This window comes from Serratia sp. CoH_134_PS_4 (assembly GCF_058190535.1).
The window spans coordinates 196,804-252,733 of the sequence record NZ_JBXWKI010000002.1 but is presented as its reverse complement, the minus strand read 5'-3'; the positions used below and the strand labels follow the sequence as shown (position 1 = coordinate 252,733).

Here is a 55,930-nt window from a genome sequence, read left to right as displayed (position 1 = left end):
CTTATCACTGGCCTGGCTTATATGGATATCCGATGCGTCATTTAGTTGCTCTTCTCCCCCTGCTTACCTTACTCACTGCCTGTAGCAGCGGGCCGAAGCCGACCCCAGCTACGCCTCAGGACAGCACGGTGAAAGGTGGGTTCCTGCTGACGCCAGCGCATTCCGGTCAGCCACTGGGCGGTGATTTTGCCAATAACCCCAATACGGCCCGTTTTATCGATAAAATGGTTCAGGAACACGGTTTTGATCGTCAACAGCTGCATGATGTACTGGCCCAAGCCAAGCGACTGGATTCCGTGTTGCGGTTGATGGATCGCCAAGCGCCAACGCCATCCACACAGGCACCCTCAGGACCGAACGGCTCCTGGCTGCGCTATCGCAATAAATTTATTACGCCGGATAACGTGCAAAATGGCGTGCAGTTCTGGAACCAGTATCAGGATGCGCTGCAGCGTGCTTATCAGGTCTATGGCGTACCACCCGAAATCATTGTCGGTATTATCGGTGTTGAAACCCGCTGGGGCCGCGTGATGGGTAAAACCCGTATTATTGATGCGCTGGCTACCTTGGCCTTCGACTATCCCCGCCGTGCCGATTATTTTGCCGGCGAGCTGGAAACCTTCCTGCTGATGTCACGCACTGAAGGGGATGATCCGCTGGATCTACGTGGTTCATTTGCCGGAGCGATGGGGTACGGCCAGTTTATGCCATCCTCATTCAAAAGTTACGCTGTAGACTTTAACGGTGATGGTCACATTAACTTGTGGGATCCGGTGGATGCGATTGGCAGTGTGGCTAACTACTTTAAAGCACACGGCTGGGCCAAGGGCGAACCTGTTGCGGTGCAGGCTAACGGCCAGGCGCCAGGGTTGGAAAATGGGTTTAAAACGCGTTACTCCGTTGCCAGCCTGGCAGCGGCAGGCCTGACTCCACAGGGTTCCTTGGGCGATAACCAAGAGGCCAGCCTGCTGCGTCTGGATATTGGCACCGGCTATCAGTATTGGTATGGATTACCTAACTTCTACACCATTACCCGCTATAACCACAGCACCCACTATGCGATGGCAGTGTGGCAGTTGGGAGAGGCGGTGGGCCGTTCGGCGCGCGGCGGGTTCTAAACTCGTGAGCACTGATGAGAAAGGCCGCTGAAGCGGCCTTTTTTACGTCGGTAGGGATTAGAAATCGTAACGCAGGCGTACCAGTGTCATATCACCGAGATTGTCGGTGCTTGACGTCAGCACGTGTTCCACATCGACGCGGAAGCCGTAATCAAACTGTACGGTAACGCCCAGACCGTTATCGATACGCTGATAATCGCGGCCGCTCACGTACTGCAGGCGGTCACCCATAAAGTATGGCATCACGGATTTCACCGCATATTGCCCCACAGGTAGGGTGTAACCGGCCAGATACTCAATGCCCCAAGCGTCACCGGCGAAGTAGTCGTTAACGTTGGCTTTCTTGGTGGTCAGGAAGTTGTTGTACCAACCGCCGCCGAAGGTCAGTGTCCAGTTATCTGGTTTCCAGCTCAGCGCAGTACCCAGAATGTTTTGGTCATAATCTTTGGTGGTGTGGGTAGCGGGATCGCGCATCTCTGCACGGGTATAGTTCCACGCGGTGCCCCAGGTCAGATCAGGCGTCAGGTGGTAATCCACGCCCAATGAACCGCCGCCTTCACGCTTGTAGCGCAGGCCATTACCCGGCAGATATTCGTTGTCGCTGAACAGATAGGACGCATAAACGTCCGCGTCACCGAAGGTATTTTTGTACTTCAGCATTTTGCGTGAGCGGTAAGAACCGTCGTAATCGCCGTTGATGCCGTTCCCCGGAGCCTGGGCCAGCATGTCATAGTCCCAGATATCGGTTTTGGCGCCGACTACGTCATAGTACACGCTGTTTTGCTGACCAAAGGTCAATTGTCCCCAGGTTTTACTTTTCAGACCGGTATATAGCATGCGGCGGCTGGTGTTGTTGGCACCATCGGCATAGTGATTATCCCAGTTGAAGAGTGCAGGAATGTTCACGCCCAGCTCGTAATAGCTGATCCAGCTAATGTCATCGAACAGGTAGTAATCAGCGGCAAAGCGGAAGCGGGTGCCTCCGTCGAACCCGTTACGCTTGTAAGAGCCCTTATCGCCATCGCCGGTCATATTGTTGAACTGCGGACGGATACTGCCACCGACAGTAAAGTTAAGACGGCTCAGCGGATCGCCCGCCTGCGGGTCCTGCTTCAGCAAAGTGATTTCAGCTTGGGCAGCAAAAGAAGTACTACCCACGATCAGTCCCAGAGCAACGGCCTGGGTTAATGCGCGCAATGTGTATGTCATTTTATATCCCTGTGTATGCTTGCCACTCTCACTGAACCTTCGGGTATCAGTGATTGGCTCAGTAAATTTCCTGAGCGTTTTCATCGCTTTTCTTGGTTTTGTAAAAGCGGGCGCATATTTAACACGATTTTGATCACAAAAAGTTACTTTTCTTGCTAATTATTTGATTTGTTTTTAATCACCTGCAAGGGCGGGCGTGCAAGAAACCGGCGTTATGGCGGGCTTCAACGTATCGACCGGTTAGGGGGACAGCGTTCGGATGAACTCAGCTAACACAAAGCATTATATTTTTCACTTGTCAGAGAATGCCAAATGCCGTGTAATTTCATTGCGGCCAGAGACAGTTTAATACGTGGTTTTTTCGTTTTATTTTACAAAATTTACCGAGTTAACAAGGGACGTTTAGAACGCTATGAGATTTTATTTCGCACTGTTGATAGGGCTTTTTTCATTGCCACTAATGGCGGCGGAGTCTCACGTCTGCCATTCGCAGTCATATGATTATGCGAGTATTGGCAAGTTAAGGTTGAGCGATGATACGACTTTTACTTGCCGCGGAGTCGGTCAGTTCACTATTCCTGACTTAGCTAAGCGTGGTTGGAAGGTTATTCACGTGGCACAGCAGACGGAATATACCGGTGACGTGGACAGTGATAGTGAGGTGATTAAAATGTACCAGGAAATAGTCGTCTATAAAGAATAAAGACTACGTGTTTATCAGGTTCACATATCGCCATTTTTTATTCGTGGTGAGGATGTGTCATATTCTTTTTTTCCATGTTGACAGAAGGATAGTACCAAAAAAATATAAATTATGGATGTTGATATTCACAGCTACCAAATGATCTGCGAAAGCCAATTCACTATTACTCTGCAAATATCCAAATATGCCTGGGGTTATCCTTTAATAACCTTAAGTGATAACGGTGATTTTTTTGTGATGGAAAACACCCGGCGAGGGCGATTGCCTAATCAGATGCCGGTGGAAATAATAACCTTTACTAATAATGACTCTGTAGCATGGGATAACAACCGTAAGCATATTTATTATTCGAAGTCAGGGCGTTTGTACAGCTGTGCGCTGGATTTTTCCTATGTTCCAAAGAAATGGTAATACGCACTCTGCTCATACCTCCGGCCATCAGGCCAGAGGTGCTATCTTCATCATCCACTGTTTGAAAGCGATGATCTTCGGCCACTGGCGTTCGGTGGTGGTTGAAATAAAATAACAATGTTCGCAAGGCAGAGTCATATTGGTAAACGGAATAATCAGCTCTCCGCTTTTAATCCAGTCTTGCACCAGATTAAGCCGGCCCATTGCGACGCCAAGATGCTGCGTTGCCGCCAGCACGGCCAGATCTGAGCGATCGAATTCCATGCTTTTGCTGTCGGTATCCAACCCCAGTTCAAAATGTTGTGACCAGGTTAGCCACTCGTCTTCACCCGAGTTGTATCGGTCGTGCAGCAGAGTGCAATCGGCCAGGTTTTCAGGCGCATTGTAGAGATTATGCTTTTGGGCGTATTGCGCAGTGCAGATTGGGACCATAGACTCGTGCATAAAGGCTTCGTCCAGTTGCTTGCCCGATGGCAGGCGACCGAAATACAGCGCTAAATCAACGCCTCGATTGGCCAGATTGATATTTTCTTGGCCCGTGAGAATGTTTAAATGAATGGTGGGATACTGAGCAGTAAAATCGCTGATTCTGGGTATCAGTAAACATTGTACAATCGAAGGATGCGAGTAAATGGTCAAGGTGCCCGTCAATTCACGGTTTCTAATATCAAGAATTTCTTGGGTTAGGGCGTCGAAGGAATGGCTTAACGACCACTGCATACGCTCGCCTTCAGGTGTTAGCGTAATTCTGCGATGAAATCGTTGAAATAAAAGAAAACCCAGTTCTTTTTCTAACAGGTTAATTCTATGACTTACAGCGCTGGGGGTAATTGAAAGTTCCTCTGCCGCCAATGAAAAGGATAAGTGGCGGGCAACACATTCAAAAGTATGCAAGCGAGAAAATTGATAGCTCGTCAGTGGACTTGCTCTTTTTGAATACTTCTTATTGGGGAACATGTTATTACTCCATTCACGTGATGTAATAATGGTAACATTTTAATGAAGGTAACTAAAATACGAATTGACGTGTTTTTTAGCCACGCTGGCATGTGGGGGTAATATTTTTTATGACGTGTTTTTTATGCAGAAAATTCAACGGTACGGAAGGGGGCGGGCAAGGATGACAGTCCATTGCCCTAAGGAGCTTGGTTACCACATCAAATCATCAGGGACAACAAAATCAGCGTAAGGATCTTCCTCGTCTTGCGCTTCCTGAGTGAGTTCAGCGCTTAATACAATGTAGCTCGCATCCCGTTGTGCGATTTTATTGGCTACGACCGCAGGTATAATCGCATACTCACCCTCACTGTTATTGTCAGTAATCAGGCGGGCAATGGCGAGGCGACCATTGATCAATTGGGTTTGAGTCGCCTTATCTACAGAGATATTTTTGATCAGATTATTATCTGTGAAGTTATAGCTAATATCACCCTTTGAAATAACGATTCTGTTCATTTCAATGAGTTGTTTAATCTGCGCTTTATACTCTTTCGATAAGGCCGCTTGTTTTTGTTGCTCACTTAACTGTTTGTCACGCTCGATTTGCGTCTTCTTGTTTAATTCTACGGCTTCTCTCGCCTCACGAGCCTGGACGCGTGACTTTTTAGCCGTTCTTTGCACTTTTTCTAGCTTCTTGCTGCTGACGAGTCCAGCTTTAAGCATCTGCTCTTGTAATGTGAGTTTTGTCATGTTCGTTTCTAAAATCGATTAAATCGTGTCTGGGATTATACCTTTAATAGTCGACACTGTGCCAGATTCTGAAACCGGGTCATGCATTATCCTGGTAACCCTGGAGAGGCCTTTCGAAGGCTTCAGGACCAATGCCACTGAAATGACTGTGGCGGGTGCCGTTGTAGAATGCTGCAATGCAATGTTTTCGTTTCAATGCCCCTCAAATCGCTTTTATGCCACTGGATTAACTGGACGAAACTTAACCCAGATCAACCCAAATGAGAATAATTCTCCACTCGTTTAGCGATTAGCAATTACTTTATAGAAACAAGAAAACGTCTTCGGGAGTGATAATGATGAGGCAACTTTATATCCGCTTTACCACGGCGCTGAACAAACCTGATCTGGCCATTTTACTGCTGAGAATCACCTACGGTCTGCTGATTTTCCATGGCTGGCACAAGGTGCACGATGGCCTCGCCGGGATTGAAGGCATGCTGGCAGGCTATGGAGTCCCGGCGTTCGTGGCGTATGGTGTGATCATCGGGGAAGTCATTGCCCCGATCATGATTATGCTGGGCATTTTCACCCGTCTTGCAGCGCTGTCAGCCGCAGCCACTATGGTTGTTGCGTGGTTGATGGTCGGTATCCACCAAACTTTCGCGCTGTCACCGGTCGGCGCGTGGGCGATTGAAGATATCGTGTATTACTTCATGGCAGCCGTTGTGATTGCGCTGTACGGCAGTGGCCGTTATTCCGTTATGAGTAACCCGGTATATCGCTGATTTTCTCTCTCAGCGTGTTTTCTAATGAAACACGCTGAGTTTTCCATTTAACGTGATTTATGGCTGTGTGACGTAACTCGAACCTGCCATACCAACTTTTGTACCGACAATTAAGCGTGGCTGTGGGTAGAATTCGGTAGAGTTTCGGTAGAGTTTCGGTAGAGTATAGAAGACAAAGTGAGTTGGTTAACTCATTGTTTTTTGAGTAAAGTAGATTTCGTTCGGCATCGGAATGGTGTCCCCGACTGGAATCGAACCAGTAACTAGCCCTTAGGAGGGGCTTGTTATATCCGTTTAACTACGGGGACGCTGCGGGCTGGCAACCTGAGGCTGCCGGGGCAGTATACCTTTTTTTACCCGCAGAATAAGCGCTTAGCGGTGCGTTTGCTCATTACATCGCCAATATGCATTGAATTTTGCCTGCTGCGCTGATCGCGATCACGGTTTTCTTGCCTTGTCGGTTTGTTTTTCTGCCTTTAGCCGCTCAGCCTTGTTTTTGTCACTCATGTCGTTGCGGATCTGCGCATGGCTGATTAACGCAAAGATAAAGGTGCCGCCAATAATGTTGCCTGCTAGCGTAGGGATAGCGAACGGGTAGATGAAATCGTGCCACGGAATGATGCCGCTAAACACCAGATAAAGGATCTCTACCGATCCGACCACGATATGGGTGAGATCGCAAATCGCCACCAGGTAGGTCATGAGTACGATCACCCAAATCTTGGCTGCGCCAGCGGACGGAAACATCCACACCATGGTTGCAATGATCCAACCGGCCAGAATGCCGTTAGCGAACATTTCCGACGGTGAGTTTTGCATGACCTCTTCAGACAGGCTAACGAAGGCGTTCCGGGTATTTTCATCAAAAATCGGCATATGGATAAATGCCAGCGACGCCAGCCCGGTGCCAATCAGGTTACCCAGCAACACGACACCCCACAGGCGAAGCAGGATGATGATATTTCTCGGTGTCGGTTTATGCATGATCGGCAGTACGGCGGTCACGGTATTCTCGGTAAACAACTGCTGACGCGCCATGATCACGATGATAAAGCCAAAGGTATAGCCAATATTCTCGATAAAGAAGCGGCTGGGGTCGTCCGGCAAGCGGGCGTGAAAAATGCCTTTCGCCATCAACGAGGCGCCCATCGACAGCCCGGCAGCCACCGCTGACCACAGCAACGCCCAGCCGTCGCGTTCCAGCTCTTTCTCACCTTCCATGCGGATCTGCTCATGCACTGCCGCCGCGCGTGAAGGTAAATTCTCTTCTTTTATCTCGATTTCGCTCTTGCCCTGCTCATGCTCCTTGCTTTCGACTTGCACGTCATTATCCGTATCTGCCTGCGGGTGAGGGTGTTGTTCGCTCATTATCTGCTCTCTCCATTGATGCTGCCAAGGCCACGCATTAAGCGTAGTTGGCTCAGCGCTCCCGCGAAAGCCATGCTGCAAATGGCAGAAAAAAGTAACAAGACTTTAACGCCGCCGTTTTTTTCTACGCATTCTTGATCTGGTACGCAATATTACCCCTATTGGAGTAGCTGAGCGGCCTGTCGCGGGGTACGTGCCGCAGATGGCTTATGCTATGATCGCTATCCCAAAGAAAAATATGAGTTCTCCCGATGCTGGAAGCTAAAAATCTGAGTTGCGTCCGAGATGAACGCACCCTGTTTAGCGCGTTAAGCTTTAGGGTAACGCCGGGCGATATTATTCAGGTTGAAGGGCCAAACGGTGCGGGTAAGACCAGCCTGTTACGCATTTTGGCCGGTTTAGCTCGGCCAGATAGCGGAGAGGTCTGCTGGCACGGACAAAATACGTTACGCCAGCGCGAACGCTACCATCAGGATTTACTGTTTCTCGGCCATCAGCCGGGGATTAAAACCATGTTGACCCCTTTTGAGAACCTGCAGTTTTACCAGGCAGTGCGCACGTCACCCGATCGCCAGGCGATTTGGCAGGCGTTGGAACAAGTGGGGTTGGTGGGCTATGAAGATTTACCGGTGGCGCAGCTTTCCGCTGGGCAGCAGCGCCGGGTTGCGTTGGCTCGCCTGTGGCTCAGCGACAGCCCACTTTGGATCCTGGATGAGCCACTAACGGCAATCGATAAGCAAGGCGTGGCTGAATTGATTAGCCTTTTTGAGCAACATGCGCAGCAGGGCGGCATGGTATTGTTGACTACGCATCAGGATTTGGCTGGCGCGACACAGGCTGTAAGGAAAATCAGCCTGACGGAAAACCGCGTGGAGAACTTTTGATGTTTCTGACTGTATTGCGCCGTGAGCTGAAGATTGCCTTTCGCAAAGGGTCGGAAATTGTCAATCCACTGTGGTTCTTCCTGATCGTTATCACGCTGTTTCCGTTAGGCATTGGGCCAGAACCACAGCTGCTGGCGCGCATTTCGCCGGGGATAATTTGGGTCGCTGCGTTGTTGGCGGCGTTGTTGTCGTTGGAGCGCTTGTTCCGCGATGACTTTCTTGATGGTTCGCTAGAGCAACTGCTGCTGTTGCCGACGCCGCTGCCAATGACGGTGTTAGGCAAAGTGTGTGCTCACTGGGTCGTCACCGGCTTGCCCTTATTAATCCTGTCGCCGCTGGTGGCCTTGTTGCTGTCGTTGAACATAAATACCTGGCAGGCGGTTGCGTTGACGCTGTTTCTGGGTACGCCGACGCTCAGCTTGATTGGTGCTATCGGTGTGGCGTTGACCGTTGGGTTACGCAAAGGTGGCGTGCTGCTGAGTCTGCTGGTATTGCCACTGTATATACCGGTGCTGATATTTTCCACCGCCGCCATCGACGCCGCCTCTATGGGCATGCCAATAGACGGTTACCTGGCAATTCTGGGGGCGATGTTGGCGGGCAGCATCACGCTGGCGCCTTTTGCCACCGCAGCAGCGCTGCGAGTGAGCGTGCACTAGCTAACTTATTGAAAAGCGGGTTAACGCCACAAAGAGCGTGTTCCACCGCACAAGTAATTTTCGTCGCCTCGGTAGACGGGGCGGCCACCGTATAAATTTACCGTGAGCAATGACGACAATGTGGAAATGGTTACATCAATTTGCCCAGCCTGAACGGCTGTATCACGTCTGTGGACGTTTTATCCCCTGGCTGGGGCTAGCCGGTGCAGCCTGTCTGCTGCTGGGTTGGGTATGGGGCTTTGGCTTCGCCCCGAAGGACTATCAGCAGGGTGATAGCTTCCGCATCATGTATATCCATGTGCCGGCTGCCATGTGGTCGATGGGGATCTACGGTTCGATGGCCGTTGCCGCCTTTATCGGTCTGGTGTGGCAGATGAAAATGTCGGATACCGTTGTCGCTGCGATGGCACCCGTGGGGGCGGTATTTACTTTTATTGCCCTGGTCACCGGCTCTGCCTGGGGTAAGCCGATGTGGGGGACCTGGTGGGTGTGGGATGCGCGTCTGACGTCCGAGTTGGTGCTGCTGTTCCTTTATATCGGCATTATTGCGCTGTACAACGCCTTCGAAGACCGGCGTCTGGCAGGCCGCGCCGCGGGCATTTTGGTGCTGGTCGGGGTGGTGAATATCCCGATTATTCATTTCTCAGTCGAATGGTGGAATACGCTTCATCAGGGTTCGACTAATATGCAACAGAGTATAGCGCCAAGCATGCGAACCCCGCTGCGCTGGGCAATCCTCGGTTACCTGCTTTTCTTTATCACCCTCACACTGATGCGTTTGCGTAATCTGATCCTGTCTCAGGAACGTCAGCGCCCGTGGGTTGCCAGCCTGGTCAATAAGGAGCGCCAATCATGAATGCCGCATTTTCGAGCTGGCAGGCGTTCTTCGCTATGGGGGGGTATGCCTTTTACGTCTGGCTGGCGGTGTCTATTACGCTGCTCTCGTTGTTGGGCCTGGTCGTCCACACCTTCTGGCAGCGCCGGCAATTGCTGGGTGAGATTGGCCGTCGTCAGGCGCGCGAACGACGGATTCGTCAGTCGCAGCAGTCGAAACAAAAATCCGCTAACTCGCGGGAGAAATCATTGTGAATCCACGTCGTAAAAGTCGCCTGTACCTGGCGATTGTAGTGCTGATCGGCGTCGCGCTTACTGCAACCCTGATGCTGTATGCGCTGCGTTCCAACATCGATCTGTTTTATACCCCGAGTGAAATTCTGCTGGGCAAGGGCGAAAATCATGAAAAACCGGAAGTGGGGCAACGCCTGCGTATCGGTGGCATGGTGATGCCAGGATCGGTGAAGCGCGATCAGAAAACATTACAGGTCAGCTTCAAAGTCTACGATGCACGTGGCGCGATTGATGTCACCTACACCGGCATCCTGCCGGACCTGTTCCGCGAAGGGCAGGGTGTAGTGGCACAAGGTGTGCTGGGTGAAGGCAACGTGGTCAATGCCCGTGAAGTGCTGGCGAAACATGATGAAAAATACACACCGCCGGAAGTGGCTGATGCAATGAAAGAAAACCATAAAGGACCGGCGTCGACCTATGCGGCTCCGCAGAATGAGGGCGCTAAATCATGATGCCGGAAACGGGAAGTTTTCTGCTGTGCCTGGCATTAGCGATCTCGCTCCTGCTGAGTATTTATCCACAATGGGGCGCTGCGCGTCAGGACCGTCGCATGATGGCGGTCGCCCGCCCGTTGACCTACGGTATGTTTGCCGCCATTGCGATGGCTTTCATCTGCCTGGTATATGCTTTTGTCGTCAATGACTTTACCGTGGCCTATGTGGCCGCCAACTCTAACACCCAATTGCCGGTGTATTACCGCATTGCCGCTACCTGGGGCGCCCATGAGGGGTCGCTGTTACTGTGGGTGCTGTTGCTGAGCTGCTGGTCGCTGGCCGTGGCATTGTGCAGCCGTTCGATGCCACAGGATGCCGTGGCGCGCGTGTTGTCTGTGATGGGCATGATCACCGCAGGTTTCCTGTTGTTTATCATCATGACGTCCAATCCGTTCACCCGCACACTGCCGAACTTCCCGATCGACGGCAGCGATCTCAATCCGCTGCTGCAGGATATCGGTCTGATTTTCCATCCCCCGTTGTTGTACATGGGGTATGTCGGTTTCTCGGTGGCGTTCGCGTTTGCCATCGCTTCATTGATGGCCGGCCGGCTCGATACCGCCTGGGCACGCTGGTCACGCCCCTGGACTACGGCGGCCTGGGTGTTCCTCACCATGGGAATCGTGCTGGGTTCTGCCTGGGCGTACTACGAGCTGGGCTGGGGGGGCTGGTGGTTCTGGGATCCGGTCGAAAACGCGTCATTTATGCCGTGGTTGGCCGGTACTGCGCTCATGCATTCACTGGCAGTGACTGAGAAGCGCGGTACCTTCAAGGCCTGGACGGTATTGCTGGCCATTACCGCTTTCTCACTGTGCCTGCTGGGGACCTTCCTGGTGCGTTCAGGCGTGTTGGTTTCGGTGCACTCCTTTGCGTCCGATCCGGCGCGCGGCATGTTTATCCTCGCCTATCTGGTCATCGTAATCGGTGGTTCTCTACTGCTGTATGCGGTCAAGGGCGGGCAAGTGCGTAGCCGGGTGCAGCACGAAACCTTCTCGCGTGAAACCTTCCTGTTAGGTAACAATGTGCTCTTGATCGCCGCCATGCTGGTGGTGCTGTTGGGTACGTTGTTACCGCTGGTGCACAAACAGTTGGGGCTGGGTAGCATCTCAATTGGCGAGCCCTTCTTTAATACCATGTTCACCTGGCTAATGGCGCCGATGGCGCTGTTAATGGGCATCGGGCCTTTGGTGCGCTGGCGCCGTGATGAGCCGACCAAGCTGTGGCGCCGTCTGAGCGTAGCGCTGGTGATTACGCTGGTGCTGTCCATTCTGTTGCCGTGGCTGTTGCAAGACAGCATTGCCGGGATGACGGTGGTAGGGCTGATCATGGCGGTTTGGGTGATTATCCTGACGCTGATGGAGTTGCACGAACGTGCGACGCATCGTCACGGGTTCTGGCGCGGCCTGCGCCATCTTTCCCGTAGCCACTGGGGCATGGTGTTGGGCCACCTTGGTGTCGCGGTGACGGTGATCGGCATCGCATTTAGCCAGAACTACAGTGTGGAACGCGATGTGCGCATGAAGGCCGGCGACAGCGTAGACATCCATAACTATCACTTTGTATTCCGTGACGTGCATGATATTCGCGGACCGAACTACAGCGGTGGTGTTGGCATCATCGATGTCACCCGAAACGGCAAGCCGGAAGCGACTCTGCACGCAGAAAAGCGCTACTACAGTGTGGCACGCAGCATGATGACCGAAGCGGCGATTGACGGCGGTTTTAGCCGCGATCTGTATGCGGCATTGGGTGAGGAGCTGGACGACGGCTCTTGGGCCGTGCGGTTGTACTACAAACCTTTCGTACGCTGGATCTGGTTCGGTGGGGTGTTTATGGCGCTGGGCGGCATCCTGTGCATACTCGATCCACGCTATCGTATGAGCAAGAAACTCAAGCGTGAAGGCAAACTGGAGGAGCAGGCATGAACCGTAAACTGCTGTTTATTCCGTTAATCCTGTTCTTGCTGTTAGTGGCGGCATTTATGGTGCAGTTGACGCGTAACGCCGGTGGTGAAGACCCGACGATGCTGGAATCGGCGTTGATCGGCAAACCTGTACCGGCCTTCAAGCTGGAATCCCTCGATCAACCCGGCAAGACCTACGATCAGGCCGTGCTGCGCAACGGTAAACCGATGTTGCTAAACGTCTGGGCGACCTGGTGCCCAACCTGCCGCGCCGAGCACCAATATCTCAATACCCTGGCCACGCGTGGCATCCGCGTAGTGGGATTGAACTACAAAGATGATCGTAGCAAAGCAGTCACTTGGTTGAACTCGCTGGGCAACCCTTACGCGCTGAGCCTGTATGACGGCGATGGCATGCTGGGGCTGGATTTGGGGGTGTACGGTGCACCGGAAACGTTCTTGATCGACGGACAAGGCATTATTCGCTATCGCCACGCTGGGGATATGAACGAACGCGTGTGGCAGCAGGAAGTATTACCACTGTACAGAAAGTACGGGGGTGAGGCATGAAGCTGATTGTCTTGGTATTTGCCGCATTGCTGAGCTGGAGCGCAGCAGCGGCTATCGATACCTATCAGTTCACATCGGTGGAGCAGGAACAGCAATACCGTGAACTGACAGAACAACTGCGCTGCCCGAAATGCCAGAACAACAGCATTGCCGACTCTAACGCCATCATCGCGGCAGACATGCGTACCAAAGTGTACGAATTGATGATGCAGGGACAGAATAAGCAGCAGATCATCGATTACATGGTCGCGCGCTACGGCAATTTTGTTACCTACGAGCCCCCGGTGACCCCGGCGACGTTGATCTTGTGGGTTGGCCCGTTGCTGTTCGTACTGATTGGCGGGGCGGTGGTGATACTGCGCACTCGCCATCGCCGTGCCGGTACCGCTAATGCGAGCGATGAATTCTCCGAGCAAGAGCAACAGCGTCTGGCGGCGCTGCTGAAAGAGACTGACAGGAAGAAACCCTAATGGCTTTTTGGCTGATTATTATTGTGTTGCTGGTTGGCGCTGCGGCGTTGCTGGTGGTGCCGGCAATGCGCCACAGTGGCAAAAACACGGCCGCGAGCCGGGATGCGTTGAACAAGGCATTTTACCAGGATCGCCTGCACGAGCTTGAGCAGGACGAAGAGCAGGGCGTGGTTGCAGAGCGCCCGGAGTTGGTGAAGGAGTTGCAGCAAAACCTGCTGAACGACATACCTGGCCAGCAAGAAACGCAGGCCAAGCCGATCAACCGTTGGGCTTTGGCGCCGGGTGTTGTGCTTCTGGTTGTGGTCACTGTGGGTTTTTATCTGAAAACCGGCGGATTGGCGCAGGTGCTGGACTGGCAACAGGTGGAAGCCCAAATGCCAGAACTGCGCGCGCGCGTTGCCAATGAACGCGCCCAGCCGCTAAGTATGGAAGAGATCGCCCGTCTTGGATTGGGCCTACGCACTGCGTTGCAGCAGGACGATCGCAATATCAATGACTGGATGATGTTGGGGCGTGTCGGCATGGCGCTGAATAATGCGACCACGGCGACTCAAGCATTTGCGCATGCTTATCAACTGGATCCGAATAGTCTGGAAGTGCGTCTCGGTTACGCAGAAGTCTTGACGCGATCCAATGATCCAGAGGATAACAAGCAAGCCACACAGATGCTGCGCAAGATGATCGCCGAAGATCATACCAACTTGCGGGTGCTGAGCCTGTTGGCGTTTAACGCCTTCGAGCAAGGGGATTTCAAACAGGCGATCGGTGCCTGGCAGGTGATGTTGAAGCTGCTGCCGGCTAACGATCAACGTGCTGAAGTGATAAAGCGCAGCATTGAACAAGCAAAAACCCAGGCGGGCGGAGAAACTGTTAAACTTGCTGTTAACGTGACGTTATCGCCGCAGGCGACTAACGCTTTGCCGCAGCAGGGTACGCTGGTAATCTCGGTGACCGATGGCACCAATCCGGTGCCGGTTGCAGTAAAACAACTGCCTTTAAGCCGCTTCCCATTGTCGTTTTCGTTGGATGACAGTAACGCCATGATGCCTGAACGGCTGCTTTCGGCCCAGCATCAGGTCAAGGTGCGGGTACGAATTTCTCAGGATGGTCTGGCCACGCCGCAGGCGGGTGACTGGTTCGGTGAAAGCGCGCTGCAGAATTTCAGCGGTAAAGAGCAGATTGACGTTCAGATAAACAAGCAGGTCCCCTGAATAAAAAGACCGAACGCGTTTTCATGGAGAAGAATATGAACTTTCGCCTGACTGGGCTGGCTTTCACAACGGTATTATTGGTGGGCTGTGCCAGCACGCCACAAGATGAACCACAAGGGCGATCCGATCCTCTGGAAGGATTTAACCGGACGATGTTCAACTTTAACTATAACGTCCTGGATCCGTACGTTCTGCGTCCTGTCGCAGTGGCATGGCGCAACTATTTGCCGATGCCTGCGCGTAATGGCATCAGCAATTTCACGTCCAACCTGGAAGAGCCGGCCAGCATGGTAAACTCCTTCCTGAAAGGCGATCCCTACAAGGGGATGATCCACTTTAACCGTTTCTTCCTCAACACCCTTTTGGGGATGGGCGGTTTGATCGACGTTGCAGGGATGGCTAACCCGAAACTGGCGCGCGAAGAGCCGAACCGTTTCGGCAGCACCTTAGGGCACTATGGTGTTGGCTATGGCCCTTATGTGATGTTACCGGGCTACGGCAGTTTCACCTTGCGTGAAGAGGGTGGCGACTGGGCGGATACGGTTTATCCCGTGCTGAGCTACCTGACCTTCTGGATGTCAGCAGGCAAATGGGTCATCGAAGGGATTGAAACCCGCGCCGAGCTGTTGGATTCAGATGGCCTGCTGCGCAACTCTTCTGATCCGTACTTGATGGTGCGTGAAGCTTATTTCCAGCGGAACGACTTCCTGGCGAACGGTGGGTCATTGAAACCGGAAATCAACCCGAATGCTCAAGCGATTCAGGGCGACCTGGACGAGATAGACTCGCAATAACCTCGGTTAGCGATTGGAATGAAAAAACCCGCCCCTGGCGGGTTTTTTTATATGCGGCGGATAACCGGCAATAAAAAAGCGCCCCGAAGGGCGCTTTTGGCTTCTGTATCGACAGTATCGATAGTATTAGAAGCGATAGTTGAAGTTAGCACCGTACAACCAGGCCTTGCCCACGGAGTCGAAGGTGTATGGGCCTTCTTTGATGGTCACTTTCTGGCCGTGCATGTAGGAAATGCCGACGTCAACCGAGGCGTCTTTGTTGAACGCGTAGGTGGTACCTGCGCTCAGCCACAGACGGTCCTGATCCGGAATTGAGATAGAACGGTTTTGCGCGGGCACCGGGCTGTCATCGAAGGCGATACCGGTACGGAAGGTCCAGTTGTCGTCGTAGAAGTAGCTGGTACCCAAGGCAATACGGTAAGAGTCTCTGAAGCCTTCATGTTTCTCAAACAGGGTCTGACCGCCGTTGCCGGTAGCCTTCAACTCCTGGAACTGGCTCCAGCTGGTGTAAGCCATGCTGTAGTGGACCGCCCACTGAGGTGCAACTTTGTTATAACCTGAGATTTCCCACATTTCCGGCAGGTTCAGGTCCAAAGAGCCTGGGATGGTGCTGCCATTGGTGCCGTAAGGCAGTCCAGCGGGACCGAGCAGTGGGTTATAAGCCGACGGTAGGCTGCTTTTGTAATCACCGTCGAACTTAATTTTTACTTCAGAACGGTAGGTGAAACCGTAACGGTTGTTTTCATCCACTTCGTACAGGATACCGGCGTTCCAGCCAAAGCCCCATTTGTCACCTTTCAGATGAGAAAGCTGGGTGTCTGCCGGGATGCCGCCAATCTGCTGTGCCTGCTGCGGCGTCAGTTGTCCACTCTGCATGCCTTGTGCTGCGATCAGTTTCGGCAGTTCGCCAGCATAACGCTCGAGTTTGGCTTTGGCATAAACGGCATCGAAGCCCAGGCCGAAGCTGAAGTGTTGATTGAGGCGATAAGCACCGCTCAGGTTCAGGTTCACGGTGGTCAGGTCGGTTTTACCGCCGTAAGCACCTGCGGTGTAACCGTCGTTAAATTCGGTAGCCAAGCCATAGTTGCTCGTTACCGAGCCGCCCACGGCAAATTGATCGTTAATCGGCTGAACGTAGTGCAGGTTTGGCACCCAGGCTGTTGGGGCAATGTTTTTTGCATCCAGGCTGGCACCAGAAGGTGACTTGCCTGAAATGTCTACGTCCGGATCGATAAACACCGCACCGATAGACAGCTCTGGGCGGGTATACATCATCAGGAGGGCCGGGTTGCGGCTGGCAGAAGCCGCGGTATCTGCCATGGCGCCTTCGCCAGAATACGCACGTCCTAAACCAGCTGCTGAGAACTCATTCAGCTGGAATCCGGCGGCAGACACGTTTGAAGAAATAATTGCCACTGCAGCTGCGAGAGCTGATTTAGTAAATAGGTTTTTCTGGCTCATGACCAAAACCTCATTTTATGTGTTTATTATTTAAACATGTTACATAAAGTAACAAGGAAGCGCGCGATTGTAGGGTCCGATCTCATTCAGACAAATCAGACCAGTGGCTGAATTATAGGTCCGACCTGTGAGAATGTTGCAACATTGTTTTTTAAATATTTCCAAATTGATATCAAAAGAGAGATCTGGCTAACAAAAAACCACCCCTACATAACAAAATTCTTACCATTCCTTAGCAGACAACGATTTTCGTTTGTGATTTCCATCACTTAAAACACCCATAAAAAGTAAGTGCTAGTGATCGGTTTCGCCGCAGAGTAAAATAAGCGCAGAATCTTGTATCTTTGCGCCATTCGCTAAATGGCAATTTGGACTCGCGTGATGGCGGTCCCTGAGGAGAATCAACCATGTCAAATTCGCTGAATAAATGTAGTGCCCAGGAAACGGCCGCCTGTTGCTGTGTCGATGTGGGTACCGTGATGGACAATACGGATTGTACCGCTTCCTACAGCCAGGTATTTGCTAATCAGCAGGATGCGGAGAAAATGCTGGCCGTGTTGACCGAAAAAGCCCGCAACGTGGAATCTGATCCTTGTGACATCAGCAGTAGCATTAAACCGGTTGACGGTGGCGTGGAACTGGCGGCGGATTTCACCTTTGCCTGCCAGGCTGAAACCCTGATCTTCCAGCTCGGCCTGCGTTAATCACTGCTGTAAAACGGTGTGGGGCAAACCCGCACCGCTGCCTTTCCCTTTATCCCTCTGTAGAAAGTTGCTCCTGCTCTCAGTTTTCACTTCTGACGGTTTGCCAAATGTAAACATTTGGTTAACAATGACCTCATCAGGTCAGACCTCTTTTTTGGCCGTTGCGCTGACGTTATTTTCTTCAGGAGCGTTTATGAGTAAGGCACTGCCGTTGGTGACCCGTCACGGTGACCGTATTGCTATTGTAAATGGACTGCGTACCCCCTTTGCCAAGCAGGCAACCGCTTATCACGGTATTCCTGCGGTGGATTTGGGTAAAACGGCGGTGAGCGAACTGTTGGCCCGCAGCGGGATTGATCCGGCCCTGATCGAACAATTGGTATTCGGTCAGGTCGTACAAATGCCAGAAGCGCCGAACATTGCGCGTGAAATCGTGTTGGGCACCGGCATGAGTGTGCATACCGATGCGTACAGCGTGTCGCGCGCGTGCGCCACCAGTTTCCAGGCGATTGCCAACGTGGCGGAAAGCATTATGGCGGGCAGTATCAGTATTGGTATTGCCGGCGGCGCTGATTCCTCTTCGGTATTGCCTATTGGCGTCAGCAAAGCGCTGGCGCGTACGCTGGTGGACGTCAACAAAGCACGCACCCTGTCACAGCGTCTCAAGTTGTTCAGTCGATTGAAATTCCGCGATCTGATGCCAGTACCGCCGGCAGTGGCTGAATACTCAACCGGCTTGCGCATGGGCGATACTGCCGAGCAAATGGCGAAAAGCCACGGTATCACCCGGGAAGAGCAGGACGCGCTGGCGCACCGTTCTCACCAATTGGCGGCCAAAGCCTGGGAGCAAGGGCTGTTGCATGATGAAGTGATGACCGCCTACGTACCGCCGTATCGCACACAGATTGCTGAAGACAATAACGTCCGTAAAGACTCCAGCCTGGCTTCCTACGCGAAACTAAAACCGGCCTTTGACCGTAAGCATGGCAGCGTCACTGCCGCGAACAGCACGCCGTTGACTGACGGTGCAGCCGCCGTGTTGATGATGAGTGAGTCGCGTGCAAAAGAGCTGGGCCTGCAACCCTTGGGCTATCTACGCAGTTTTGCTTTTGCCGCTATCGACGTATGGGAAGACATGCTGCTTGGGCCGTCCTACGCCACGCCGCTGGCGTTGGATCGCGCTGGCATCGGCTTGGCCGATCTGCAACTCATCGACATGCACGAAGCGTTTGCTGCGCAGACATTGGCGAACCTGAAAATGTTTGCCAGTGACGAGTTTGCCCAGAAAAAACTGGGGCGCAGCCGGGCGATTGGTGAAGTGGATATGGACAAGTTTAACGTATTGGGTGGCTCGATAGCCTACGGCCACCCGTTTGCCGCTACCGGCGCGCGCATGATCACCCAAACGCTGCACGAGCTGAAGCGCCGCGGTGGCGGGCTGGGGTTGACCACGGCCTGCGCGGCTGGGGGGTTAGGGGCAGCAATGATCGTAGAGGTGGAATAATGAGTTTTGAAAACGCATTGCACGAACAGCGCGCCAAACCCTCGGCCTTTCAGCTGACGTTACGTCCAGACAACATTGGTGTGATTACTATCGATGTCCCAGACGAGCGGGTGAATACGCTGAAGGCGGAGTTTATTGATCAGGTCAATGATGTTCTGATTCGTGCACAGCAACATCCGGCCCTGGAAGGGCTGGTGATCATTTCAGGCAAACCTGATTCGTTTATTGCCGGTGCGGACATCACCATGATTGCCGCTTGTACAACGGCCAAAGAAGCAGAGGCGTTGGCAAAAAAAGGGCAAAGCACGCTGGCGCAGATTGCTGCGTTCCAGGTCCCGGTCGTGGCGGCCATTCATGGTGCTTGCCTCGGTGGTGGACTCGAGCTGGCGTTGGCTTGCCACAGCCGCGTTTGTTCATTGGACGATAAAACGGCACTTGGCCTGCCGGAAGTGCAGCTGGGGTTACTGCCGGGGTCGGGCGGCACTCAGCGCTTGCCACGTCTGATCGGCGCCAGTAAGGCGCTGGATATGATCTTGACCGGCAAACATATTCGGGCGCGTCAGGCGCTGCGCATGGGGCTGGTTGACGATGCCGTACCCCAATCCATTTTGTTGCAGACCGCGATTGAACTGGCGAAGCAGGGTTGGCGAACCAAACGCGATTTACCCTGGCAGGAACGGCTGCTCAATGGCCCGCTGGGCAAGAGTTTGCTGTTCAGCATCGTGCGTAAAAAAACATTGGCGAAAACCCACGGCAATTATCCGGCGGCGGAACGGATCATTCAGGTGGTGCGCACCGGTCTGGATCACGGCAGCGCCAGCGGTTATGAGGCCGAGGCCCGGGCCTTTGGTGAGTTAGCCATGACGCCGCAATCGGCAGCGTTACGCAGTTTGTTCTTTGCATCCACGGCATTGAAGAAAGAGCGGGGTGCCAATACGCTACCTCATGCCCTTCACCGGATTGGTATTTTAGGCGGTGGTTTGATGGGGGGAGGCATTGCCTGCGTCACAGCCACGCGCGGTGGCCTGCCGGTACGCATTAAAGACGTTAATGAAACGGGTATTAACCACGCGTTGAAATACAGTTGGGATGTGCTCAGCAAGCGGGTACGTAACAAGCGTATGCGTCCGGCAGAGCGGCAAAAACAGATGATGTTGATCTCCGGTTCGACGGATTACACCGGCTTTGAGCAGGTGGACGTGGTGATCGAAGCCGTATTTGAAGATCTTGCCCTGAAGCAACAGATGGTGGCGGAAATAGAACAGCACGCTGCCGCTCACACCATTTTTGCCTCCAATACGTCATCGCTGCCTATTGGCCAGATCGCTGCCAAGGCACAGCGTCCAGAGCAGGTGATTGGGCTGCACTATTTCAGCCCGGTGGACAAAATGCCGTTGGTTGAGGTTATCCCGCACGCTACAACCAGCGAAGAAACCATTGCCACCACTGTGGCGTTGGCACACAAGCAGGGCAAGACGGCGATTGTGGTTGCCGATCGCGCAGGTTTCTACGTTAACCGTATTTTGGCGCCTTATATAAATGAAGCGGCACGTTGTCTGCTGGAGGGCGAGCCGATTGAGGCGTTGGACAAAGCCTTAGTGGACTTTGGTTTCCCGGTCGGTCCGATAACGCTGCTTGATGAAGTCGGCATTGACGTTGGCACCAAAATCATCCCGGTGCTGGTTGAACAGTTGGGGCCGCGTTTTTCTGCACCCGCTGCCTTTGATGCCGTACTGAAAGATGGGCGCAAAGGGCGCAAAAATGCCCGTGGTTTTTATCTGTATCCGAGTGAAGGCCAGCAACGGCAGCGGAATAAACGTGCCGATACGTCAGTGTATATTTTATTGGGTATTACGCCTAAGTCACATTTGCAGCAGGCGGTTATTGCCCAACGCTGCGTGATGATGATGCTCAATGAAGCGGCGCGTTGTTTGGATGAGGGCGTGATCCGCAGTGCGCGTGATGGTGATATTGGTGCCGTCTTCGGTATTGGTTTCCCGCCGTTCCTGGGGGGACCCTTCCGCTATATGGATCAGCTTGGTGCCGATAAGGTGGTTAAAACGCTGGAGTACCTGCAGCGCCAGTACGGTGAACATTTTGCACCTTGCGAACGCTTGCAGCGCATGGCGCAGCAGGGTGAACGCTTCTATCCGCAGGGCACGTGAGCGGCGCGGTGATGTGATTTGTACTAGAGTAGGATCAAGGATGCATTGTGATCGTTATCACTCCTTGGAATACCGGCAATTCCGGACTCTATACAGGGAGATGAGGACGGGGTAACGTAGCCTGATGGCGGTGAAAAACTGGCCGCCATCAATAAAATTCATGCTAAGAAGGTTAAAATTTAACCCGTTGAATTGGTTGTTATGTGAGCGTCAAATCCGTATCAAGGCGCCATTGATGTAAAAAACAGCGTTTTCTTTACGTGAACTTTCAGGCAAAATGCCCGGCCGCCATAAAGAGACGGCGCGTTATCGTTTCAAAGCTTTTGCTTTAGGGTTGTAAAACTCGGCGATACAGCACGCTCGGCGTTTCTGTATAGCGTTATTTTGTCAACAACAGCGGTGCAATATGCAAGTTTTGATTATGCGTCACGGAGAGGCGGCACTCGATGCGGCCAGCGATTCGGTAAGACCTCTTACTGTTTGTGGCCGTGATGAGTCACGTCAGATGGCGGCCTGGTTAAACACCAAGTCTGTGGATATTGAACGCGTGCTGGTCAGCCCTTATCTGCGGGCAGAGCAGACGCTGGCTACGGTACGGGAAGCCTTAACGTTGCCGGCAAGCGAAGAAGTGTTGCCCGAGCTGACGCCGGGTGGGGATGCCAGCCTGGTGGGCAGTTATTTGCAGGTGCTGGCGCAGCAGGGGATCAACGCCGTGCTTATCGTCTCTCACTTACCGCTCGTGGGTTACCTGGTGGCTGAACTTTGCCCGGGGGAGTGTCCGCCAATGTTCGCGACCTCTGCGATAGCCAACGTTGATCTGGCGGCCGATGGCAGCTACGGTAAGTTTGAATGGCAAGTCAGCCCATCGCAGGTGATGGCTAAAGTGTAGGGCGCCGCATGCCGGCTCCAAAACGAAAGGGCGATGTTACCATCGCCCTTTGTCATTTCTGCTGTTTACTCGGCCAGTTCGACCAGCAATAAAATCGCTGCGGTACCGCCCCATTCTTTGGGGGCCTGATGGAACACCAGCACGTCGGGATGCTGAGCCAACCACAGTGGGGTTTGTTGTTTCAGAATATGCTTGCCGTGGCCGTGCATGACGCAGGCACAGTGTACGTGTTCGCGCTTGCAAGCGGCGATCAGCGCCCCCAGTTCCTGCTTGGCTTGCATCTGGGTCAGCCCGTGCAGATCGAGAAACAGCTCTGGCGAATAATCGCCACGGCGGAGCTTCTTGAGTTCAAACGCACTGTATCCCGGACGCACGTAGCGTGTTGGGCCTTCCTCTTCCAACTGTGGTTGGTATTCATCCGAAAAATAGTAGCTGGCGTCGACTTGTTCCTGCAGCAGGCGCTGCGGCGCAATCTGTTTGGTTTTTGGTTTGGGTTTACGGTGGACAATGGTGTCCTGACGCAGCTTCTTTGCGTCTACTACCGACTCTCTGAAGAGCTGCAATTCATCTTTACTCAGAGGGTGCTTGTTCTTCATTTTTTATTCACCGGAAATCATTTATCGCGGTAGTTTACCGTGTCACGGGTATCTGTCGACGCAAAATTCGCGCCAAATTGAAAAGCGCAAGCGGTTAGCGTGATTTGTCGCGGGCTTCATGGCAAACTATGCGGCTAAATCATGAATCACAGTGCCTGCCGGAGGGCAAATTGGACAAAATTTTCGTCGAGGAAGCAGTGAGTGAACTGCACACCATTCAAGATATGCTGCGTTGGACGGTGAGCCGTTTTAATGCCGCCGATATCTACTATGGTCACGGAACCGATAATCCGTGGGACGAAGCGGTGCAATTGGTACTGCCAAGCCTGTTCCTGCCACTGGATATTCCTGAGGACATGCACACCGCACGTTTAACCTCCAGCGAGCGCCACCGCATCGTTGAGCGCGTGATCCGCCGCGTCAACGAGCGCATCCCGGTCGCCTATCTGACTAACAAAGCCTGGTTCTGCGATCTGGAATTTTATGTCGATGAGCGCGTGCTGGTACCGCGTTCCCCGATTGGCGAACTGATCAACGATCGCTTTAGCGCACTGATCCCGCACCCGCCGAGCCATATTCTCGACATGTGTACCGGCAGCGGCTGTATCGCCATTGCCTGCGGCTACGCTTTCCCGGAAGCGGAAGTGGACGCAGTAGACATCTCCGCCGACGTGCTGGCAGTGACCGAACGCAATATTCAGGCGCTCGGTGTTGAACAGCAAGTGACCCCAATTCGTTCCGATCTGTTCCGCGACGTTCCCGCGATCCAGTACGATCTGATTGTCACCAACCCACCGTACGTCGATGCAGAAGACATGTCCGATCTGCCTCAGGAGTTCCGCTTTGAACCTGAGCTGGGTCTGGCGGCGGGCAGCGACGGCCTGAAGCTGGTGCGTCGTATTCTGGCCTGTGCACCGGATTACCTGAGCGACGACGGCGTGCTGATTTGTGAAGTGGGTAACAGCATGGTACATCTGATGGAACAGTATCCAGACATTCCGTTCACCTGGCTGGAGTTTGAAAACGGCGGTGACGGCGTGTTTATGCTGACCAAGCAGCAATTGGTGGATTGCAAAGAACACTTCAGCCTCTACCGCAGCTAAGCATTCTTCGGGCCTGCTTTGGCGGGCCCCACAAAGATAATAATTAAGGGTAAGGAGCCGCGATGGCAGGAAACAGTATTGGGCAGATTTTCCGCGTCACCACATTTGGTGAATCTCACGGCGTGGCGCTGGGATGTATCGTAGACGGTGTGCCGCCAGGCATTCCGCTTACCGAAGCTGATTTGCAGCACGATCTGGACCGTCGCCGTCCGGGTACCTCGCGTTATACCACCCAACGCCGCGAGCCGGATCAGGTGCGTATTCTTTCTGGCGTGTTTGAAGGCGTGACCACCGGTACCAGTATTGGGCTGATGATTGAAAACACCGACCAGCGTTCGCAGGACTACGGTGCAATCAAAGACGTGTTCCGCCCGGGACATGCAGATTACACCTACGAACAAAAATACGGCGTGCGTGACTATCGTGGCGGCGGCCGTTCTTCGGCGCGTGAAACCGCAATGCGCGTTGCGGCAGGGGCGATTGCCAAGAAATACCTGCAGCAGAAATTCGGCGTGCAGGTGCGCGGTTATTTAGCTCAAATCGGCGACGTAGTTTGCGAGCTGAAAGACTGGGAACAGGTCGAACAGAACCCGTTCTTCTGTCCGGATCCGGACAAGCTGGAAGCGTTGGACGAACTGATGCGTGCGCTGAAGAAAGAGGGCGATTCGATTGGCGCCAAGGTCAGCGTCATTGCCGAAAATGTGCCGGTTGGCCTCGGCGAGCCCGTTTTTGACCGCCTTGATGCAGATCTGGCGCATGCGCTAATGAGCATCAATGCGGTGAAAGGCGTAGAAATTGGTGACGGCTTTGCCGTCGTGACCAAGCGTGGCAGTGAAAACCGCGATGAAATCACCCCGGAAGGTTTCCAGAGCAACCATGCGGGCGGTATTCTCGGCGGTATCAGCAGCGGCCAGGCGGTGATTGCACACCTGGCATTGAAACCGACTTCCAGCATCATGGTGCCGGGTAAAACCATCAATCGCCAGGGCGAAGCCGTGGAAATGGTTACCCGTGGCCGTCACGATCCTTGCGTAGGCATCCGTGCGGTACCGATCGCCGAAGCGATGATGGCGATTGTGCTGATGGATCACCTATTGCGCCAGCGTGCGCAGAACGGTGATGTGGTTTCTAACGTTCCTCGCTGGTAATCACCATGAAAAACTGGATGTTAGGTATCGTTGCCCTGATGGCATCGGGCTCTGCCATGGCGTTGACACCTTGGCAGAAAATTGATCACCCGGTGGCCGGCGCACCACAGGCCGTGGGGGGTTTTGCCAACGGTTGTATCATCGGTGCCCAACCGTTGCCGTTGAATTCACCGGATTATCAGGTGATGCGCCCCGATCAACGTCGTTATTTCGGTCACCCTGATCTGCTGGCGTTTATTCAACGTCTGAGCAATAAGGCGAACCAAAAAAATCTCGGTACGGTGTTGATCGGTGATATGGCAATGCCGGCTGGCGGGCGCTTCAGTAGCGGCCATGCCAGTCATCAATCCGGCCTTGATGTCGACATCTGGTTACAGCTGCCGCGCCAGCGTTGGAGTGCACAACAACTGTTGAAACCGCAGCCCATCGATTTGGTTTCCAGCGACGGCAAGCAGGTGGTTGCACGCCAGTGGCAGCCGCAGATTGAATCACTGATCAAAATGGCGGCTCAAGATCAGGAAGTGACGCGGATCTTCGTCAACCCGGCGATCAAGCAGCGCCTGTGTTTGGATGCCGGTGCCGATCGCGATTGGTTGCACAAGGTGCGCCCGTGGTTCGGTCACCGTGCGCATATGCATGTGCGGCTGCGTTGCCCGGCAGGCAGCCTGGAGTGTAAAGAACAGGATACGCCGCCACCGGGTGACGGCTGTGGTGCAGAACTAGCAAGCTGGTTCGTCCCGCACCAGCCAAGCGCCAAACCGGGTAAACCGGTGCCGCCGCCATTACCGCCTACCTGTCAGGCCTTGCTGAATAACCATTTCGCTGCGGAATAATATATCCAAAGTCATTGGAGTTGCATCAAGGCAGTAAGGGAATGACAAATCGGTCGGGAACCGATTTGAACAGTGTTTACGCTGGCCCGAAGGGTGAGCCTCAGGGAAGAGGCTCATATATCCCGATGGTCTCACGTCAGTAAGTGATTCGGGTGAGTAAGTGCAATCAACACAGATGCGGCTTCAAGTCAGAGGGATATAAATGGAGTGGTTCGTCGTTGGCCCCGAGATGCTCGGGGTTTTGTTTGTGGTGGCATTGCTGGCAGGCTTTATCGATTCCATTGCCGGTGGAGGTGGGTTGTTGACCGTGCCGGCACTGCTGGCGGTGGGCGTTCCCCCGGCGCAGGCGCTGGCGACCAACAAGTTGCAGTCGGTGGGTGGTTCTTTATCCGCCAGCCTGTACTTCATCCGCCGACGAGCCGTTGATCTTAACGATCAAAAACTGACTATTCTGTTGGCGCTGATCGGCTCCGTCGCCGGGGCGATCCTGGTGCAGCACATGCGCGCCGATTTGCTGCGGCAAATGCTGCCGTTATTGGTGATCGGTATCGGTCTTTACTTCCTGCTGACTCCGCGTCTGGGGGAAAACGATCGGCAGCGCCGTTTGAGCGCCTTGCCGTTCGGCCTGGTGGCCGGTGGTTGCGTGGGTTTTTACGATGGCTTTTTTGGGCCCGGTGCCGGTTCATTTTACGCGTTGGCCTATGTGACGCTGTGTGGCTTTAACCTGGCCAAATCTACCGCACACGCCAAGATACTGAACTTCACGTCCAACTTTGGCAGCCTGGTGTTGTTTATCATCGGTGGCAAAGTGCTGTGGGGGATAGGCCTGGTGATGTTGGTGGGGCAGGTGCTGGGCGCCCGTCTCGGGGCGCATATGGTCATGACCCGCGGGCAAAAGCTGATCCGCCCGATGATCGTCATCGTTTCGCTGGTGATGAGCTGTAAGTTGCTGTACGACAATCACGGTACAGAAATTCACCAGTGGCTGGCGTTGCATATGTAGTATGCCAAAAGCGCGGTTAGGGTATAATTACCACTTTAAATTTGTGGTTATTTGAGTCTTTTATGTCTGATACACACCAATTTTCCCAACTGATTGAGATTTTTAATCAGTGCTTCAGTGATGACTACAACACCCGGCTGGTTAAAGGCGACGATGAACCCATCTACCTGCCAGCCGATGACGAATTGCCGTACAATCGTATTGTCTTTGCTCACGGCTATTATGCCAGCGGCATGCATGAAATTTCACACTGGTGTATTGCCGGTGAACAGCGCCGCAAACAGGTCGATTTCGGTTACTGGTACTGCCCGGACGGGCGAGATGCGCAGACGCAAAGTGAATTCGAAGCGGTAGAAATTAAACCGCAGTCGCTGGAGTGGATGTTCTGCGTCGCGGCCGGTTTCCCGTTCAACGTCAGTTGTGACAACCTGAACGGCGACTGTGAACCGGATCGCATCGCCTTCCAGCGTAAGGTACGCGAGCGGGTCCTGCTGCTCTTAGAGCAGGGAATACCCACAAGACCTGCGCGCTTTATTCAGGCGTTACAATCGTTTTACAATACGCCACCGCTGACGGCTGAGCTTTTCCCCTATCCGGAAGATCTCAACTGACTGTATATTTAACTGGAAATAGATACCCAATAGCTTTCAAATCGCAGCCGACAACGTGGCGGTTTGAAAGATGCAGGGTAATAGAGGAAATTTGATGATCGCAGAATTCGAAGCGCGCATTTTGGCGCTGATTGATGACATGGTAGAGCACGCCAGCGATGATGAACTGTTTGCCGGTGGCTACCTGCGCGGTCATCTGACGTTGGCGGTTGCCGAGGTGGAAGAACAGGGTGAACACACCGCCGAAGCGCTGAAGGCACAGGTGGAAGGCAGCCTGCATAAAGCCATCGCTGCCGGCGAGCTGTCCCCACCGGACCAGGCATTGGTGTATGGCATGTGGGAAAACCTGTACCAAACGGCATTGCCGACCGCCTGAGCCCGTTTACAGGGCGCAGTTCATAACAGCGCCCTGTAAAACTGCGATTAAACCGCACGTCCCTTCAGTAGTTTTCTTACCCACATCCGGTTCGGATTCACTGCCGCCAACATGTCTGCGTTGCCCGGCAAGGGTTCGCCGAACAGCTGCGCTGCCAAAATTTCAGCCGCCAGCGGCGCAGAGCACAGCCCACGTGAGCCTAATGCGCCAATCATAAACAGATTCGGATAAACCGGAGCATTGGCGATAACTTCGCCGCGTTGATGCTGGCGCTGGAGATCCTGATACTGCGCCAACGTGGCTTGATAATCCGGTACTGCACCGATCATCGGTAAATGATCGCGCGTGGCGCTGCGTACGCCGCAACGGGCCTGACGACCGCTGACGTCTACCTCTCGTGGCCAGGCCTGGTCCGGCAGGCAGCGTAACAGACGAGCGCGATTGTCCTGCTGTTCTTCTTCGCGATATTCGGTGGCAGTTTCGCCACGCTGGTAGCTGGCGCCTATACAGTGCTGTTGGTTATTGGCGTTGACCGGGGTCAGGTAGCCGTCGTAACACAGCACCTGCTTCAATTCGCTTAGCGCTGGGGTTGTGGGAATATGGGATACCTGACCGCGTACGGCATAAACCGGCAGGGCTTCACCTTGCGCCAGTTCAGAAAGACGGTGGCCGTTGGCCAAAATCACTGTTGCATGCTGCCGGCTTTCACCGTTGCTGAAGCTGAGTTGCCAACCGGTCTCAGTGGCTGTCAGCGTACTGAGTGCAAACCCATAATGGCAGCCCAGCCCCTGACGTTGTGCCAGCGCAAGGGCATTGCGTGTCAGCTCGGCAGGGCATAACCAGCCACCTTGCGGGTAGTTAATGCCGCCAAAACCGCTGTCGATACCACACAATGCGCTGAGCGTGGCGCGGTCGGCGGGCATTGCCAGCGCCGGAGGCCATTCAACCGCCTGCATTTTTGCAATTTTCCCGGCACTCTTCTCGTCAAAGGCCAACTGACTGACGCCACACCATTGATGGTCAAACTCGACACCTTGTTGCACTAACGCATCGTACTGGCGGCGGGCAAAAGGGAAAGCCGCGCTGAAGAAGTTTTCCAGCGCGTCCCCACGGCCATTCAACAGGGGGTAAAGCGCGCCCTGTCGGTTGCCGGAAGCCCCCTCGGCGGGGTGGGGATCGGCACAATACAGCCTGACCTTCGCACCGCGGCGTAACAACGCAAGTGCGGTTAATGCGCTGGCGATACCACCACCGACGATCGCAATGTCGTCGGTACTGTCCGCCGCCGGGCGGAGTGACCAAGGGAAAGGATGCGTGATGGCGGTGACATCTTCAGGCAGCGTGCCGATCAGCATTTCACGTTTTTGGCCGAAGCCTTTGCTCTTTATTACTTCAAATCCGGCCTGTTGCAATCCGCGTCGCACAAAGCCTGCGGCGGTGAAAGTGGCAAGGCTGCCGCCAGGCCTGGCGAAACGAGCCATCGCGGCGAACAGCTGTTCCGTCCACATGTCCGGATTTTTCGCCGGCGCAAAGCCGTCGAGGAACCAGGCATCGATTTGGCGGTTCATGCTGGGGTCGACGTGCGGTAATAACGCGTTAACGTCGCCGAACCACAGATCGAGCGTAATGCGGCCTTCCGCCAGCAACAGACGGTGGCAGCCTGGCAGCGGCAATGGCCATTGGGCGCGTAACTCATCGGCAAAGGGAGCCAGCTCCGGCCAGCGTGCGTGCGCAGCGGCGAGGTCGGCCTGCACGAGAGGGAATTTTTCAAAACTGATAAAGTGCAGCCGTTGCAACGTGGCGTTAGGCGTTGTCTCACGGAAGCTGGCAAAAGCCTGCCACAAGGTGAGAAAATTAAGCCCGGTGCCAAAGCCCGTTTCCGCCACAAGAAACAGGGGGCGGGGGTGGCAGCTAAAACGTTGAGGGAGTTGGTTGCCCTTGAGAAATACGTAGCGGGTTTCTTCCAGCCCATCCTGATTAGAAAAGTAGACGTCATCAAACTGTTTCGAAACAGGTGTACCCTGTTCATTCCAGGATAACGCTGCGGTTTGGATCGGGGCGTGGCTCACGGTTAGTTGCTCATAACTCAAGGGGTGACGGGATTCTAACGGCGCTGGCGCTATGGCGCAAACTGGATAAGAATAAAGCTGAAAAACGCTGATCGGACTTGTTCGGCGTACATCTGTACGCTAAAGTGCGATGCAAAATCCCGAATGTAAAATTGTGGAAGAGGTATTGAATGAAACGTGCAGTGATTACTGGCCTGGGAATCGTCTCCAGCATTGGTAACAACCAGCAGGAGGTCCTGGCGAGCCTGCAGGAAGGTCGTTCTGGGATCACGTTCTCCCAGGAGCTGAAAGATTCCGGCATGCGTAGTCACGTATGGGGCGATGTTAAACTGGACACCACGGGTCTGATCGACCGTAAAGTCATGCGCTTTATGAGTGATGCGTCCGTTTATGCCTATCTTTCCATGGAAGAAGCCATTAAAGACTCCGGTCTGGCTGCCGATCAGGTTTCCAACGATCGCACCGGTCTGGTGGTTGGCTCAGGTGGCGGTTCACCGCGCAACCAGGTTGCTGGATCTGACGGTATGCGCGCCAAAGGCCTGCGTGGCGTTGGCCCTTATATGGTGACCAAGGCGATGGCTTCAGGCGTTTCTGCCTGCCTGGCAACCCCCTTCAAAATTCGTGGCGTTAACTACTCCATCAGCTCTGCTTGCGCAACCTCTGCACACTGCATTGGCCACGCGGTTGAACTGATCCAACTGGGTAAGCAGGACGTTGTCTTTGCCGGCGGCGGTGAAGAACTGTGCTGGGAAATGGCCTGTGAGTTTGATGCGATGGGCGCACTGTCCACCAGCTACAACGACACCCCAGAAAAAGCCTCCCGTACTTATGACGCAGCGCGCGATGGTTTCGTCATTGCAGGCGGCGGCGGTATGGTCGTGGTTGAAGAACTGGAACACGCTCTGGCACGTGGCGCACACATTTATGCTGAAATCATCGGCTACGGTGCAACGTCCGACGGCGCAGACATGGTAGCTCCTTCTGGCGAAGGCGCAGTGCGTTGCATGAAGATGGCGATGCAGGGCGTTGATACGCCAATCGACTACATGAACGTGCACGGCACTTCAACGCCGGTTGGCGACGTGAAAGAATTGGGCGCTATCCGCGAAGTGTTTGGCGATAACACCCCGGCAATTTCGTCCACCAAGGCCATGACCGGTCACTCACTGGGTGCCGCTGGCGTGCAGGAAGCGATCTACAGCCTGTTGATGGTTGAGCACGGCTTTATTGCACCAAGTATCAATATCGAAAACCTGGATGAGAAAGCCGTAGGCATGAACATTGTGACTCAGCCGACTCAACGTGAGCTGACCACTGTTATGTCTAACAGCTTCGGTTTCGGTGGTACTAACGCCACGCTGGTCATGCGTAAACTGCAGAAGTAATTCCGGCTCAAGGTATTAGAATAAAGCCCGCGTATTCGCGGGCTTTTTGCTGTCTGCAGGCCAACGGGTTAGCCGTTCAGAGTTATCCCAAATTACATCTGCTGACGGATCATTAACGCTTTGTTCAGTCTTTTGGGCATACAATGGCTCAATAGCGCGATTGTCACTCGGCGTAGTTTTCAGAGTGATCGAACATTGAGGCAATAGTATGAAAAAGTTAATTGCAGTTGGGTTACTGTCGGTCATTTTGGCTGGGTGCGCGACTGATTCACCTTGCGTACCTGTCTATGATGATCAGGGGCGTTTGGTGCACACCAACACCTGTATGAAAGGCACGACACAAGATAACTGGGAAACCGCAGGCGCAATCGCCGGTGGTGCAGCAGCGGTTGCGGGTTTGACGCTGGGTATTATCGCGTTAACCAAATAACCTTCCCATCGGTGAATTTATCCGCATAAAGCCCAGTGACCCTGGGCTTTTTTTTGAGCTGATGCGATACCTGTTGATTAGCATCAATGCATTTTGGTTTCCCTTACGTGGGCGCGCACCACTTTGTCAGCGGGTGTAAATTCCATTCCTGCACAAGCACTTGGTCGATATACTTCCGCTATCTCATCTTCTGGAATCACCTGATGTCGGCGTTGGCGTCCATCTCCTTATTCATGCACCGATTGCGTTTCGCTAAAAAGCGAGCCTGTGCAGGGCTATTGGTCGTCAGTTGGTTACTGCTAAATACCCAGATGGCGCTGGCCAGCCATAATTGCAACCTGCAGTTCAGTGGTGAAGCGCCGATGGCTCAGCATATGATGCACATGCAAAATAGCCAGCCGTCATCAGAGCAGATGCAGACACAAGAGCCGCTGTGTGAGAAACACTGCGTGCCGGAATCAGCCCAACAGGATCACGCTAATCTGGCATTAGCCGCTTTGCCAGTCAGCAGCGAACTGGCGGTGATCGCGCCCGCTCTGTCACTTTCTATCCCGTTTAACACCTGGCAAACGCCCCCGATAACAGGCCCGCCGGCAGAGATCGTATTCTGTCGTTTCCGTGAATAGCCCTGACAACCGCTTTACCGTCTCCGACGGTCATTCGTGTTCGTTAACTATTTCATGGAGTACCCGTTATGCGTAATTTATTTGCCGCTGTATTAATCACCTTATTTTTCTCCTCTATCGCCAGCGCCGCTGATAGGGCGATGCAACATTCCGCTGTCAAACCTACCGTCGAAATCCACAGCCAGGGCGTGATAAAGGCTTGGGATGAACGGAAGGTGTCTATCAGGCATCAAGCCATTCCAGCCCTTAATTGGCCTCCAATGACCATGAGTTTCCTGCTCCCTTCATCGCCTTCCCTCGCCGTATTGCCGGTGGGAACTGCGGTTGACTTCAGCTTCCTGCCGATTGACGGCGGTTATCAGTTGATTGCTATCGCCGCCACGCGGCAATAACGGAGGCGTCATGACCAGGATTATTTCTCACCCCTTGCGGGTGGGCTGGCTGCTGCTCGTTTGTTGGGTATCAGCCACCCAAGCGACGGAGCTCACGCTACAACAGTCACTGACGGCAGCGGAACGTTATTCCGCCGAACTCTCGGCCAATCGACATCAGGTCAATGCCCTGGCGAGCATGGCAGATTCGGCAATGCAATTGCCCGATCCCAAGCTGAAGTTCGGTATTGAGAACGTGCCGGTGCAGGGGGGAAATGCCCGGCGTTTCACTCGCGAAGGTATGACGATGGGGCGGGTTGGCATCATGCAGGACTATGTCAGCAGCACCAAACGCCAGCGCAAGGCTGATACCTTGCGCGCCGAAGCCAGCAAAACAGATGCAGGCAGCGCCACCATCCGTGCCCGTTTGCAGCAGCAAACCGCCCAAGCGTGGCTTGAGTTGGCATTGAGCCGGCAAAGCCTGCGTGATGCGACAGCCTTGGTCACGGAGAGCGAACGTCAAATCACCATTCAGCGCGCGGGCGTAGCCGGTGGTGGCACGCCGGCCAGTGCGGTGTTGGACGCCCGACTGACGTTGCTGGCCATGCAAGATCGCATCAGTGAAGCACAGCGGGACGTTAGGGTGGCACAGGCGCGTTTGACGCAACTGACCGGCGTGGCGGCGACGGATACGTCAGGAACCTTGCCGCGCTTTGAACGTTTGCCGGCTGACAGTGACGTATTGCGACAGGGGATCAGGCAGCACCCCGAAGTACTGCAAGCCAGCCGTGAGGCAGATGTTGCCAAGGCGCGTTCTGCACAGTCAGAAGTGGCGGCAATACCGGATGTCGGCGTCGAGGTGTATTACGGCAAGCGTGCTGATGATTACGAGGATCTGGCCGGGGTGATGTTTACCGTGGATCTGCCGCTTTTCCGCTCGCAACGCCAGGATAAGGACTATGCCGCCGATGTGTCTCGCAACATGGAGGCCAACGATCGACTGACGCTGCTGATTCGCGATCATCAGGCGCAACTCGATACGCTGTTGGCGCAGTACCATGCGGCGCAGTTGCAGTGGCAACGTCAGCAGCAGCAGGCCATCCCCTTGCAGCAACAGCGGCTGACATTGGTGTTGGCGCAATATCGCACGGGTAAAAGCGACCTGTCCGCGGTGCTGGAAGCGCGGCGTGCGCTGCTCGACAGCCACCTCAACGCCGGCAAAGCCGCTCGTGGGCTTGCACAAATCTGGGCCGCTATCCGCTATCTCACCCCACAGGAATCGATGCAATGAAAATACAATTCAAACTGGCGTTATTAGCCGCGTTGATCGGCAGTGGATTGGCCGGATATTGGTTTGGCTCGCAGGGTGAAACGGCACCGCAAGCGAGCAAGAGCGAACGACAGGTATTGTATTGGTATGATCCGATGATGCCAGCTCAGCGCTTTGATAAACCGGGTAAATCTCCCTTTATGGATATGCAACTGGTGCCACGCTATGCCGATGAAGCTGAATCGGAGGGCGGCGTGACCATCAGCACGCGCCAGCAACAGAACCTGGGGGTGCGTATCGAGGCTGCGCAGTTACGCCCATTGGAACCGCAATTTAGCGCCTTTGGCAGCGTAGCGACGGATGAGCGCGGCATTCAAATTATCGCTGCTCGTGCCAATGGACTGGTGGAGAAGCTCTATGTTCGTGCCAGCGAGCAACAGGTGAAGAAGGGGGAAGCGCTGGCGCAGTTGTGGATACCGGACTGGAGTGCGGCGCAGCAGGAGTATCTGGCGATACGCAAACTGGGTGATACCGAATTGACCGCGTCAGCACGCCAGCGGTTACAGCTGCTGTTTATGCCCGAGGCGGTAATTCGGCAAGTGGAGCGCACGGGCAAATCCGAGCCACGCGTTAAGATAGTGGCCCCGGAAAACGGTTTCGTTAACAAGCTAACCGTCCTTGAAGGTGCGCAGGTGACCGCGGCGCAGGGCCTGTTTGAGATAGCCCGCCTCGACCCAGTGTGGATCCTGGCTGATTATCCGCAGGCGCAGGCCGGCTTGCTGAAGGTGGGTGATAAGGTACAGGCCGCCTCCGCCAGTTGGCCGGGGGAGCGTTTTGAGGGAGAAGTAAGCGAACTGCTGGCCAATGTCGATCCGCTGACCCGTACTTTCAAGGCACGTATTTTATTGAAGAATCCGCAGCAAAAATTGCGGCCAGGCATGTACCTGCAATTGACGCTGTCGCAGAGCACGGTGGGTAAACCGGTGCTGGCGATACCGCAAGAGGCGCTGATCGGCAGCGGCGATCGTAATCGGGTATTGGTTGCTGAAGGGAGTGGGCATTTCACGCCGGTTGAGGTGGTCGCCGGGCGTACACAGGATGGCTGGGTGGAGATCAAACGCGGCCTGAGTGTAGGGCAACAGGTCGTGACTTCTGGCCAATTCCTGATCGACTCCGAGGCCAGTATGCGCAGTGCCTTGCCGCAGATGGCGGCAAAGTCAGAGGTTAAACAGTACCAGGCCGAAGGCGTGATTGAGGCGCTGAATGGCGACACGATTACGCTGTCCCATGGCCCTGTACCGGAATTGCAGTGGCCGGCAATGACCATGGACTTTGCCCTGCCTCCAGGAGGATTGCCGACCGGCATCACCTCGGGCGACAAAGTGCAGATCCGCTTTACTGTGGATGATAGGGGTTCGCATATCAGTCAGATAGTACCGATTCACGCTGAGCACGGGGGGCACTTATGATTGCTTTCGTGATCCGTTGGTCGTTGCGTAATCGACTGTTAGTGCTGTTGGCCTCGGCGCTGCTGGCTGGCTGGGGGATATGGGCCTTGCAGAAAGCGCCACTCGATGCGTTGCCTGACCTGTCCGATGTGCAAGTCATCGTCCGTGCCACCTACCCAGGCAAGGCACCGCAGGTGATTGAAGATCAGGTTACCTATCCGTTGACCACCACTTTATTAACGGTGCCGGGTGCCAAGACGGTGCGTGGTTTTTCCATGTTTGGCGACGCCTATGTTTACGTGCTGTTTGAAGACGGTACCGATCTGTACTGGGCACGTTCTCGGGTATTGGAATCGCTCAGTCAGGTGCAGTCTTCATTACCGGCGCAGGTCAAGGTGGCGCTGGGGCCGGATGCCACCGGGGTTGGCTGGGTTTATGAATATGCGTTGGTCGATAAAAGCGGGAAACACAGCCTGGCTGATCTACGGGCCCTGCAAGATTGGACGCTAAAATTTGAGCTTAAAACTGTCCCCAACGTGGCGGAAGTCGCCAGCGTAGGCGGTATGGTGCGCCAGTATCAAGTGGTGTTGGATCCGCAAAGCCTGCGTGCGTTGAATATCACCCATCAGCAGGTCGTGAGTGCCCTTCAGGACGCCAATCAAGAGGGTGGCGGCGCGCTGCTGGAGATGGGCGAGGCGGAATATATGGTGCGCACCTCGGGTTACCTGAAAAAACTGAGTGATTTCTCCAACGTGGTAATCACCGTTCGTGATGGGGTACCCATCCTGCTTTCACAGGTGGCGACCTTGCGTGAGGGGCCGGAAATTCGCCGTGGTGTCGCGGAGCTTAACGGCGAGGGGGAAGTTGCAGGCGGCATTGTCGTGATGCGCTACGGCAAAAATGCGCTGGAAACCATTAATGCGTTGAAGGTGAAGTTGCAGGCGATCCAGCAGAGCTTGCCGCCTGGCGTGGAGATTGTGACGGTTTATGACCGTTCTCAGTTGATTGAGCATGCCATTGAAACCTTGTCCCATAAGCTGCTGGAAGAGTTTATCGTGGTGGCGCTGGTGTGCACCTTGTTCCTGTTCCATTTCCGTTCGGCGCTGGTGGCGATGATTACGCTGCCGCTCGGCATCCTCGGGGCCTTTGTGGTGATGCATTACCAAGGGGTGAACGCCAATATCATGTCACTGGGTGGGATAGCCATCGCGATCGGTGCCATGGTGGATGCCGCGATCGTCATGATCGAGAATATGCATAAGGTGCTGGAGCAGTGGCGACAGCGCCATCCGGGGCAGCAGCCGACATCGGCGGATTATTGGCGTATTTCAGAGCAGGCGGCGGTAGAGGTCGGGCCCGCACTCTTTTGCAGTTTGCTGATTATTACCCTGTCCTTTATCCCTGTCTTCACATTACAGGCACAGGAAGGGCGGATGTTTTCACCGCTGGCCTACACCAAAACCTATGCCATGGCGGTGGCCGCCGGGTTAGGGATTACGCTGGTGCCGGTGCTGATGGGGTATTTTATTCGTGGTCGCATTCCCGACGAGCATGCCAATCCGATCAACCGTTGGTTGATCCGCCTGTACCAACCGGTGTTGGCTGCGGTGCTGGCGAGGCCCAAAACCACGCTCGGGGTTTCACTATTACTGCTGCTGTTAACGCTGTATCCGCTCAGTCGTTTGGGCAGCGAATTTATGCCCCAGCTCGACGAAGGTGATCTGCTGTATATGCCATCGTCATTGCCGGGGATGTCGGCGCGCGAGGCGAGCCGGTTGCTGCAACTCACCGACCGGTTGATTAAAACCGTGCCCGAGGTCGCGACGGTATTTGGTAAAGCAGGACGGGCGGAGAGCGCCACCGATCCTGCCCCTCTGACCATGCTGGAAACCACCATTCGTTTCAAGCCGCGCGATCAGTGGCGGTCTGGCATGACCATGGACAAGCTGGTGGCTGAACTGGACGCTGTGGTCAAGGTGCCTGGCATTGCCAACGTTTGGGTTCCACCTATCCGCAACCGTCTGGATATGCTTGCCACCGGGATAAAAAGCCCGGTCGGTATCAAGGTGAACGGCAATAACATGGCCGATATTGAACGGATTTCCGGGCAAATTGAGCAGGTGGTGAAGCCTGTGCCGGGCGTCACCTCCGCGCTGGCGGAACGTATTACCGGCGGGCGCTACGTGGATATTGATATTGATCGCCAGCGGGCGGCACGTTATGGCGTCTCGGTAAAAGAGCTGCAATCTATGGTGGCAACGCTGGTGGGGGGCGAAAACATCGGTGAAACCATTGAGGGCCGAGCGCGTTATCCCATCAATGTGCGTTACCCGCGTGAGGTTCGCGACTCGGTGCAGCAACTGCAGGCGTTACCGGTGCTGACAGCCAGCGGAGGGCAGGTGCCGCTGTCTATGCTGGCTGACATTCGGGTTACTGAAGGACCGCCGATGCTGAAAAGTGAAAACGCCCGACTCTCCAATTGGATTTATGTTGACCTGCGTGGACGCGATCTTAAATCGGCGGTGGAAGAGATGCAGCAAGCGGTGTCCCAGCAGGTTAAGTTGCCTGCGGGAGTATCCTTGAGCTGGTCAGGGCAGTTTGAATATCTGGAGCGCGCCAGCGCCCAGTTGAAGGTCGTGCTACCGGTCACGTTGGCGATCATTTTCGTGCTGCTGTTCGTCACCTTCAGCAGCGTGCGGGATGCATTACTGATCATGGCGACGTTACCATTTGCACTGATCGGCGGCGTGTGGTTGTTGTATTTGCTCAACTACAACCTGTCGGTGGCGGGGGCGGTGGGCTTTATCGCGTTGGCCGGGGTGGCGGCGGAATTTGGCGTCATCATGGTGCTGTATTTAAACCATGCGTTGGAGAAACACCGTCAGCCAGGGCAGCCGTTAACGCAACAACAGCTGATGGATGCAATTAGCGAGGGTGCCGTGTTGCGGGTTCGGCCAAAAGTGATGACGGTTGCCACCATTATGGCGGGATTATTGCCGATCATGTGGGGCAACGGCGCCGGCTCTGAAGTGATGCGACGTATTGCCGCACCGATGATTGGCGGGATGCTTAGTGCGCCCCTGTTGTCGATGTTGGTGATACCGGTGGCCTATTTGTTACTGCACCGCAAAGGATGACACCATGAGGGTGCAGTTTTACCTACTGCACCCTCGTTATCACTATCCCAGAAATTATTTCACCAGGAACGCTTTAAACTGCGGTGTCATCACCGCGCTGAAACCGTCATCGGTTTTGCTGATCAAATACACCGCCAGCCCTTTATCTTCCGCCAGTTTGAGCGCTTTTTCTGTGCCCAGAACCATCAGCCCAGTGTCCCAACCGTCGGCTTCCAATGCGGTGGGGGCGATCACGGTGGCGGATACCAGGCGATGGGTGATCGGCCGGCCCGTCGTGGGATCGATCACGTGCGAATAGCGTTGCCCATCTTGTTCGAAGTAGTTGCGGTAACTGCCGGACGTACTGATGCCGTAGCCTTGCAGATCAACCAGCGCCTGCACGGCATTTTCACGGTCGGTCGGTTTTTGGATCGCCACTCGCCAGGCGTTACCCTTGCCGTTAACACCGCGCGAGGAGACTGCACCACCGACGGACACCAAATAGTTGGTGATGCCATTGCGCGCCATCAGTTGTACCAGTTGGTCGACGCCATAGCCCTCGCCCATTGTCGAGAGATCGACATACATTTCTGGCAGGTCTTTCTGTAGCCATTCGCCGCGATTGTCGCTGATCAGTTTGAGGTGTTGCAGGCCAACATTTTTTTGCGCCGCCTCTATTTGTTGTTGGCTCGGTACTTTTACCGCGCGCTTATCCGGCCCAAAGCCCCACAGATTCACCAGGGGGCCAACGGTAATATTCATAGCGCCCTGAGTATCGCGGCCAATACGTTGAGCCATCAGGATGATGTCTGCCATGCCGCGTGGGATGGGCTGTGGATCAGCGCTCTGCGTTTGATTAAAACGCGACAGTACCGAATCAGTACGGTAAGTAGAAATATCGTCATTAGCCCGTTCCAACACGGCATCGACCTGCTGCTGTAACTGCTGCTTATCGACGGCGATATCCCCGCTGACTTTGACGCTGTAGAAGGTCCCCATGGTTTTGCCCTCGAGATCAATCTGCGGGCGGGAGTCCTGGTCATTACAGGCGGTCAACAGGCTGAGCGTCACACTCAGCAAAAGCCCTTTGGCAAAAACGTTAGCCATAAAAAATCCTTTGAAACAGAGGAGGGCGCTACAAATAAAGCAAAGTGCGACAAATGAAAAGCAGAGATAGCCAAAATAACGGGCGGTGCATCGAGGTGGCCACTGAACGCACCCCGGTAGTATGCAGACAGGATGTGACCTGGGGCGTGCCGGCAGCCCACAAAGAGGCGGTTTCAAGAATGGCGGGTAAAAGGTAACAAAGCATTTTTCTGGCGTTACTTGTGTGCTTGGGCTAACGTCTGCTTCCCGATCCTTGATTGTTTTTTGAAGCGCTCAACATGAGTTCAAACGCCGCTGTTCGGCTGATTCAGCCATTCCTGAAAGATCGTTTCTTACATATCCTGTTGCTGGCCGGTGTGCTGATGGCCGCCTTCAATCCACAACAGCTGCCAGAGCTTAACCGTTTTATTGACTGGCGTACCATCATCACGCTGCTGGGGTTGATGTTATTGACCAAAGGGGTTGAGGTCAGTGGCTATTTTGATTTTATCGGTCGTCAGATCGTCAACAGGCTGCACAGTGAACGACGGCTGGCGCTGTTTTTAGTGTTTTCTGCCGCGCTGCTGTCGTCGTTCCTGACCAACGACGTGGCGCTGTTTATTGTCATTCCACTGACCATCACGCTAAAAAAACTGTCTTCGTTGCCGATTAGCCGGTTGATTATCTTCCAGGCGCTGGCGGTTAATGCCGGCTCGTTGTTGACGCCAATCGGCAACCCGCAGAACATTTTGCTTTGGAGCAAATCCTCGCTGTCTTTCTTGGGTTTTATAGCCCAAATGTTGCCTTTTGGCGCGGTAATGCTGGCTAGCCTGTTGTTGTTGACCTGGTTCAGCTTCCCGCCACGGGAGATCGTTAAGGTTCCGCACACCGAAGGCTACCCGTATCAACGGCATTTGTTGTTGAGCTGCGTGGTGCTGTATGTGATTTTTCTGCTGTCTCTGGATATGGGATTGCCGCTGTACGGTCTGTTGGCTGTTTTCGCCGGCTTTTTACTGCTGGCTCGCCGGGTGTTGCTGCAGATTGACTGGAGCCTGATTTTTGTTTTTATCGCCATGTTTATCGACGTGGGGTTGTTCACCCGACTTGAGGCGATCCAATCCTGGTTCGCTGGCCTCTCTTCGTTGAGCAACGGCGGAATTTATGCGCTGGGAATTGGCCTGTCACAGATAATCAGCAATGTGCCTGCCACCATTCTATTGCTCAATTATGTGCCTTCAAGCCAACTGCTGGCTTATGCGGTGAATGCCGGTGGCTTTGGGCTGGCGATCGGCTCGTTGGCGAACCTGATTGCTTTGCGTATGGCGGGCGAGCGTAAAATCTGGCTGAAATTCCATTACTACTCATTGCCATTGTTGGCGTGGGGTGGGGTAGTGGGCTGGTTGCTGGCCTAAGCGCGATATCTTTGCATGAAATATCGCGCTTGGAGGAGTGTGGCTGCTACCCGCGGGCAGCCAGTAAACAAATGCTGCGAGTCACCTGATATGACTTCACAAACGCACTGACCGGCAGGAACTCAAAGCGTGAATGGAAATTGTGTGCACCGGTGAAGTAATTGGGGGTTAGCAGCCCGCGGCTGGAGAGCGCTGCGCCGTCAGTGCCCCCTCGCATGGGGATAACCTTTGGTGGAATGCCATGGGCGGCGAGGGCGCCGAATATCAGCTCAATGGCGCGTTTATCATCACCGATAGAGTTGCTGATGTTGCTGTAGATATCGGTAACAGTACAGCTCACTTTGGCGCGCGGGTAGTTTGCTGCCACCTGCTGTACCACTTCTTGTATCCGTGCTTTACGCGCATTGAACGCCGCCAGATCAAAATCACGGATCGACACTTTTAAGGTGGCGAGGTTGGCGTTGGCCACCATATCGTTGAACCAGAAATAGCCCTCGCGCCCTTCGGTATGTTCTGGCGTATCCCGACTGTCGAATTGGTTAATGATGTCATTGGCGATGCGAATCGGGTTGATCAGGATATTCTTCGCCGACATGGGGTGCGCAGTAACGCCCTCAATATGGATCTCCGCCGCTGCGGCGTTGAAGTTTTCATAGACCACTTCACCCAGCTCGCAACAGTCAATGGTATAAGCGAAATCCACGTCAAAGCGCGCCAAATCCAGCGCCTTGGCACCGCGCAGGCCAATCTCTTCGTCTGGTACAAAGGCCACCAGAATATCACCGTGGCGATCTGTAGCGCTCAGGTTAGCCAGCAAGGTCATCACGACCGTCACTGCCGCCTTGTTGTCCGCGCCGAGCACGCTGGTGCCGTCGCTGAAAATAATATCTTCATTTGGATAGGCGAGAATTTCCGGGTGCTCAGCGGTACGCAGCCAGATGTCATGTTCCGCGTTAAGGCAGAGATCTTGACCGCTAAAGTGCAGGCACTGTGGGTGGATATGCGCTGACAGGCCGACGTCAACGGTATCGATATGGGTGATAAAACCGATGCGCGGTGCGCCTGGTTGGTTACCGGGTTTGCGTGCGGTGACGGTCGCATGATCATCGATCTGTACGTCTTGCATCCCCAACTGGCGCAGTTCGGCCGCCAGCAGCTTGGCCATGTCATGCTGCCCCGGCGTGCTGGGCAGGGCCGTGGCAGCGGCATCGCTCTGGCTGGTTACCGCCAGATAGCGGAAGAAACGTTCGGTGAGCTGTTCGGCTAAGGCGCGGGTCATTTGGGTTCCTCTCGATAAGCGGTCTATCGGTTTTAAATCTAATTCAGCCGGTTGTCCAATGGTGCAATACTTTCACTGTCGGAATGCGAGATGCGGCGCAGAATAAAAAAATAGCGAGATAACTAGGAAATAGTCGCGGGTAACTGCGGCAAAATCATTGTTAGCTGTGGGGGGCGGGTGCCCCAACAAAAATCTGAACGCTAAAGGAGAATTCATGCGCTCACGTCATGCTTTGCTTATTACTCTGTTATCCCTGGGAATATCTCATACGGCCTGGTCCTCTACCGACGGCGGCCATGCCAACAGCAATGCCAATAGCCGCGAAGTGGCCAGCGCACTGGGTGGCTTGAAGAACAAAACCTATAACCTGGAACAGGCCCCGAAGATCCGCGTAGCCAGCTTTAATATTGCTGCCGGCAAGGTCAGCGATATGACCGCCATCGCCAAGGCCATCAAGGCGATGAACGTTGACGTGGTGGCATTACAGGAAGTGGACAAACTGACGGGCCGCAGCGGTAAATTGGATCAGGCTGCGGAGCTGGCCAAGCTGACAGGCATGCACGTGGTCTTTGGTCGCGCGATTGACTTTGACGGCGGCGAATATGGCCTGGCGTTTCTGTCAAAATATCCGCTGCATGACAGCAAGATTTACCCACTGCCGTCCGGGCAGCGTGAACAGCGCATTGCTTTCAGCGCCCAGACCGACGTGCCCGAGTTCCCGGCCCCCATCACCCTGATCAATACTCATCTGGATACCAAAGAAGATCCGGCCATGCGTTTGGATCAGGTGCGTGAGTTAAACGACCGTACCATTGAAATGCGCGGCATCAAGCTGTTGTTCGGCGACCTGAACGATGTCCCGGGCAGCGTTACCTGGACTGAACTCAGCCGTTACTGGAACGACATTATGCCTGCCGCACAAGATGGTCGCAGTTGGCCGGCGGAAAATGCCGAAATTAAAGTCGATTATATCTTTAGCGGCAATGCGCAGCGCTGGCATCTGGACAGCCTGACGGTGCCAAACGCCAGCGGTGACTGGAATGGCATCCACTGGCCGGCGGTTAGCGATCATCTGCCGATAGTGGCAGAACTGCGGCTGACCGAGCAGTAATGTCACCGAAAGCGATGTTGCAAATTTAGCGAGCAGTAATCCGTGCCAGCCGTTCGACGGCGGCACGGATCTCACCCGGTGTCAGGGCAGAAAAGCCCAATAGCCAACCGTCGCGCCGCAGGTTTGCTGTTTGATACAGCGCCGCCAGTCCGGGTGTTATCACACCTAAACGCTGTGCTTGCTGAGTGAGGGCGCTTTCTTGGCCCGGAGGTAGCCAAACGCTGAGCTGCAATCCCCCAGCGGCCGGTTGCGGGGTAGCGTAATGCCCTAGCTTTTCCTGCACTTGCGCCAGCAACTGGTCACGTCGGCTAGAATACAGCTGGCGCATATAGCGGATATGCGCGGCAAAATGCCCCTGCAGGATAAATTCGGCGGTGACTGCCTGCATCAGTTGGGCGCTGTGACCGTCATAGACTGTGCGTGCGGTGGTAAAGGATTCGACCAAGGCAGGCGGGACCACTAAATATGCCAGCCGCAACGAGGGAAATAGCGCCTTGGAAAACGTCCCCAGATAAAGCACGTTGCCGTGCCGATCCAGGCTTTGCATCGCCGGCATAGGCTGGCCGTCATAGTGAAACTCGCTGTCGTAATCATCTTCAACAATCCACGCCCGATGCCGTTGCGCCAAAGCCAGCAATTCGAGCCGCCGTGCCAGACTCAGTGCCACCCCCGTAGGGTATTGGTGCGAAGGCGTCAGGTAAATTAGCCGGGGGGCAGGGAGCTTGTCATCTGCCCGCATACCGGCTTCATCAACACTGACCGGTACCAATTCGCCGCCTGCACTGGTAAAGGCATTTCGGGCGCCGCGATAACCGGGTTCTTCCATCCAGACCTTGTCGCCATTATCCAACAGCAAAGTAGCAATCAACTGCAGAGCCTGTTGAGAGCTGGTCAGTACCAGGACCTGCTGCGCGTCACAATTGACGCCGCGAGTTTGGCTGACATAGCCGGCAATGGCCTCGCGTAGGGGGCGGTAACCCTGCGGATCACCATAGCGCAGCAGGGTTTCGCCACGTAAGCGTAACTGCTGGGCAGTGAGGTGCTTCCACAGTTTTAATGGGAAGACGCGCAGGTCCGGCGAACCGGCGGCAAAGGGCAAGGGGTGCTCGGGATCGCGGCAACCCCCGGTTTGTACGATCTGCCTGCCGCGGAGTGACAAATGCGGTTCACCGATCACTTTGGCGACGGGCGGCGATTTAACAATGCATATTGCGACGAAGGTCCCTTGGCCCACTCGGCGTTGCAGATAGCCTTCGGCCTCGAGCTGGCTATAGGCTGCCTCCGTTGTCACGCGTGATACGCCCAAATCTTTGGCCAGTATTCGGGATGAGGGTAAACGTTGACCACGGATTAACGCCCCGTTATGAATCGCCCGGCGTAATGTGCTGCACACGCGCTCACGTAAGGTACCGCTTGTGTGTTCTGGCAGGTAAAAAAGGGTGAGCAGCGCATTTGCCATAATGGGACTTATCAACGTACAAAAATGGGTATCAATCATAAGACCAAAATCAGGCAATATTGTCATCAGTCTTTATCAACAGAGGTGAATTCCATGGCGGTATCTTCATTGGTTTTGGCATTCCCACCGGGAACAGCGGCGCAGAGTCTCGATTATCTGGCGGCGAAACTGAGTTATTACGCGGACGCATGGGACGTGGCGGAAGATCTGCGTAATGGCATCAGTGAAATCGTAGTGATCGATACCCGCGCAGAGGCTTTGTATGCCGCCGGGCATATTCCCGGCGCGATCAGCTTGCCACACCGGCTTATGGACGAAGCGGGCACGGCGCATCTGGATCGCGGTAAAGTTTATGTGACCTACTGCGACGGCATTGGCTGTAACGGTTCAACCAAGGGGGCGTACAAGTTGGCGCAGCAGGGGTTCCAGGTGAAGGAGCTGATTGGCGGACTGGACTTCTGGAAACGCGATGGCCATCCATTGGCCACCGGTGAGCAGCCGGGTTCGCTGCTGGGAAAGACGATTGGAGAAGACTGCGGCTGCGGCTGATAGGTTAAAACACCAGCGCAAATACCAAGGCCAGCACCAGAATGAAAAGAATGAATACCGCAGCGGGTTTGCTCAGCGCTTTTTGCAGCGGTTGGGGCAGTACGGCAATCAGTGGATTGAGCAATGGCTGTGGTTCGGCAGCGCTGCCGGTTATCGGCTGAGTAGGGCCCGCTTTTTCCAGACGACGAGCAAACAGTTGGTTGATCACATCGCTCATCTGCGGATGGGTTAGCGGCGCCGTTGCGTTGCAGTGAAAACGCGATTGGCAGTAGTCATTGAGCTGCTGCTGCTCCTGCGGATCTGCCGGTTGTTTGAGTACGGCCAGCAAGTTGTTTAGCGTTGGTGCTGTCTGTGGACTCAATGCCACCTTTACCTGCAAAAACTGGTTCAGCAGCTGGAAGTGACGAGCCGGAAGAGGATCATTGGTTTTTACCCCAGCCAGATCGAACAGGGTTTGCCAGATTTTAGCCGGTGATTCGCCGGTCGCGGCGCTGAGCTTGGTCACCTGCTGTTGCAAGCTCTGGTGTTCGGCAGGCAGCAGGGGACGATCGCTGGTCGTCGTCTGCTGCGGGTGAGGAATGGTCAGGCTACCGGTTTGCAACAGGTTGAGGACCTGTTGCAACTGTGGGTGGCTCAACTGGCTCAATACCGTGTGCCCAAACTGCTGGCGAATAAAATCGCTGACGGCCAGGCGATTATTGCCCTGCGGTAACAGTTCGGTGAGTTGTTGCAACAATTGTCGGCTGGCGTGGCTCTGTTGTGCCTGAGCCAAGCGATTCTGCAACAGTTGTTCGGCCGGCTGAAAATGGCGAGCCAGCAGTTCACTGTTGTTGTCTGTCTGCAGATCATGGCGCAACGTAACCCAGATCTCGGCGGACTTGGCTGGGCTGAGTGCCATGATCTTGACGACCAGCTTCTCCAGCGTCGTGCGTTGTGCCGGGGAGAGCGGGCTGCCGTCAGTGGTTGTGGTTTTATCCGGGCTTGGGGGGCGATCGCTGGCGATCGGGGTACCCGGTCCACTCAAAGGTTGCATATCACCTGTCCTTCGCTGTGTATCCCCAGCTTACTTGGCGTTACCGCTGTGTTGGCTGCGCAACTTCACCCGAATCCCGTACTGTCGTGCGTTCATCGAGCCCATGTGCTTGCCGCCTGGCCGTAACACCCCTTACTTTGGGGAGAAAATAATCGTCGTACCCGGCGAAAAGCACAGGTTTGCGCTTATGATACCTGTAAACGGCCATCATCAATACCGTCGACAGACATTTCTTTACAGGCAAAACATTGCTAAACGCGCCTGCGCCGCTAAGATAAGCGCAGACTTGGAATTGAGGACGGCATGGTTAAACAGCAGCGGATTGCAAAATGGTTTTTATGCTTGGCTTGCCTGGTGGTGCTGGTCTGTATGACTCAGCGCATGGCGAGCCTGCATGCATTGCAACAAGCGCTTGGCCTGCCTGTCGCTAGCGCGGTAGCCTCTTCTGCTGATGACGCTGCTGAAACCCAACCGACCCCTTGCGAACTGAGTGCTAAATCCTTATTGGCCTCACCGCCGGTGATGTTTGAAACGCTGCTGTTCGGTCTGGGGTTGTTATTGGTGCTGCTGGCACCTACCGTGGCTGCGCGCCTGCGTATTCCGCCTCCCAGAGTGATTTCCCCCACCACCCTTAGGGTGCACCTCCGATTATGTGTCTTCCGTGAATGAGTTAATCGCCCCTTCCCGTTGGTGATTGATTTATTTTATGGAGAAAGAACATGTTGAATATCATCAGGTCGGCGTTAGCCTGCCTGTTAATGCTATGGCTGCCTGCTTTGCAGGCGGCGGATAGCGGCTGGCTGCAAAGTCCGACGAATGATCACGCGAAGGTGCGACTGCGTGCCGATACCTCGCAAAATGGGGAAACCCGATTACTGCTGGCAATAGAGCTGCAAAAAGGTTGGAAAACCTATTGGCGTTCGCCCGGTGAGGGCGGTATAGCACCGGCCATAACCTGGCAGGGCAATCCGCCACCCGCCACCTGGTTTTGGCCGACGCCGCAGCGCTTTGATGTTGCCGGTATTTCTACCCAGGGTTATCACGATCGGGTTGAACTGCCTATGGTGATGAAGGGGGCAGCACCGCGCAAGTTGGCAGGGACCCTGACGCTGTCAACGTGCAGCAACGTCTGTATCCTGACCGACTATCCATTCAGCCTGGATCTTGGTACCGCCTCTGACGCGCAATTTACCCATGATTTTGCCCAGGCGATGGGGCAGGTGCCGATTGCCGATGGGTTGGTGGACAGTATTAAAGCCGGCTACCAGCGTGGCGAACTGCACATCAGCGCTGAGCGTGGCGCCGGTTGGCAGCAGCCTGAACTGTTCTTCGATACGCTGGAAGATGCTGATCTCGGTAAGCCAAAGGTGAGTCGCGAGGGTACGCACATGTTAGCGCGGGTGCCGGTCAGCGATGGTTGGGGGGACAGCGCACCGGATTTGCGCGGTAAAACCTTGACGTTGGTGATCAGCGATAACGGGTTGGCGCAGCAGGTGACGTTGCCGATTGGCGGGCCGCTGGCCTTGCCGGCTGCGGCGAGCTTCTCGCTGTGGCAAGCGGTGCTGATGGCGCTTGCGGGTGGGTTGATTCTCAATCTGATGCCCTGCGTCCTGCCGGTTCTGGGGATTAAACTCGGTTCAATTCTTCAGGTAGAGCATCGCGACCGTCAGAGCATCCGGTTACAGTTCCTCGCGTCGACCCTGGGTATTGTGGCCTCGTTCATGGCGTTAGCGTTGCTAATGACGCTGCTGCGGTTGAGCAATCAGGCGCTGGGTTGGGGTATCCAGTTCCAAAATCCGTGGTTCATTGGTTTTATGGTGCTGGTTACGCTGCTGTTCAGCGCTAACCTGTTTGGCCTGTTCCATCTGCAACTTTCCTCTTCATTAAATACCAAACTGGCAACCCACAACGGCCGTGGCTTGGGTGGGCATTTCTGGCAGGGCGCTTTTGCTACCTTGCTGGCAACGCCGTGTTCTGCACCTTTCCTGGGGACCGCAGTGGCCTTTGCTCTGGCAGCACCCTTGCCGGTGTTGTGGGGGATGTTTGTCGCACTGGGTATCGGCATGAGCCTGCCATGGCTACTCATTGCCGCCTGGCCGGTACTGGCGCTGCGCTTGCCAAGGCCGGGCCGTTGGATGAACAGCCTGCGGTTGGTGATGGGGCTGTTGATGCTTGCCTCTTCACTGTGGTTGCTGAGCCTGATGGTCAACCATATTGGCATGGTGCCAACGTTGGTGGTGGGCGGTGTCGCACTGCTGGCGTTGTTGTTGGCCGTTGGCTGGCAACATGGCGTGCGTCTGGCTGCTAAGTTGGCGGCTGGCACGCTGGTGTTGGTCGGTGTCGTGTTGTTGGCCGGTTCTCTCACTGCCGGGCTGTGGCGTCAGCCGCTGCACGACAACGTGGTTTGGCAACCGTTGAGCGAGCAGGCAATCACCCAGGCATTGGCCCAAAATAAACGGGTGTTTGTCGATGTGACCGCCGACTGGTGCGTAACCTGTAAAGCCAATAAATTCAACGTCCTGCTGCGTGACGATGTGCAAAAGGCACTGAGCGCCGATGACGTTGTTGCTCTGCGTGGCGATTGGAGCCGTCCATCGGCCGAGATTAGCGCCTTCCTGCAACAGCGCGGCAGCGTTGCCGTGCCTTTTAACCAGATTTATGGCCCCGGCAGCCCAGATGGCGTGGTGTTATCCCCGCTGTTGACCCGCGATGCCGTATTACAAACCCTGTCCGCCGCCAAAGGAAACGTACAATGAAAAAATTAATGATTTTACTGATGCTGATTGTTACCCCTGTTTGGGCCGCTGCGCCATTTAGGTCTGAACAAGAGGCGCGCATTAAAGAGCTGATCCGTGAAACCTTGGTGTCTAATCCGGATATTCTGGCACAGGCGGTGGACGCCTGGCAGCAACAGACGGCGGGACAACAAATTAGCCAAGCGATCAAACAAAATGCCAACGTGCTGTACGACGATCCTGCCAGCCCACGCTTAGGGGCCGCCAACGCCAAACTGACCATGGTGACCTTTACCGATTACAATTGCCCGTACTGCAAGCGTTTTGATCCGATGCTGGAGAAGATCGTCAAACAATATCCAGATGTGGCGCTGGTAGTGAAATTGCTGCCTTTTAAGGGGGAAAGCTCGGTCAGTTCGGCGCGTGTGGCATTGACGACCTGGCAACAGCATCCGGACCAATTCTGGGCGTTGCACCAACGTCTGATGGCTAAAAAAGGCTTCCACGACAATGCCAGCATTGCCGCTGCACAGCAGAAAACCGGCGTAAAAGCGGTCTCGCCGAGTGAACTGAGCATGACCACCCTGCGCACAAATATGGCGTTGGCAGAGAAACTGGGTGTGCAAGGAACGCCAGCGACGCTGATCGGCGATCAGATGCTGCCGGGTGCGGTCTCTTATGAAGACCTGGAGACGTTGGTGAAACAGCAATTGGCGAAAGTGAAAAATGGCTAGGCTGCGGCGCTGGGCGCGCGAACTGCTGGTCTTGCTGTTGATCCTGCTGGTGGTGGCGTTTGGCATGGACTGGTTACGCGCCCCGCAGGCACCGGCAGCGTTTGATTCGCACATGTTGACGACGCTAAGTGGCCAGCAGGTGTCACTGGCTCAGCTCAGCCAGGATAAGCCACTGCTGGTCTATTTCTGGGCCAGCTGGTGTGGCGTATGCCGTTTCACCACGCCGTATGTTGCCAAACTGGCTGACGAAGGGAGCAACGTGCTTACCGTGGCACTGCGCTCCGGCGACGATCGTCAGGTGGCGCAGTGGATGGCGGGCAAACGCGTGACGTTACCTGTGGTTAACGATCCGCAGGGGCAGTTGTCTGCGCAGTGGCAAATCGGCGTCACACCCACGCTGGTGGTGATTTCCAAAGGCAAGGTGGTACAGAGCACCACCGGCTGGACCAGCTATTGGGGGATGAAACTGCGGTTGTGGTGGGCCGGGGTGTAACCCGGCCTATGTGATATAACGCCCATGATTTAGGGGGGAGCGGCGTGTTCTGACGTCATCACCTGACGAATCGCCCGGCATAGTCGGGCGATTCCTTCTTCAATCAGCGGCGGCGTATTGGCCGCGAAATTTAATCGCATGCCATGGGCGCCACGTTGCTCCTCGGCATAAAAGCATTCTCCTCGCGCAAAGGTCACTCCTTCTTTCCAGGCTACCGGCATCAGTGCTTCGGTACTGACGCGGGTAGGTAGCGTCAACCAGATGAACAGCCCGCCTTCCGGCGTTTCAAACTGACAGCCATGCGGCAGGTGTTGCTGCAAGGCTGCCACCATGGTGTCGCGGTGCTGCCGGTAGATGCGTCCGGCGCGTCGCAGCTGCTTGTCGTAGCGCCCAATGGTAACGAATGCGTCCAGCGCTCGCTGGATCAGGTTCGAGCTGGTGAAACTGTCAACGTGCTTTAGTCGGGCGATCCGTTGGTAGTGTTCGCTGTCTGCCACCAGATAGCCGATGCGCATGCTGGGCAGCAGCATTTTGGAAAAAGTACTGACATAAATCACCGTGCCTGGCTGTGCCAAGGCCCGAAGCGAGGGCAGCTGTTTGCCGTTGTAGCGCAGATCACCGACAAAATCGTCTTCCAGTATCATCACGCCAGCCTGTTGGGCCAGCGCCAGCAATTGCCGACGGCGGGCTTCACTCAGACAACGGCCGGTGGGGTTTTGGAAGTTGGGAATGGTGTAAATCAACTTTGGGCGGTGCTTTTCCAGCAGGGCGGGCAGTTGTTCAACCCGCATACCGTGACGATCGCTGGGGAGGGTAATGATATTAATGCGATGCAGGCGCAGTAACCCCAGAATTTCGGCGTAAGTGGGTTGTTCGACGATCACCGTATCACCCGGCTCCAGCAGGCTTTGTACAATCAGGCTGATGGCGTGCTGCGAGCCGTTGGTGATCAACAACTGTTCCGCATGAGTAGGAATGCCCTGGGCGGTGAGAATGCGCCCCAATGTATCGCGCAGAGGGTAATACCCGCAGTACTCGCCATAGCTGAAAGCGTCCTCTGCATGGCGGTTGAGCACCGACAGCAATATCTTGCGGAATTCTTCCTGAGGAAACACTTTTGGGCTGCCAACACCGGCCGCAAAGTTGATGACATTGTCCGGCAAAGGCGTATCGGGGTAGCCATCCAGCCGCGAGGTCAGGGTGGTGAAACGTTCTGCCGGGAACAGCACATCGGGCTTTGGGCGCGGCTGAGCGGGGTGTTGCAGCGGGTGTAATACATAGGCACCGCTGCCGCGCCGTTGATGCAGAAAACCTTTGGCGGCCAGTTCGGCATAGGCATTCTCTACCGTCAGCCGGCTGACAGCCAATTCGCCGGCAAGCGTACGGGTGGAGGGGAGTTTATCGCCATCGACAAAAACACCGCTTAGGATTGCCCGCCGCAGCGCCTCTTCAATTTGCAAATACAGCGGAACATCCTGCTGACGGTCTAACGGAATATGCATGCGCAATTGGCTCGGTTAACGGTGCGGATTTTTACTATACCCCATAGCGACTGGCCTTCAAGCGGATAAAAGTGGCCTGCATAACATCAGGGCAAAGTGGCTCTGGCGGCAAAGTTGTGTGGCGTTAGAATCTCTGCCCAGGTGTATTACCGCAGTTTTTTGAGGGTGTCATGTCATTACCATCAGGTATTTCAGCCAGGCCGGTTTTACCGGGCGCGCGTTTTTTACAGGGCAGCAGTCAGGGATATGCGATCGCGATTATCAGCGCCATGCTACTGGCTTTTACCGCCATCATTATTCGTGTACTTACGGAGTATTATCACCTGCCGACCTTTGTGCTGGCGTTTTGGCGAGCGGCGCTGGTTGCGTTGGTGTTATTGCCGATTCTGTTGTTATTCAAGCCTGAGTGGGCGCGCTTACAGCGTTCACAGGTGCCATTTTATGCTTGTTATGGCCTGTTACTGGCGGTGTTCAACAGTTTGTGGACATTGTCGGTGGCGCTTAACGGTGCGTCGGTGGCAACCATTCTGACCTATTGTTCGGTCGGTTTTACCGTGTTCCTGGGTTGGATGATGTACAGCGAGCGCCTGAGCCTGCGTCAATTGGTGGTGATTGTGGTCAGCCTGGGGGGCTGCTTCTTGGTCAGTAACGGCGACAGCATGGGCAACAGCCATTTCAATGTATTGGGATTGCTGGTGGGTATGTTGTCAGGCATTGGTTATACCCTTTACACGTTGGGGGGGCGGGTGGCGACAGAGCGCCATTACCCGGTGTGGAATACCATTTTGTATGTGTTCGGTTTCTCGGCGATCTATCAGTGGTTGTTCAATGCTGCGCTGACGTTATATCCGTTGGCGGCATTCCATGGCATGACCGGCTCGTTGTGGTTCTTGTCCCATGGCGTTGAGGGCATCGAGTGGCGTGGTTGGCTGTTGCTGCTGACTTTGGCGGCAGGCCCGACGCTGTTGGGATTCGGTTTGTACAACATCAGCTTGAAAACCTTGCCATTGGCGGTGGCTAATCTGATTTTGTCGCTGGAGTTGGTATTCACGGCGGTGATCGCCTATTTCCTGCTGGGGGAAAACATGAATCAGTTGCAGTTGCTGGGCAGCGCGCTGGTGATGGGCGGAGTATTGATGCTGAAGAGCAAGACGGCGGAGGCGTGATTTGTTACCCTTGGGGCGAAGTTTGGAGGCATCAATGACGAACAACCCAAGATTAAAACGGGCGTTAATCGCTTAATCAGGCAGTGTTTTGTGACCGAAAACACTGCCACAGACACTAGGCTGTGGCTCTTGTAACAGATTACAGAGAAAGCGCCATGACTGAAAAACACTGGTCAAAAACAGAGTTACTGCACCAAACGGTGACCAATCCCAACATTATCGTCAAGGGAACCCACAGCTATTACAGCGACTACCTGGATGACGGCTTTGAACGCTCCGTGGTGCGCTATTTACACGGGGATGCGGTGAGTCAACAGTGGCCCCCGCTAGGGGCGATAGACCAATTGCTGATTGGCGATTATGTCTGTATTGCCGCAGAAACCGTTATCCTGATGGGGGGGAACCATACCCACCGCATCGATTGGTTTTGCCTGTACCCGATGATGGAAAGCATCCAGGCTGCCTATAAACCGAAAGGCGATACCCGTTTGGGGGATGGCTGCTGGATAGGGATGCGGGCGATGCTGATGCCGGGAGTGACCATTGGTGAAGGGGCGATAGTTGCCGCAGGCAGTATTGTGACGTCGGACGTTGAGCCTTACACCATTGTGGGCGGTAATCCGGCGCGACCGATAAAGCTGCGATTTACCCCGCAGATCATTGCTCGGTTACTGGCTTTGCGCATTTATGATTTGTCAGCCGAGGATTTTGCCTGTGTGCAGCCCTTGCTGGCGGGCAATGATATTGCGGGCCTGGAGCGAGCGATAAGCGAAATTAAGCGTTAAATGAACAGGGCAGGGGCGTTATCCTGCCCTGTTGACTCACTCAGCCTTGGTTGTTTCAAACGCCAGGCGGCGTTTGTGAATATACCGCAACCCGGCTTGATTCAGAGTAAGGCTAAACAGTGTAATGTGGTGGTCAATATAGGTTGACTACCGGGGTTATGCAGCAGACACCTAGAGGAAGGCAATGTAAATAATAGCATTCCCCGAGAAAGGTCCGGGACTGATGATTTCATTGGCTGTCATTTTTGCTTTCAGGCTTATATTTTTGGGTGTTTTACCCATTAAATAGTAATCAACACCCGTCCATGCGGACTTCCCATCCAAAAATAGCGTAGAATAAAAATTCTTGTTGCCATTTAAATAAATTCTATCTTCGCCTAATGTCGACTGTGAATATATTTTTACAGTTCCTGTTAGGGAGCACTCAACTGTTCCCTGAATGTTTCTTTCCGCCCCGTAAATTTCATCTTGCGTAAGCGTACCAAAATCTATCACCGTTGGGATATTCACATTACAAGATTGGTTTGGTGGGGGTAATTTACCGCAAACAGAATTGGGCCATAAAAGTGCACCTCCGGATATTGAGGGTGTCCGTGTATAAAAAAGCCCAACGCAGCTGGCATCACTGCCATTTACTTTATAAGGCCTTGAGGTCCAGGGAATGCCAAAGGAAGCTTTCCACGCGATCTCTACTTCTTTTGCCGTTCTGTAATTTTCAATTCGGAGACAGTTGTTAGACTCTATACAGGAACCATATAGCCCCGGATATCGGGTACTGTATTTTACATCCGGACCAATAAAACAAGAGGCCCATCGATAGCAAGGGTTGAGATCGGATGTACTCTCATCCCATGCAACCAAAGATTGAACCACCGTCCAGTTAACAAAAGAGACAGGAAGCATATATGCGCCAGCGACAGCTTGCTGAGAGAATGAAAAAACAATAAAAAAAATGAAATTTTTATACATTGCAATCCCTGGTTTCATATTAATTCCCATTCCATTGTGAAGTTTTTCATGCAGATCCGTTTGTGTTTAAGATGAAAATGATATTCGATGTATGAAGCGGTTTCGTGCAGCGGTGAGGCGTGTCATTTATAATCCTGATTTATAAATGGTAATCATTAGATTGGCCGATTTAATAATTTTATTATAATGAACGCTGCAATTTATATATTGACTAATTTTTGTCGTGTGGCAAATCACTTATACCGATCGATAAAATTCAATCAATAGTCAGATTCTATCAAATTTGTTTTATGAATCGGTTATATCGATCGATTGGTTTCTTGCGTTTTTCCGGGGGCAGAGCAGATAAGATGATATCTGGATGAGGGACGCCCGCTATCCCGTGCATTGCCAAGTTTTAGGCTGTGTTTGGGTGGCAATGCGGGGACAAGGTAGGGAAAAAAGCATCAACAATGAAATCCATACCGTGTTCAAACAAAAAAATCCGGCGTCAGGGGGCTGACGCCGGATTTGTCTCTCGCTGATCGGATCGTTCAAGCACGCTTAAACGATCGGTCTTAGGGTTATTACCCGCCCCCCTGACGACTTAGTCGGCGTTAGCCGCTTCCGCCGACACGCGGCGTTTGCGCAATTTACGCAGCAATGGCGGCAGCACCAATACAGACACCGCCAATACCAGCAGCGTTTGCGCGATGCTGCTGCTCCACAAGATGCCAAACTCTCCGTTGCTGATCGACAGCGCCCGGCGCAGGTTTTGTTCTAACATCTCTCCCAATACGAAACCCAAAATGAGCGGTGACATCGGGAAATGCATTTTCCTCAAAATGTAACCAAACACCCCAAGTCCGATCATCAACAGCAGGTCAAAGGTTGTGCTGTGTACGGCGTACACCCCTACCGCGGATACGGCGGCAATCGCCGGTACCAGGAACCACAGTGGTATGGTCAACATACGGGTAAACAGGCCCACCAACGGCAGGTTCATGATCAGCAAGATCACGTTGGCAATCAGCAGTGCGGCAATCAACCCCCAGACTATATCGGGCTGTTCAGTGAACATCGCCGGGCCTGGCGTGATGTTGTACAGCGTCAGCGCGCCCATCATGACTGCGGTGGTACCAGACCCAGGGA

Annotated in this window: 54 protein-coding genes and 1 tRNA gene; 40 read left to right on the top strand and 15 right to left on the bottom strand. The window is 54.3% G+C overall.

Going from position 1 to position 55,930, the window contains the following annotated elements:
• The first annotated feature begins 32 nt into the window (after positions 1 to 32).
• Positions 33 to 1,118, top strand: a complete 1,086-nt coding sequence (gene mltB, locus AC2FCQ_RS06470) for a lytic murein transglycosylase B (protein ID WP_209638762.1) — start codon at positions 33 to 35, stop codon at positions 1,116 to 1,118.
• Positions 1,119 to 1,175: 57 nt separating this feature from the next.
• Here mltB and AC2FCQ_RS06465 read toward each other — a convergent pair whose 3' ends face one another.
• Positions 1,176 to 2,327, bottom strand: a complete 1,152-nt coding sequence (locus tag AC2FCQ_RS06465; protein WP_209638764.1) for a porin — start codon at positions 2,325 to 2,327, stop codon at positions 1,176 to 1,178.
• 412 nt (positions 2,328 to 2,739) lie between these two features.
• Between AC2FCQ_RS06465 and AC2FCQ_RS06460 the strand changes: the two genes are divergently transcribed.
• Both AC2FCQ_RS06460 and AC2FCQ_RS06455 read left to right on the top strand, forming a co-directional pair.
• Positions 2,740 to 3,030: a hypothetical protein gene (locus AC2FCQ_RS06460; protein ID WP_314591854.1), complete on the top strand. Its 291-nt coding sequence runs from the start codon at positions 2,740 to 2,742 to the stop codon at positions 3,028 to 3,030.
• Positions 3,031 to 3,141: 111 nt separating this feature from the next.
• A complete protein-coding gene (locus AC2FCQ_RS06455) occupies positions 3,142 to 3,441 on the top strand; it encodes a hypothetical protein (RefSeq protein ID WP_209638766.1) in 300 nt (99 codons plus the stop codon).
• 27 nt (positions 3,442 to 3,468) lie between these two features.
• Here the strand turns inward: AC2FCQ_RS06455 and dsdC are convergent, their stop codons facing one another.
• Positions 3,469 to 4,398, bottom strand: coding sequence for a DNA-binding transcriptional regulator DsdC (gene dsdC / locus AC2FCQ_RS06450; RefSeq protein ID WP_209638768.1), 930 nt, complete (start codon positions 4,396 to 4,398; stop codon positions 3,469 to 3,471).
• Between the two features lie 192 nt (positions 4,399 to 4,590).
• Positions 4,591 to 5,130, bottom strand: a complete 540-nt coding sequence (locus tag AC2FCQ_RS06445) for a DUF2058 domain-containing protein (RefSeq protein WP_209638770.1) — start codon at positions 5,128 to 5,130, stop codon at positions 4,591 to 4,593.
• A gap of 335 nt (positions 5,131 to 5,465) precedes the next feature.
• Between AC2FCQ_RS06445 and AC2FCQ_RS06440 the strand changes: the two genes are divergently transcribed.
• Positions 5,466 to 5,897, top strand: coding sequence for a DoxX family protein (locus tag AC2FCQ_RS06440; RefSeq protein ID WP_404759193.1), 432 nt, complete (start codon positions 5,466 to 5,468; stop codon positions 5,895 to 5,897).
• Positions 5,898 to 6,130: 233 nt separating this feature from the next.
• On the opposite strand, the gene AC2FCQ_RS06435 is transcribed toward AC2FCQ_RS06440, so the two are convergent.
• Both AC2FCQ_RS06435 and AC2FCQ_RS06430 read right to left on the bottom strand, forming a co-directional pair.
• Positions 6,131 to 6,205 (bottom strand) — tRNA-Arg (locus AC2FCQ_RS06435).
• A gap of 130 nt (positions 6,206 to 6,335) precedes the next feature.
• Positions 6,336 to 7,265, bottom strand: a complete 930-nt coding sequence (locus AC2FCQ_RS06430; RefSeq protein ID WP_490308506.1) for a formate/nitrite transporter family protein — start codon at positions 7,263 to 7,265, stop codon at positions 6,336 to 6,338.
• A 251-nt stretch (positions 7,266 to 7,516) separates the two neighbouring features.
• Between AC2FCQ_RS06430 and ccmA the strand changes: the two genes are divergently transcribed.
• The 10 genes from ccmA to mlaA all read left to right on the top strand — a co-directional run bounded on the left by ccmA (position 7,517) and on the right by mlaA (position 15,378).
• A complete protein-coding gene (gene ccmA, locus AC2FCQ_RS06425; RefSeq protein ID WP_209638774.1) occupies positions 7,517 to 8,149 on the top strand; it encodes a cytochrome c biogenesis heme-transporting ATPase CcmA in 633 nt (210 codons plus the stop codon).
• Positions 8,149 to 8,808, top strand: a complete 660-nt coding sequence (ccmB, locus tag AC2FCQ_RS06420; RefSeq protein ID WP_404759194.1) for a heme exporter protein CcmB — start codon at positions 8,149 to 8,151, stop codon at positions 8,806 to 8,808. The genes ccmA and ccmB overlap by 1 nt, the downstream gene beginning before the upstream one ends.
• Positions 8,809 to 8,926: 118 nt before the next feature.
• Complete coding sequence (locus AC2FCQ_RS06415) at positions 8,927 to 9,664, top strand: heme ABC transporter permease (RefSeq protein WP_265555565.1); 738 nt, start codon at positions 8,927 to 8,929, stop codon at positions 9,662 to 9,664.
• On the top strand, positions 9,661 to 9,897 hold the full coding sequence (gene ccmD, locus AC2FCQ_RS06410) for a heme exporter protein CcmD (RefSeq protein WP_265555568.1): 237 nt from the start codon (positions 9,661 to 9,663) through the stop codon (positions 9,895 to 9,897). The genes AC2FCQ_RS06415 and ccmD overlap by 4 nt, the downstream gene beginning before the upstream one ends.
• Positions 9,894 to 10,388, top strand: coding sequence for a cytochrome c maturation protein CcmE (gene ccmE / locus AC2FCQ_RS06405; RefSeq protein WP_037423650.1), 495 nt, complete (start codon positions 9,894 to 9,896; stop codon positions 10,386 to 10,388). The genes ccmD and ccmE overlap by 4 nt, the downstream gene beginning before the upstream one ends.
• Positions 10,385 to 12,355: a heme lyase CcmF/NrfE family subunit gene (locus tag AC2FCQ_RS06400; protein WP_209638782.1), complete on the top strand. Its 1,971-nt coding sequence runs from the start codon at positions 10,385 to 10,387 to the stop codon at positions 12,353 to 12,355. The genes ccmE and AC2FCQ_RS06400 overlap by 4 nt, the downstream gene beginning before the upstream one ends.
• On the top strand, positions 12,352 to 12,903 hold the full coding sequence (locus AC2FCQ_RS06395) for a DsbE family thiol:disulfide interchange protein (protein ID WP_209638784.1): 552 nt from the start codon (positions 12,352 to 12,354) through the stop codon (positions 12,901 to 12,903). The genes AC2FCQ_RS06400 and AC2FCQ_RS06395 overlap by 4 nt, the downstream gene beginning before the upstream one ends.
• Positions 12,900 to 13,373 carry a cytochrome c-type biogenesis protein gene (locus AC2FCQ_RS06390; protein WP_209638786.1) on the top strand — a complete coding sequence of 158 codons (474 nt, stop codon included), beginning with the start codon at positions 12,900 to 12,902 and terminating at the stop codon, positions 13,371 to 13,373. The genes AC2FCQ_RS06395 and AC2FCQ_RS06390 overlap by 4 nt, the downstream gene beginning before the upstream one ends.
• Positions 13,373 to 14,584: a c-type cytochrome biogenesis protein CcmI gene (gene ccmI / locus AC2FCQ_RS06385; RefSeq protein WP_490308504.1), complete on the top strand. Its 1,212-nt coding sequence runs from the start codon at positions 13,373 to 13,375 to the stop codon at positions 14,582 to 14,584. The genes AC2FCQ_RS06390 and ccmI overlap by 1 nt, the downstream gene beginning before the upstream one ends.
• Positions 14,585 to 14,619: 35 nt before the next feature.
• Entirely contained in the window at positions 14,620 to 15,378 is a 759-nt protein-coding gene (mlaA, locus tag AC2FCQ_RS06380; RefSeq protein ID WP_209638790.1) for a phospholipid-binding lipoprotein MlaA, read from the top strand.
• A 126-nt stretch (positions 15,379 to 15,504) separates the two neighbouring features.
• On the opposite strand, the gene fadL is transcribed toward mlaA, so the two are convergent.
• Complete coding sequence (fadL, locus tag AC2FCQ_RS06375) at positions 15,505 to 16,845, bottom strand: long-chain fatty acid transporter FadL (RefSeq protein ID WP_490308503.1); 1,341 nt, start codon at positions 16,843 to 16,845, stop codon at positions 15,505 to 15,507.
• A gap of 401 nt (positions 16,846 to 17,246) precedes the next feature.
• Between fadL and AC2FCQ_RS06370 the strand changes: the two genes are divergently transcribed.
• The 4 genes from AC2FCQ_RS06370 (at position 17,247) to sixA (ending at position 22,101) form a co-directional block, all read left to right on the top strand.
• Positions 17,247 to 17,543 (top strand): YfcZ/YiiS family protein, encoded by a 297-nt coding sequence (locus AC2FCQ_RS06370; protein ID WP_209638794.1) that lies wholly within the window; start codon positions 17,247 to 17,249, stop codon positions 17,541 to 17,543.
• Positions 17,544 to 17,736: 193 nt separating this feature from the next.
• Entirely contained in the window at positions 17,737 to 19,047 is a 1,311-nt protein-coding gene (fadI, locus tag AC2FCQ_RS06365) for an acetyl-CoA C-acyltransferase FadI (RefSeq protein WP_209638796.1), read from the top strand.
• On the top strand, positions 19,047 to 21,212 hold the full coding sequence (gene fadJ, locus AC2FCQ_RS06360) for a fatty acid oxidation complex subunit alpha FadJ (RefSeq protein WP_490308502.1): 2,166 nt from the start codon (positions 19,047 to 19,049) through the stop codon (positions 21,210 to 21,212). The genes fadI and fadJ overlap by 1 nt, the downstream gene beginning before the upstream one ends.
• 406 nt (positions 21,213 to 21,618) lie before the next feature.
• On the top strand, positions 21,619 to 22,101 hold the full coding sequence (gene sixA / locus AC2FCQ_RS06355; RefSeq protein WP_209638801.1) for a phosphohistidine phosphatase SixA: 483 nt from the start codon (positions 21,619 to 21,621) through the stop codon (positions 22,099 to 22,101).
• A gap of 65 nt (positions 22,102 to 22,166) precedes the next feature.
• Here sixA and smrB read toward each other — a convergent pair whose 3' ends face one another.
• Complete coding sequence (gene smrB, locus AC2FCQ_RS06350) at positions 22,167 to 22,697, bottom strand: endonuclease SmrB (RefSeq protein ID WP_037423626.1); 531 nt, start codon at positions 22,695 to 22,697, stop codon at positions 22,167 to 22,169.
• Positions 22,698 to 22,867: 170 nt separating this feature from the next.
• Between smrB and prmB the strand changes: the two genes are divergently transcribed.
• The 6 genes from prmB (at position 22,868) to AC2FCQ_RS06320 (ending at position 27,771) form a co-directional block, all read left to right on the top strand.
• Positions 22,868 to 23,800 (top strand): 50S ribosomal protein L3 N(5)-glutamine methyltransferase, encoded by a 933-nt coding sequence (prmB, locus tag AC2FCQ_RS06345; RefSeq protein ID WP_209638803.1) that lies wholly within the window; start codon positions 22,868 to 22,870, stop codon positions 23,798 to 23,800.
• Between the two features lie 62 nt (positions 23,801 to 23,862).
• Positions 23,863 to 24,948, top strand: coding sequence for a chorismate synthase (aroC, locus tag AC2FCQ_RS06340; RefSeq protein WP_209638805.1), 1,086 nt, complete (start codon positions 23,863 to 23,865; stop codon positions 24,946 to 24,948).
• A gap of 5 nt (positions 24,949 to 24,953) precedes the next feature.
• Positions 24,954 to 25,781, top strand: a complete 828-nt coding sequence (gene mepA, locus AC2FCQ_RS06335; protein WP_209638807.1) for a penicillin-insensitive murein endopeptidase — start codon at positions 24,954 to 24,956, stop codon at positions 25,779 to 25,781.
• A 202-nt stretch (positions 25,782 to 25,983) separates the two neighbouring features.
• A complete protein-coding gene (locus tag AC2FCQ_RS06330) occupies positions 25,984 to 26,784 on the top strand; it encodes a sulfite exporter TauE/SafE family protein (RefSeq protein ID WP_490308501.1) in 801 nt (266 codons plus the stop codon).
• A 62-nt stretch (positions 26,785 to 26,846) separates the two neighbouring features.
• Complete coding sequence (locus AC2FCQ_RS06325) at positions 26,847 to 27,395, top strand: elongation factor P hydroxylase (protein WP_490308500.1); 549 nt, start codon at positions 26,847 to 26,849, stop codon at positions 27,393 to 27,395.
• Between the two features lie 94 nt (positions 27,396 to 27,489).
• The gene (locus tag AC2FCQ_RS06320) at positions 27,490 to 27,771 is read left to right on the top strand and encodes a YfcL family protein (RefSeq protein ID WP_209638813.1); all 282 of its coding nucleotides are present in this window, start codon (positions 27,490 to 27,492) and stop codon (positions 27,769 to 27,771) included.
• Between the two features lie 47 nt (positions 27,772 to 27,818).
• Here the strand turns inward: AC2FCQ_RS06320 and mnmC are convergent, their stop codons facing one another.
• Complete coding sequence (mnmC, locus tag AC2FCQ_RS06315) at positions 27,819 to 29,840, bottom strand: bifunctional tRNA (5-methylaminomethyl-2-thiouridine)(34)-methyltransferase MnmC2/FAD-dependent 5-carboxymethylaminomethyl-2-thiouridine(34) oxidoreductase MnmC1 (protein WP_490308498.1); 2,022 nt, start codon at positions 29,838 to 29,840, stop codon at positions 27,819 to 27,821.
• Between the two features lie 170 nt (positions 29,841 to 30,010).
• Between mnmC and fabB the strand changes: the two genes are divergently transcribed.
• From fabB to AC2FCQ_RS06280, 7 genes are all read left to right on the top strand, one after another.
• Positions 30,011 to 31,225, top strand: a complete 1,215-nt coding sequence (gene fabB / locus AC2FCQ_RS06310; RefSeq protein WP_209638817.1) for a beta-ketoacyl-ACP synthase I — start codon at positions 30,011 to 30,013, stop codon at positions 31,223 to 31,225.
• Between the two features lie 208 nt (positions 31,226 to 31,433).
• A complete protein-coding gene (locus AC2FCQ_RS06305) occupies positions 31,434 to 31,655 on the top strand; it encodes a putative periplasmic lipoprotein (protein ID WP_020827903.1) in 222 nt (73 codons plus the stop codon).
• A gap of 203 nt (positions 31,656 to 31,858) precedes the next feature.
• Positions 31,859 to 32,281, top strand: coding sequence for a hypothetical protein (locus AC2FCQ_RS06300; RefSeq protein WP_404759201.1), 423 nt, complete (start codon positions 31,859 to 31,861; stop codon positions 32,279 to 32,281).
• Between the two features lie 68 nt (positions 32,282 to 32,349).
• The gene (locus AC2FCQ_RS06295; RefSeq protein WP_490308496.1) at positions 32,350 to 32,673 is read left to right on the top strand and encodes a copper-binding protein; all 324 of its coding nucleotides are present in this window, start codon (positions 32,350 to 32,352) and stop codon (positions 32,671 to 32,673) included.
• 10 nt (positions 32,674 to 32,683) lie between these two features.
• A complete protein-coding gene (locus AC2FCQ_RS06290; protein WP_490308494.1) occupies positions 32,684 to 33,943 on the top strand; it encodes a TolC family protein in 1,260 nt (419 codons plus the stop codon).
• Positions 33,940 to 35,391, top strand: a complete 1,452-nt coding sequence (locus AC2FCQ_RS06285; protein ID WP_490308493.1) for an efflux RND transporter periplasmic adaptor subunit — start codon at positions 33,940 to 33,942, stop codon at positions 35,389 to 35,391. The genes AC2FCQ_RS06290 and AC2FCQ_RS06285 overlap by 4 nt, the downstream gene beginning before the upstream one ends.
• Positions 35,388 to 38,507 (top strand): efflux RND transporter permease subunit, encoded by a 3,120-nt coding sequence (locus AC2FCQ_RS06280; protein ID WP_490308492.1) that lies wholly within the window; start codon positions 35,388 to 35,390, stop codon positions 38,505 to 38,507. Before AC2FCQ_RS06285 ends, AC2FCQ_RS06280 begins: the two co-directional genes overlap by 4 nt.
• 54 nt (positions 38,508 to 38,561) lie before the next feature.
• On the opposite strand, the gene apbE is transcribed toward AC2FCQ_RS06280, so the two are convergent.
• Positions 38,562 to 39,593, bottom strand: coding sequence for an FAD:protein FMN transferase ApbE (gene apbE, locus AC2FCQ_RS06275; RefSeq protein WP_490308491.1), 1,032 nt, complete (start codon positions 39,591 to 39,593; stop codon positions 38,562 to 38,564).
• Positions 39,594 to 39,871: 278 nt separating this feature from the next.
• On the opposite strand from apbE, the gene AC2FCQ_RS06270 reads away from it, so the two are divergent.
• Positions 39,872 to 40,984 carry an SLC13 family permease gene (locus AC2FCQ_RS06270; RefSeq protein WP_209638830.1) on the top strand — a complete coding sequence of 371 codons (1,113 nt, stop codon included), beginning with the start codon at positions 39,872 to 39,874 and terminating at the stop codon, positions 40,982 to 40,984.
• A 46-nt stretch (positions 40,985 to 41,030) separates the two neighbouring features.
• On the opposite strand, the gene pepT is transcribed toward AC2FCQ_RS06270, so the two are convergent.
• Entirely contained in the window at positions 41,031 to 42,263 is a 1,233-nt protein-coding gene (gene pepT / locus AC2FCQ_RS06265) for a peptidase T (protein WP_490308490.1), read from the bottom strand.
• A gap of 214 nt (positions 42,264 to 42,477) precedes the next feature.
• Here pepT and AC2FCQ_RS06260 point away from each other — a divergent pair, with 214 nt between their 5' ends.
• Entirely contained in the window at positions 42,478 to 43,374 is an 897-nt protein-coding gene (locus tag AC2FCQ_RS06260) for an endonuclease/exonuclease/phosphatase family protein (protein ID WP_490308489.1), read from the top strand.
• A 25-nt stretch (positions 43,375 to 43,399) separates the two neighbouring features.
• Here AC2FCQ_RS06260 and pdxR (AC2FCQ_RS06255) read toward each other — a convergent pair whose 3' ends face one another.
• Positions 43,400 to 44,833 carry a MocR-like pyridoxine biosynthesis transcription factor PdxR gene (gene pdxR / locus AC2FCQ_RS06255; RefSeq protein WP_490308487.1) on the bottom strand — a complete coding sequence of 478 codons (1,434 nt, stop codon included), beginning with the start codon at positions 44,831 to 44,833 and terminating at the stop codon, positions 43,400 to 43,402.
• Positions 44,834 to 44,926: 93 nt separating this feature from the next.
• Between pdxR (AC2FCQ_RS06255) and AC2FCQ_RS06250 the strand changes: the two genes are divergently transcribed.
• Entirely contained in the window at positions 44,927 to 45,382 is a 456-nt protein-coding gene (locus AC2FCQ_RS06250) for a rhodanese-like domain-containing protein (RefSeq protein WP_209638838.1), read from the top strand.
• 4 nt (positions 45,383 to 45,386) lie between these two features.
• On the opposite strand, the gene flk is transcribed toward AC2FCQ_RS06250, so the two are convergent.
• Positions 45,387 to 46,415: a flagella biosynthesis regulator Flk gene (gene flk / locus AC2FCQ_RS06245; RefSeq protein ID WP_209638840.1), complete on the bottom strand. Its 1,029-nt coding sequence runs from the start codon at positions 46,413 to 46,415 to the stop codon at positions 45,387 to 45,389.
• A 303-nt stretch (positions 46,416 to 46,718) separates the two neighbouring features.
• On the opposite strand from flk, the gene AC2FCQ_RS06240 reads away from it, so the two are divergent.
• Genes AC2FCQ_RS06240 through AC2FCQ_RS06225 form a run of 4 tightly spaced genes read left to right on the top strand, consistent with a single transcriptional unit; the run spans position 46,719 to position 50,377 of the window.
• Positions 46,719 to 47,084, top strand: coding sequence for a copper resistance protein (locus AC2FCQ_RS06240; RefSeq protein WP_209638842.1), 366 nt, complete (start codon positions 46,719 to 46,721; stop codon positions 47,082 to 47,084).
• 50 nt (positions 47,085 to 47,134) lie between these two features.
• A complete protein-coding gene (locus tag AC2FCQ_RS06235; protein ID WP_490308486.1) occupies positions 47,135 to 49,171 on the top strand; it encodes a protein-disulfide reductase DsbD family protein in 2,037 nt (678 codons plus the stop codon).
• Positions 49,168 to 49,884 carry a DsbA family protein gene (locus AC2FCQ_RS06230; protein WP_490308484.1) on the top strand — a complete coding sequence of 239 codons (717 nt, stop codon included), beginning with the start codon at positions 49,168 to 49,170 and terminating at the stop codon, positions 49,882 to 49,884. Before AC2FCQ_RS06235 ends, AC2FCQ_RS06230 begins: the two co-directional genes overlap by 4 nt.
• Positions 49,877 to 50,377 (top strand): protein disulfide oxidoreductase, encoded by a 501-nt coding sequence (locus tag AC2FCQ_RS06225; RefSeq protein ID WP_209638847.1) that lies wholly within the window; start codon positions 49,877 to 49,879, stop codon positions 50,375 to 50,377. Before AC2FCQ_RS06230 ends, AC2FCQ_RS06225 begins: the two co-directional genes overlap by 8 nt.
• 29 nt (positions 50,378 to 50,406) lie before the next feature.
• Here AC2FCQ_RS06225 and pdxR (AC2FCQ_RS06220) read toward each other — a convergent pair whose 3' ends face one another.
• Entirely contained in the window at positions 50,407 to 51,879 is a 1,473-nt protein-coding gene (gene pdxR / locus AC2FCQ_RS06220) for a MocR-like pyridoxine biosynthesis transcription factor PdxR (RefSeq protein WP_490308483.1), read from the bottom strand.
• 170 nt (positions 51,880 to 52,049) lie between these two features.
• On the opposite strand from pdxR (AC2FCQ_RS06220), the gene AC2FCQ_RS06215 reads away from it, so the two are divergent.
• Positions 52,050 to 53,045, top strand: a complete 996-nt coding sequence (locus AC2FCQ_RS06215; RefSeq protein WP_209638851.1) for a DMT family transporter — start codon at positions 52,050 to 52,052, stop codon at positions 53,043 to 53,045.
• A 155-nt stretch (positions 53,046 to 53,200) separates the two neighbouring features.
• Positions 53,201 to 53,830 carry a CatB-related O-acetyltransferase gene (locus AC2FCQ_RS06210; protein WP_209638853.1) on the top strand — a complete coding sequence of 210 codons (630 nt, stop codon included), beginning with the start codon at positions 53,201 to 53,203 and terminating at the stop codon, positions 53,828 to 53,830.
• Positions 53,831 to 54,001: 171 nt separating this feature from the next.
• Here the strand turns inward: AC2FCQ_RS06210 and AC2FCQ_RS06205 are convergent, their stop codons facing one another.
• Together AC2FCQ_RS06205 and AC2FCQ_RS06200 are read right to left on the bottom strand one after the other, a co-directional pair.
• Entirely contained in the window at positions 54,002 to 54,817 is an 816-nt protein-coding gene (locus AC2FCQ_RS06205; protein WP_209638855.1) for an MrpH family fimbial adhesin, read from the bottom strand.
• A gap of 568 nt (positions 54,818 to 55,385) precedes the next feature.
• Positions 55,386 to 55,930, bottom strand: a 545-nt coding sequence (locus tag AC2FCQ_RS06200; RefSeq protein ID WP_490658447.1) for a tripartite tricarboxylate transporter permease, incomplete at its 5' end; no start/stop codon positions are given.

What these genes read in the sequence shown, in the direction of transcription:
- aroC (WP_209638805.1), top strand. Translation starts at nt 23,863, where the DNA reads ATGGCAGGAAACAGTATTGGGCAGATTTTCCGCGTCACCACATTTGGT.
- AC2FCQ_RS06455 (WP_209638766.1), top strand. Translation starts at nt 3,142, where the DNA reads ATGGATGTTGATATTCACAGCTACCAAATGATCTGCGAAAGCCAATTC.
- AC2FCQ_RS06305 (WP_020827903.1), top strand. Translation starts at nt 31,434, where the DNA reads ATGAAAAAGTTAATTGCAGTTGGGTTACTGTCGGTCATTTTGGCTGGG.
- AC2FCQ_RS06415 (WP_265555565.1), top strand. Translation starts at nt 8,927, where the DNA reads ATGTGGAAATGGTTACATCAATTTGCCCAGCCTGAACGGCTGTATCAC.
- pepT (WP_490308490.1), bottom strand. Translation starts at nt 42,263, where the DNA reads ATGACCCGCGCCTTAGCCGAACAGCTCACCGAACGTTTCTTCCGCTAT.
- AC2FCQ_RS06210 (WP_209638853.1), top strand. Translation starts at nt 53,201, where the DNA reads ATGACTGAAAAACACTGGTCAAAAACAGAGTTACTGCACCAAACGGTG.
- smrB (WP_037423626.1), bottom strand. Translation starts at nt 22,697, where the DNA reads ATGAAGAACAAGCACCCTCTGAGTAAAGATGAATTGCAGCTCTTCAGA.
- fadI (WP_209638796.1), top strand. Translation starts at nt 17,737, where the DNA reads ATGAGTAAGGCACTGCCGTTGGTGACCCGTCACGGTGACCGTATTGCT.
- mltB (WP_209638762.1), top strand. Translation starts at nt 33, where the DNA reads ATGCGTCATTTAGTTGCTCTTCTCCCCCTGCTTACCTTACTCACTGCC.
- AC2FCQ_RS06325 (WP_490308500.1), top strand. Translation starts at nt 26,847, where the DNA reads ATGTCTGATACACACCAATTTTCCCAACTGATTGAGATTTTTAATCAG.
- AC2FCQ_RS06300 (WP_404759201.1), top strand. Translation starts at nt 31,859, where the DNA reads ATGTCGGCGTTGGCGTCCATCTCCTTATTCATGCACCGATTGCGTTTC.
- AC2FCQ_RS06465 (WP_209638764.1), bottom strand. Translation starts at nt 2,327, where the DNA reads ATGACATACACATTGCGCGCATTAACCCAGGCCGTTGCTCTGGGACTG.
- mlaA (WP_209638790.1), top strand. Translation starts at nt 14,620, where the DNA reads ATGAACTTTCGCCTGACTGGGCTGGCTTTCACAACGGTATTATTGGTG.
- AC2FCQ_RS06205 (WP_209638855.1), bottom strand. Translation starts at nt 54,817, where the DNA reads ATGAAACCAGGGATTGCAATGTATAAAAATTTCATTTTTTTTATTGTT.
- mepA (WP_209638807.1), top strand. Translation starts at nt 24,954, where the DNA reads ATGAAAAACTGGATGTTAGGTATCGTTGCCCTGATGGCATCGGGCTCT.
- AC2FCQ_RS06290 (WP_490308494.1), top strand. Translation starts at nt 32,684, where the DNA reads ATGACCAGGATTATTTCTCACCCCTTGCGGGTGGGCTGGCTGCTGCTC.
- AC2FCQ_RS06330 (WP_490308501.1), top strand. Translation starts at nt 25,984, where the DNA reads ATGGAGTGGTTCGTCGTTGGCCCCGAGATGCTCGGGGTTTTGTTTGTG.
- ccmB (WP_404759194.1), top strand. Translation starts at nt 8,149, where the DNA reads ATGTTTCTGACTGTATTGCGCCGTGAGCTGAAGATTGCCTTTCGCAAA.
- AC2FCQ_RS06235 (WP_490308486.1), top strand. Translation starts at nt 47,135, where the DNA reads ATGTTGAATATCATCAGGTCGGCGTTAGCCTGCCTGTTAATGCTATGG.
- AC2FCQ_RS06395 (WP_209638784.1), top strand. Translation starts at nt 12,352, where the DNA reads ATGAACCGTAAACTGCTGTTTATTCCGTTAATCCTGTTCTTGCTGTTA.
- AC2FCQ_RS06280 (WP_490308492.1), top strand. Translation starts at nt 35,388, where the DNA reads ATGATTGCTTTCGTGATCCGTTGGTCGTTGCGTAATCGACTGTTAGTG.
- fadJ (WP_490308502.1), top strand. Translation starts at nt 19,047, where the DNA reads ATGAGTTTTGAAAACGCATTGCACGAACAGCGCGCCAAACCCTCGGCC.
- flk (WP_209638840.1), bottom strand. Translation starts at nt 46,415, where the DNA reads ATGCAACCTTTGAGTGGACCGGGTACCCCGATCGCCAGCGATCGCCCC.
- AC2FCQ_RS06285 (WP_490308493.1), top strand. Translation starts at nt 33,940, where the DNA reads ATGAAAATACAATTCAAACTGGCGTTATTAGCCGCGTTGATCGGCAGT.
- AC2FCQ_RS06225 (WP_209638847.1), top strand. Translation starts at nt 49,877, where the DNA reads ATGGCTAGGCTGCGGCGCTGGGCGCGCGAACTGCTGGTCTTGCTGTTG.
- AC2FCQ_RS06240 (WP_209638842.1), top strand. Translation starts at nt 46,719, where the DNA reads ATGGTTAAACAGCAGCGGATTGCAAAATGGTTTTTATGCTTGGCTTGC.
- pdxR (WP_490308487.1), bottom strand. Translation starts at nt 44,833, where the DNA reads ATGGCAAATGCGCTGCTCACCCTTTTTTACCTGCCAGAACACACAAGC.
- AC2FCQ_RS06400 (WP_209638782.1), top strand. Translation starts at nt 10,385, where the DNA reads ATGATGCCGGAAACGGGAAGTTTTCTGCTGTGCCTGGCATTAGCGATC.
- sixA (WP_209638801.1), top strand. Translation starts at nt 21,619, where the DNA reads ATGCAAGTTTTGATTATGCGTCACGGAGAGGCGGCACTCGATGCGGCC.
- AC2FCQ_RS06230 (WP_490308484.1), top strand. Translation starts at nt 49,168, where the DNA reads ATGAAAAAATTAATGATTTTACTGATGCTGATTGTTACCCCTGTTTGG.
- AC2FCQ_RS06320 (WP_209638813.1), top strand. Translation starts at nt 27,490, where the DNA reads ATGATCGCAGAATTCGAAGCGCGCATTTTGGCGCTGATTGATGACATG.
- ccmA (WP_209638774.1), top strand. Translation starts at nt 7,517, where the DNA reads ATGCTGGAAGCTAAAAATCTGAGTTGCGTCCGAGATGAACGCACCCTG.
- ccmD (WP_265555568.1), top strand. Translation starts at nt 9,661, where the DNA reads ATGAATGCCGCATTTTCGAGCTGGCAGGCGTTCTTCGCTATGGGGGGG.
- AC2FCQ_RS06260 (WP_490308489.1), top strand. Translation starts at nt 42,478, where the DNA reads ATGCGCTCACGTCATGCTTTGCTTATTACTCTGTTATCCCTGGGAATA.
- ccmI (WP_490308504.1), top strand. Translation starts at nt 13,373, where the DNA reads ATGGCTTTTTGGCTGATTATTATTGTGTTGCTGGTTGGCGCTGCGGCG.
- AC2FCQ_RS06295 (WP_490308496.1), top strand. Translation starts at nt 32,350, where the DNA reads ATGCGTAATTTATTTGCCGCTGTATTAATCACCTTATTTTTCTCCTCT.
- AC2FCQ_RS06445 (WP_209638770.1), bottom strand. Translation starts at nt 5,130, where the DNA reads ATGACAAAACTCACATTACAAGAGCAGATGCTTAAAGCTGGACTCGTC.
- fabB (WP_209638817.1), top strand. Translation starts at nt 30,011, where the DNA reads ATGAAACGTGCAGTGATTACTGGCCTGGGAATCGTCTCCAGCATTGGT.
- AC2FCQ_RS06250 (WP_209638838.1), top strand. Translation starts at nt 44,927, where the DNA reads ATGGCGGTATCTTCATTGGTTTTGGCATTCCCACCGGGAACAGCGGCG.
- AC2FCQ_RS06390 (WP_209638786.1), top strand. Translation starts at nt 12,900, where the DNA reads ATGAAGCTGATTGTCTTGGTATTTGCCGCATTGCTGAGCTGGAGCGCA.
- AC2FCQ_RS06430 (WP_490308506.1), bottom strand. Translation starts at nt 7,265, where the DNA reads ATGAGCGAACAACACCCTCACCCGCAGGCAGATACGGATAATGACGTG.
- dsdC (WP_209638768.1), bottom strand. Translation starts at nt 4,398, where the DNA reads ATGTTCCCCAATAAGAAGTATTCAAAAAGAGCAAGTCCACTGACGAGC.
- AC2FCQ_RS06215 (WP_209638851.1), top strand. Translation starts at nt 52,050, where the DNA reads ATGTCATTACCATCAGGTATTTCAGCCAGGCCGGTTTTACCGGGCGCG.
- AC2FCQ_RS06440 (WP_404759193.1), top strand. Translation starts at nt 5,466, where the DNA reads ATGATGAGGCAACTTTATATCCGCTTTACCACGGCGCTGAACAAACCT.
- AC2FCQ_RS06460 (WP_314591854.1), top strand. Translation starts at nt 2,740, where the DNA reads ATGAGATTTTATTTCGCACTGTTGATAGGGCTTTTTTCATTGCCACTA.
- pdxR (WP_490308483.1), bottom strand. Translation starts at nt 51,879, where the DNA reads ATGCATATTCCGTTAGACCGTCAGCAGGATGTTCCGCTGTATTTGCAA.
- AC2FCQ_RS06270 (WP_209638830.1), top strand. Translation starts at nt 39,872, where the DNA reads ATGAGTTCAAACGCCGCTGTTCGGCTGATTCAGCCATTCCTGAAAGAT.
- apbE (WP_490308491.1), bottom strand. Translation starts at nt 39,593, where the DNA reads ATGGCTAACGTTTTTGCCAAAGGGCTTTTGCTGAGTGTGACGCTCAGC.
- AC2FCQ_RS06370 (WP_209638794.1), top strand. Translation starts at nt 17,247, where the DNA reads ATGTCAAATTCGCTGAATAAATGTAGTGCCCAGGAAACGGCCGCCTGT.